The sequence below is a fragment of the Bradyrhizobium sp. WSM3983 genome (assembly GCF_000473045.1).
Lineage (GTDB): Bacteria > Pseudomonadota > Alphaproteobacteria > Rhizobiales > Xanthobacteraceae > Bradyrhizobium.
Genome location: NZ_AXAY01000031.1, coordinates 54947 through 108335, shown reverse-complemented (window position 1 = coordinate 108335; position 53389 = coordinate 54947). Strand labels below are relative to the sequence as shown.

Here is a 53389-nt window from a genome sequence, read left to right as displayed (position 1 = left end):
CCGTATTGCCGCATCAGCAACTGTTACCCTGATGGCACGGATGCGAGGTCGACTGATCGGCCGCGCCAGGTAGCTTTCCCGGCTTGCTCGACGAGAGGGGCTGTGGGCGGGTCGGGCCCTACATAGCCCGAGCCGTCCACAACCCCGGGCGATGGAGCGGCGGTCGGGGCATCCGCAAGCGGCCGCTCCGCGACCAACTGCTCGGCCGTCTTTTGTCTAAGCGCCCTTAGCAGGCGCTGCACGATCGAATGCTGTCTCGCCCCGAACTCCTCGGGGTGAGTCTCGCTCAGCCGACCGACGATTGCGAGCGCCGTCAGTTGCGGCTGCTCCGCGAGCCAGCCCTCGACAGCAGCAATATGCGGGTCGAGCTTGGACGGCATGCGAACCCTGGTTTTATAGGGCCGACGAGTCCGCCGGTGCGTGGCACGCGGCTCGCCGGCGGTCACCCTCTTGCCGAGCGTCTTCGCGAACGTCGCCGCGGTCACCGGCGCGTTGCTCGTGTGAACGGATTGCAGGCCACGCGCCTGTCCGGCACGACGATCGACGCGATTGCCGAGTTCGTCCTGGGTTGCGCGAATCTCGGCCAACAGCGCGACCGGATCGAGCGAGCGATACTGATCGCGCAGCCGTTTCTTCACGGCGGCGGTCACCTTGGGATGCGCTAATGCACGCTCGTAGGGCGTCGATGGGGGATGATAGCGCTTGATCACTTTAGCCCCTTCGCGACGCTTCTCCTTCAGCTTGAACGACGGCTGGAAAAAGTTGACGTAGAGCCGCGCGGCCGCATAGAGGCGGCCCATCACGCGCGCCGTCTCGACGCCATCGAAGCGGCCATAGCCCATGAGGCGGCGGACGACGGCACCATTCTTCTGCTCGACGAATGCTTGATCGTTCTTCTTGTACGCGCGCGAGCGCGTCACTTCGAGCTTCTGTTCGCGACACCATGGCACGACGACATCGTTCATGAAGGCGCTGTCGTTGTCGAAGTCAACGCCGCGCAACAACCAGGGGAACAGGCTCTGTGCGCGGTTGATCGCCTCGACGACCAGCGAACCCTCCCGCGTCAGCAACGGCAGGCACTCCGTCCAGCCAGTGGCGATATCGACCATCGTCAGGGTCTGGATGAACGAGCCGGCCACCGACGTGCCGCCATGGGCGACCATGTCGACCTCGCAGAAGCCGGGCACCGGGCTGTTCCAGTCATTGAACGTGCGGATCGGGACCTCGCGCCGGATTGCCGAATAGAATCCGGCACGGCGCCGCCTGCCGCCGCTCGCCGCAATCTTCACATCGACGAGCAGGCGATCAATGGTGGCGGCGCTGATGGCCAGAACACGATCACGGTCCGCCTGGCCAAGCCGCAATCGGCCATGTTGCTCGAGCGCCGGCAGCAAGGTCGGGACCATCACCTTGAGCCGCTTGCCGCACACCCGATCCGACGCCTCCCACAGCGCCGTCATCGCGTCCTTGATCGTCGTACCATATCTACGTTTACGCTCTTGCGGTTTCTCGGCCTCGCTGGGCCCAACCGTCGTGCGCCGCCGGAGTATGCGCACCGCATGCTTACGATGCCAGCCCGTCGTCGCGCACAGCGCGTCGAGGATCCGTCCCTTTTCCGCCCGCTTGGCCGACTGGTATTGCTCCGTCACCGCTGACACCACTTCGCGCCGCGCGCCCATGCTGATCTTTCCCGCCATAGTGGCCACCGAACCAATTCGGTGGCACCGACCCAATCATGGGCGAGAAGTTTTCCAGTAACATTTTGAATGAGGCAATGCGTGTCACTGCGGAGGATATCGGCACCGTGCTGCGGGCTGCGGGTTCGCGTCGCGTCGTGCTGTTCGGCGCCTCCGAATGCGGGCCGGCCTGCATCAAATTTGCGGTCGATGATCCCAGCCGCGTCGCCAGGCTCATTCTGTTCGGCGCATTGGCCAAGGGCTGCTGGTCAGAGGACTATCCACACGCGCTGCGCGCCAGCCAGTATGATGCCTGGAGCAAGCACCTCATCGCGCAATGGGGCGGCCCGGTCGGGATCGAAGCCTTTGCGCCGAGCCTTGCGGGCGATCAGCAGGCGCGCGCCTGGTGGGCGGGGCTGTTGCGCGCCGCGTCCAGTCCCGGCGGCATCTCGGCCGTGCTCGAAGCGTTTCGCGACGCCGATGTGCGGCATCTGCTGCCGCAAATTGCCGTGCCGACGCTGGTGCTGCACCGGCGGGACGACAAGGCCGTGCGGATTGCGGCCGGCCGCGATCTGGCAAGCCGGATCAGGGATGCGCAATTCGTCGAGCTCGACGGAAATGATCACTGGTTCTTTGCCGGCGATCAGCAGCCGGTGCTGGAGGTGATCAGGCGATTTACGGAAACTCTGAAGCCCTAAGCCTCTCATTTATTGGCACGTTTCGTGCCTCGCAAAGCGGCAGGTCCATCACAGTGCTGAGCCAAGGGAGACCCTGACATGAAACGCGAAGACCTCACCGAGAAGCTGCTCGACATCAAACGCGAGAAGGGCTGGAGCTGGAAATACATCTGCGAGAAGATCGGCGGCTATTCCGAGGTGCTGATAACAGGCGCGATTCTTGGCCAGATGAAGTTGACGAAGCCGCAAGCCGCGAACGCCGCTGAACTGTTCGGCCTGTCGAAAGCCGAAACCACAATGCTCAACGAAACGCCGATGCGTGGCATGCCGATGCCGCCGACCGATCCTCTGATCTATCGCTTCTATGAGCTGGTGATGGTCAACGGCCCAGCGTGGAAGGCGCTCATCGAGGAAGAGTATGGCGACGGCATCATGTCGGCGATCGACTTCGACATGGTCATGGAGCGCCTGCCGAACCCCAAGGGCGACCGCGTCAAGATCACCATGAGCGGCAAATTCCTGCCGTACAAATATTACGGCGCCAGCGGCAATGTACCGGAGTACGGCTTCAAGGAAGAATAAAAGGGCGAATCGCGAGGTGCGAATGGAATTTTCCACTCGCACCTCGCCACTCACTATTGGCTTACAGGATCGCGCCCGGCGTGTACTTGGCCGCTTCAGGCTTCGCCTTCGCCAGCGCGTCGACCTGCTCGGCAAAGTAGTCGACCTGGGCGCCGGCATCGCCGGAATTGGCGCGACCGTGATCGAGCACGCGCTGCAACTCGGCTTCGCTCAAGCCAAGACGTTGATCGGCAGCGAGACGCTGCAGCAGGTCGTTCTGCACGATCTTGCCGGTGCGCAGGTCGCGAATGGCCGCGACCGCATGCTCCTTGATCGCCTCATGCGCGCCTTCGCGGCCGGCACCCTTTTTGACCGCTTCCATCATCACCGTGGTGGTCAGCAGGAAGGGCAGATAGCGATTGAGCTCGGTCGCGACGACGGCGTCGAACACTTCCATCTGGTCGAGCACGGAGAGCAGGGTCTCGAGCAGGCCGTCCATGGCGAGGAAGGCATCCGGCAGCATGACCCGGCGGACGACCGAGCAGGACACGTCGCCTTCGTTCCACTGATCGCCGGCGAGGCCGGCGGCCATGGCGAGATAGCCCTTCAACACGACATGCAGGCCGTTGATGCGCTCGCAGGAGCGGCTGTTCATCTTGTGCGGCATCGCGGACGAGCCGACCTGGCCCTTGGCAAAACCTTCACTGGCGAGTTCGTGGCCCGCCATCAGGCGCAACGTCTTGGCGAAGTTGCCGGGGCCGCTGGCAAGCTCGGTGAGGACGCTGACCGCTCGGAAGTCGAGGCTGCGCGGATAGACCTGGCCAACCGCATCAAAACTCTTCGGCAGGCCGAGATGGACAAGAATGCGCTGCTCGAGCGCGCGCGCCTTGCCGGCATCGCCGTTGAACAGTGTGATCTGATCGAGCCGGGTGCCGACCGCGCCCTTCAGGCCGCGCGCGGGATAGGTGTCGAGCACGTTGACCAGGCTCTGATGCGAAACCAGCATCTCCTCGCCGAACATGGCGATGCGCTTGCCGAGCGTCGTGACCTGCGCGGCGACGTTGTGCGTGCGCGCCGTGAACGGCATGTCGCGCAATTGCTTGGCGTGCCTGGCAAAGCGAATGAGCGCGGCGATGCTCTTGGTCTCGACGAGCTGCAGCCCGCGATAGACCTGCAACTGCTCCACGTTCTCTGTGAGGTCGCGGCTGGTCATGCCCTTGTGCAGGTGCTCATGACCGGCGAGGTCGCAGAACTCCTCGATCCGCGCCTTGACGTCGTGGCGGGTGATGCGCTCGCGCCGCATGATGGAGGCCAGGTCGACCTGGTCCTTCACGCGTTCGTAGCTCTCGATCACGCCATCCGGCACAGGAATGCCGAGATCGCGCTGGCCTTTCAGCACGGCGATCCAGTAGTCGCGTTCGAGGCGGACCTTGCCTTCGCCACTCCAGATGGCGCGCATGGCGGGCGAGGCATAGCGTTGGGCGAGGACGTTGGAGATGTGATCTTGGGTGTGATCCTGGGACATGCCGCCCATTTGGCATTGCCAGGAGCCGGCTGCAAGCCCGGGAGGGCGGGCAGCGGGGTGGGACGTCCGTCCGCCATTCCGCCACCCGCTGGCAGCCTATTTCCCGGCCTTCACCTCGGCGGCCGCGACCGCAATCAGCTCGTTCATCTTGCTGCGAATCGCCTGTTCGGTAAGGGCGATGTTCTTGGCGGCGAAATCGGCCATAACCTTGCGCAGGACGTCGCCATCGCCAGCCTCCTCGAAATCGGCCGCGACGACTTCCTTGGCGTAGGCGGTGGCGGCTTCACCGGTGATTCCGAGCTTTTCGGCCGCCCACAGCCCCAGCAGCCGGTTGCGGCGGGCCTCCGCCCTGAATTTCTGCTCCTCGTCGAGGGCATACTTCTTCTCAAAGCCTTCCTCACGCTTGTTGAATTCGCTCATGCGTCTTCCAATTCCTTAAGGTCGCTGGACGTGGCGGCTCTCGTTGCGAGGGCCCCGGCGCATGCCTACATAGGGGGCATGAATCGGCGAAACAACGAGCCGTTAAGCCGCAGGCAAGGCGGTATAAGTCAGCGTCGGATGGGCCGGATCGATTGTGCTGGGAGAGCCAATCGGATAGGTTGCCTGAAGGCTTGGTTCCCGTTCTGTTTCCAAGGGTTCAGATGGGGTTCCTGGCCGTTCACGGCAGCTCCGCTGTGGGTCGTAACCTGGTAACCGGAGCACACCAAATACATGGATTTCAACAAAACACGGTACATCCCAATGAGCCGTCGGCGTCGCATTTATGAAGGCAAGGCAAAGGTTCTTTACGAAGGTCCGGAGCCCGGTACCCTGATCCAGCACTTCAAGGATGACGCCACCGCGTTCAATGCGAAGAAGCATCAGGTGATCGAGGGCAAGGGTGTCCTCAACAACCGGATCTCGGAGTACCTGTTTCAGCACCTCAACGACATCGGGGTGCCGACCCACTTCATCCGCCGTCTCAATATGCGCGAGCAGTTGATTCGCGAGGTCGAGATCGTGCCGCTCGAGGTGGTGGTGCGGAATGTCGCCGCGGGCTCGCTGTCGCAGCGCCTCGGCATCGAGGAGGGCACCCAGCTGCCCCGTTCGATCATCGAATTCTATTACAAGAACGACCAGCTCAACGACCCCATGGTGTCGGAAGAGCACATCACCGCCTTCGGCTGGGCCACGCCGCAGGAGATCGACGACATCATGGCGCTCGCCATCCGCGTCAACGACTTTCTCACCGGCCTCTTCCTCGGCATCGGCATCCGCCTCGTCGACTTCAAGATGGAGTGCGGGCGGCTGTTCGAGAACGAGATGATGCGCATCATCGTCGCCGACGAGATCTCGCCGGATAGCTGCCGTCTGTGGGACATCAAGTCGAACGAGAAGCTCGACAAGGATCGGTTCCGCAGGGATCTCGGTGGCCTGCTCGAGGCCTATACCGAAGTCGCCAAGCGCCTCGGCATCCTCATGGAGAACGAGCGTCCGCAGGGCACCGGTCCGGTGCTGGTGAAAAGCTAAGAGGATTTTGACGTGAAGGCACGTGTTACCGTTACCCTGAAGACGGGCATCCTTGATCCGCAAGGAAAGGCCATCGAAGGCGCGCTGAAGTCGCTCGGCGTCGACGGCGTCGCCAGCGTCCGCCAGGGCAAGGTGTTCGACATCGAACTCGCCGGCGCCGACAAGGCCAAGGTCGAAGCCGCGCTGAAGGACGCCGCGGACAAGCTACTGGCGAACACCGTGATCGAGAATTATCGGGTCGAAGTGCTGAGCTAGGGGTGATGTGGAACGCGCGTTCGTCTCGTGCTCACAGCCACCCCACGCGACGGAAGCGCCAGTACAGGCCGGCGCAGATAAATGCCATCAGTCCCATCACGATGAAGTAGCCGTATTCGAGCTGCAGCTCGGGGATGTACTTGAAGTTCATCCCGTAGATGCCGGCGACTGCGGTCGGGACGGCGATGATCGCAAGCCAGGATGCGAGCTTCTTGGAGACTGCGGTCTCCTGGGCTTGGCCGACCAGAAGGCTCGCCTCGAACGCGAAGGCGAGCACCTCGCGCATCGAATCGATGCGCTCCTGAATGTTGCGGACGTGATCGGTGACGTCGCGAAACAGCGGCCGCATGGTCGCCCGTACCATCGGCAGGTTGTCGTGCTCGAGCCGGCGGCAGACTTCCACCAGCGGGCCGATCGCGTTACGCAGCCGCAACAGGTCCCGGCGAAGCATATAGAGCCGTTCGACCTGGGTCCGCGTGATCGGATTGGCGAGCACGTCGTCCTCAATCTGTTCGACCTCCTCGTGGATCGTTTCCAGCACAGGGGAATAATTGTCCACGATGAAATCGAGGATGGCGTAGAGAATGTAGTCCTCGCCGCGCGCAAGCGCGCGGGGACAGCTCTCGCAGCGCTCGCGCACGGCGGTATACGACGTCGAGGCGCCGTGGCGCACGGAGACCAAATAGCCCTCGCCGACGAACAGATGGGTCTCGCCAAAGGCGATGCGACCTTCGATCAGTTGCGCCGTACGCGCCACGATGAACAGGCCGTCGCCATATTGTTCGATCTTGGGCCGCTGATGGGCGTTGTTGGCATCTTCGATGGCGAGGTCGTGCAGGTCGAACTGCTTCTGCACGCTGATGAGGAGCGTCAGGTCGGGCTCGTAGAGCCCGATCCAGACCACGTGGCCAGGCTTGGCGCGCCAGCTCGCGGCTTCCTCTATCGCGATATTGGCGACGCGCCGCCCGTCGACATAGGCGCTGGCGGCGATGACGCCCTCGGAGGACACAGGTTCGGCTGGAGACTTGGGGTGAGACGGGAAATTCATGGCGTTCATCCCGGCAAATCGATTGGCCAGATGGAGCGCCATGGCCTGTGCACAACGCTCCTTGGCAAGGCTAGCACTGGTAAAATCCGCGTCAAATGGTTATGTCTGCTGGCAAATTGGCCTCCGCGCCAGCCCGATTCCAATTCCCCGCCCCGGAACCCGACCATGAAAGCCGCCATCCTCGTTTTTCCCGGAATCAATCGCGAGCGCGACATGGCGCGGGCGTTGAAACTGATCTCGGGCCACGAGCCTGCGATGGTCTGGCACGCCGAGCCGTCGTTGCCTGCGGGTACCGACCTCGTGGTCGTGCCGGGCGGCTTCTCCTACGGCGATTACTTACGCTGTGGTGCGATTGCGGCGCGGGCGCCGGTGATGGATGCGGTGCGCGACTATGCGGCCAAGGGCGGCCTCGTGCTCGGCGTCTGCAACGGCTTCCAGATCCTGTGCGAAGCCGGACTGCTGCCGGGCGTGCTGATGCGCAACGCGCGGCTGAAATTCATCTGCAAGGACGTGCATCTGCGCGTCGAGCGCTCTGACACGCCGTTCACCCGCGGCTACAATGCCGGCCAGGTGATCCGCGTGCCGGTCGCCCATGGCGAGGGCAATTACGAGGCGGATGAAGAGACCATCAAGCGCATTGAAGGCGAGGGGCGCGTGCTCTATCGCTATTGCTCGGCCGACGGCGCGGTCGACGAGAGCCACAATATCAACGGCGCGGCGCATTCGATTGCCGGCCTCGTCAACGACAAGGGCAACGTGCTCGGCATGATGCCGCATCCCGAAAACCACGTCGAAGACATCATGGGCTGCACCGATGGCCGCGGCCTGTTCGCAGGCCTGGTCGCCCATCTCGACCGCGCAGCGTAGTTTTTTCAGAAACGAAGCGCGCCTCGGTCGCAACTCGACTTGTCGTTGCGCGTCAACGAGCACGCTTCACGCGCCGAACGACCCGCTTTTAGCATCAAATTAGCAACAGCGCCCGCAAAAGCATGCGAATCTGCGGACGCCGACTTTGGGCGCGCCCGCGATCGTGTATGGTTCGCAGCCAAACGATTTACATCATTTCTTCCAGCAACGTTTTTTTCGAGGGCATTATGCGATTTACAAAAGTTGCGACATTCATGGCCTTCGGCACCATCGCGACAGCCGCCGCCGGCCTTGCGAATGCCGCAGACCTCGCTGCGCGACCCTATACCAAGGCTCCTCCGGTGCCGATGGCCGTCTATAGCTGGACGGGATGCTATGTCGGCGGCAATGTCGGCGGCGGGAGCGACCGCCAGACTTACACCAACGTCAATCCGAACCGCCTGCCGAATTTCGATCTGGGCTCCGAACGCAACACCGGCGTGATCGGCGGCGGCCAGATCGGTTGCGATTACCAGGCCGGCAACTTCGTGTTCGGTGCTCAGGGCATGATCGACGCCACGGATCTGCGTGGCTCCAACCGGGTCGTGCCCGCTCCTGGTGACCCGCAGTTTCCCAACATCTTCGATCTCAGCGCGCGGACCTCATGGATTGCGACCGCGACCGCCCGCATCGGCTACACGGTCACGCCGCAGACTCTGCTCTATGTCAAGGGCGGCGGCGCGTGGTCGCGATCCAGCCTGGACTATACCATCACCGGAATGGGCGTCGCGACGTTTACGGGGTCCGAGACGCGCAGCGGGTGGATCGTCGGCGGCGGCGTCGAATATTTGCTCGCGCCGAACTGGTCGGTTTTCGCCGAATACAATCATATGGATTTCGGAACGAGCATCCTCGCGACGCAGGGCATCGGCGCCGATGCCGGCTTTAGTGAGCCGATCCGGATCGGCCATCGCATCGATGCCGGAATGGTGGGCGTGAATTATCGGTTTGGCGGCCCCGGTCCGGTCGTCGCCAAGTACTGACGAGGGTGTTGTCGCGAGCACGACAATATCAACGGCGCAACCATTCCAACGCCGGCCTTGTCGCCCGTCGCGACCACGCGGCGTGAACCACATCCGACGACATCGCGACTGACGGGAAGTTACTCGATCACGCGCCGGGCCCGCGCGGCTTCGGTCAGAGCAACTTTGGAAAGTTCTGTCACGTCGGCATGCTATCATGCGTGTCGGTGCAATTGAACGTACGTCGGATTTTCGCACGGCCGTTGCCCTGGTTATGCTGCTGCTCGATATCACGCGGATCTATCACGCGTTCGCTGAAAAACAGCTTTCGGCCTGAACCGCGCGCTCGGGCAGCTGTCGCGCTATGCGTTTGCCTGTACTGCCGGCTTCCGCTTCACCCGCTTGATCGTGCCGGAGAACGTGAACAGCGGCCGGCCGGCTGAGGTCAGCTTGCCGCGTAGGAAGATCAGCGAGCCGCCGGCGCGGGACACTTCGCCTGTGCATTCGACCAGCTCGCCTTCGCGCGCCGCATCGAGGAAATCGCAGGCGAAATTGGTGGTCACGGCCGGGCCGTCCAGCTCGTGGGTGGCGATTGCGAACAGGCAATAGTCGGCGAAGGCCATGAAGCAGCCGCCATGGACGTTCCCGGAGCCGTTGAGATGCTTTTTCTCGACCCGGAACGCCGAGCGGACACTCCCGTCGTCCTCGATCTTGTGCCAGAACGGCCCGATATGGCTCTCAAAACTGTCGCGAATCCAGGTCCGCCAGCCCTTGAACTCGCCCTCGGTGGCGACGTGCAGGTCGGGACGGCGGGTGGAGGGGACTTTGGTCAATTCGTGCAAGGAAACGGGCCTTCAATTACGGGTCTTTAGCCCTTAAATCCGATCCGTCAGCGCCTTGCAATTCCCGTTCCCGCCGACGCTCCTTGCAAAACGTGGGACAGCGGGAAAATGCGCCATAAAGGGCTTTTCGTGAGCCCCGGATGTTCCTAAGAACGGCAAAACGCCGCCGAAAGCCCCGACTCCATGAAGAACGAACCCAAGATCACCCCCGAACTGGTTGCCGCCCACGGGCTCAAGCCCGACGAGTATGAGCGCATCCTGAAGCTGATCGGGCGGGAGCCGACCTTTACCGAGCTCGGAATCTTCTCGGCGATGTGGAACGAGCACTGCTCGTACAAATCCTCGCGCATCCATCTGAAGGGGCTGCCGACTAAGGCGCCGTGGGTAATCCAGGGCCCCGGCGAGAATGCCGGCGTGATCGACATCGGCGACGGCCAGGCCGTGGTCTTCAAGATGGAGAGCCACAACCACCCGAGCTACATCGAGCCCTATCAAGGCGCGACCACCGGCGTCGGCGGCATCTTGCGCGACGTCTTCACCATGGGTGCACGCCCCATCGCCTGCCTCAATGCGCTGAGCTTCGGCGCGCCCGAGCACGCCAGGACCCGGCACCTCGTCTCCGGCGTGGTTGCGGGCGTCGGCGGCTACGGCAATTCCTTCGGCGTGCCGACGGTCGGCGGCCAGGTGCGCTTCCACACCCGCTATGACGGCAACATCCTCGTCAACGCGATGGCGGTCGGCCTCGCCGATGCCGACAAGATCTTCTATGCAGCCGCCTCCGGCGTGAACATGCCGATCGTCTATCTCGGCTCCAAAACCGGCCGCGACGGCATCCACGGTGCTTCGATGGCTTCGGCCGAGTTCGACGACAAGTCCGAGGAGAAGCGGCCGACCGTGCAGGTCGGCGATCCCTTCGCCGAGAAGCTTTTGCTCGAGGCCTGCCTCGAGATCATGGAGCAGGGCTGCGTCATCGCGATCCAGGACATGGGCGCTGCGGGGCTGACCTGCTCGGCGGTCGAGATGGGCGCCAAGGGCGACCTCGGTGTCGACCTCGATCTCGACGCGGTGCCGACCCGCGAGATCGGGATGAGCGCTTACGAGATGATGCTCTCGGAGAGCCAGGAGCGCATGCTCATGGTGCTCAAGCCAGAGAAAGAAAAGGAAGCCGAGGCGATCTTCAAGAAGTGGGGCCTCGACTTCGCCGTCGTCGGCTACACCACGCCGAGCAAACGTTTCGTGGTCAAGCATGGCGGCGACGTCATGGCCGATCTGCCGATCAAGGAGCTCGGTGACGAGGCGCCGCTCTATGACCGTCCGCATGTCCCCTCTGCCGCGCTGCCGATCGTGCATGCGCGCGAGGTGCCGGCGCCGATGGCGCTCGGTGGAGCGCTGGAGAAGCTGATCGGCGCGCCCGACATGTGCAGCAAGCGCTGGGTCTGGGAGCAGTATGACCACGTCATTCTCGGCAACACCATGCAGCGTCCCGGTGGCGATGCCGCGGTCGTGCGTGTGCAGGACGGGCCGAAGGGCCTGGCGCTGACCGTCGACGTCACGCCGCGCTATTGCGAGGCCGATCCCTATCAGGGCGGCATGCAGGCGGTGGCGGAGGCCTGGCGCAACATCACGGCCGTCGGCGGCAAGCCGCTGGCGATCACCGACAATCTCAATTTCGGCAATCCCGAGCGCCCCGAGATCATGGGCCAGTTCGTCGGCTGCCTGAAGGGCATCTCGGAAGCCTGCCGCACGCTCGACTTCCCGGTCGTCTCAGGCAACGTCTCGCTCTACAACGAGACCAACGGCCGCGCGATCCTGCCGACGCCCTCGATCGGCGGTGTCGGCCTGCTCGACGATTTCACCAAGTCAGCGTCGCTCGCCTTCAAGGCCGAGGGCGAGGCGATCCTGTTGATCGGCGACACCCATGGCTGGCTCGGCCAGTCCGTTTACCTGCGCGACATCTGCGGTCGCGAGGAGGGCGCACCGCCGCCGGTCGATCTCGCCGCCGAGAAGCGCAACGGCGACTGTGTGCGCGGCATGATCCATGCGGGCACCGCGACCGCCGTGCACGACCTCTCCGATGGTGGCCTGCTGATCGCGCTCGCCGAGATGGCGATGGCAAGCGGCATCGGCGCAAAGCTGCTGGCCGCGCCGGCTTCGCTTGTCTCGCAGGCCTATTGGTTTGGCGAGGACCAGGCGCGCTATCTCGTCACCGTGCCGGAAACGGAAGCCGGCCGCGTGCTCGCCAAGATGCGCGGCTGCGAGGTGCCCTGCGTGCGGATCGGCACAACCGGTGGCGAGGTGATCGCGATCGCGGGCGAGACGCCCGTGTCGATCGAGAGCCTGCGGACCTCGCACGAGCGCTGGCTGCCGGAATATATGAGCGGGAAGGCGGCGTAAGCCGCCTTCACAAACTCACAGCACCTTCGTTGCCCCGGGGATCTGGCGCAAGGCGCGCGTCAGCGCCCAACTGAACGCGACTGTCAGCACGAATCCAACCGTCGCCTTGACGATCGCTGGCAGGTCATAGTCGAACAGCAAGTATTGCAGCCAAAGCGCGATCGGGTAGTGCACCAAAAACATGCCATAGGCGTCCGCCTGCATCGGATCGAGTAGTCTGGCCGAACCCGATTGTTTGAACCTCTGGAAGAAGGCCAGGATCAGAAACATGATCGCCACGCTGAAGACAGCGAAGCAGATGGCATAGAGCCCCTCATACCAGTTCGGCAGCGGTGACGGATTTCCCAGTATTTCGCGCTTGATGAAGATCAGTACCCAGAGCAGGCAATACGGAACGGTCGCCAAGACCATCCAGTCCCAGCTGACCTTCGCCATCCGGCCGTCAGCCGCGAGCAGTCCGCGGTCCATATTCGCGACGCCGATGCCGGCACCGAAAAAGAAGTAGCTCGCATAGAGCATCACGCGCCCGTGCTGCACCGAGAACGGCCCGAACTCCAGCCAGCTGCTTGGCCCAAAATACATCAGCCCGGGAACATAGAACGCCGCGGTGACGGCAAGCATGACCGCGAAGAACACCGCGGGCCGGCGGCGGCCGTGCAGCGATAGGCGATTGATCGGATCGAGCAGGTTGGGTGACAGTCGATGCAGGATGCAGGCAACCACGTCGAAGCCAAGCAGAACCCAGAGGAACCAGATCGGCCCGCTCGGCCACGGGCCCTTCGTGACCATATTCCACCAGTATTCCGAGAGGCCGATCTCGGGATTTTGCCGGAGCGAGATGGCGTAATAGGCGAGCGGAATGATCGTGAATGCGCAGATCACGAAGGGCAGTCCAAGCCGCAGCAGGCGATCTGCCAAATAGCTCAACGCCCCCTTGCGGGCGATGCCTGACCACGCAAACAAGCCCGACAGGAAGAAGAACATCGCCATGAAGAAGCTGTCGGTGGCGAGCACGATCATGTCGAAGCCGAAGAAGAACTTCGGGTCGGTATGACCGAAATAGGTATAGGGGATGACGGCGTGGTGCAGCAGCACCACCAGCGTCAGGAAGCTGCGGGCGCGATCCAGCGACAGGTTGCGCGTCTTGCTTTTTGGCGAGGCATGCGCTTCGGCGCCAATCGTCGCTGACTGTGAGATCGTGCTCATGGTGGCCCCGGTTGTGTCTCTGTCCCTGCACGACTCTGCCGCCCGGAACCGGATTCAGCAAGGGGAGTTTGGGCCATTTCGTTGCTCCCGGCCGGCATCCGGAACCAGTTCCGTGTGGCGAAGTTAGCGTTCACGGAATGGTTGAAGGCCGCCCGCCAAAAGGCGGCACAGACGCGTCGGAGCTGGCGATGACAATCTTGAAATGGGCGCTGATCTTCCTGCTGATCTCGATCGTGGCAGGTGTGCTCGGCTTCACCGGCATCTCGGCTGCTTCCGCCGATATCGCGCGCTTCCTGTTCTACATCTTCGTCGTGATCTTCCTGGTGCTGCTGATACTCGGGCTCACGATCTTCAGGGCGTAGCGCGTCGCCGCGCCGGCTCTCAATTGCCAGCGAATGGTCTCACGTGGGCAACCAGCTCCGCCAAGAACTCATCGGGACGATCGAACGGAATGAAATGACCCCCGTGCACCCGAACGAATTCCTTATGCGGCGCCGTGATCTGGTTGAATAGCTGTTGGGCCGGCTCACCCGGCGTGTTGTAGTCCGCATCGCCCTCGATGAAGATCACCGGGATCGGAAACGCGAGTCCGAGCGAGGCGACGTCGCGCTTGAACATCGGGCCCTCTCGTCCGCGCAGATACTTTGCGGAGAAGGCCATGCCTTTGCGCCAGTAGTACCAGTCCGGCAGCGAGAAATCCGGCATGAACGGAGGCGGGATTGGACCCGCCAGCTGGAAGCTCTCGATGGATGGCAGGGCCAGCGCCTTGCTCCACCTGTCAGCAACCAGTCGATTCTGCGGATTCATCAGCGGTCGTGCGGCAATTGGCGCCAATTCCGCCAGGGCCTCGCTGTTGCCAGCTGACTGCGCCAACTCTTGCAGATGCGTGATCGCGAGTTCGAATGACTTCTCGAATGTCACCCTGCCGACCACCTGTCCCGTGCCGACATAGGCATAAAACAGATCCGGGCGCTGCTTGACGATATGAATGCCCAGGAACGAGCCCCAGGAATGTCCGACCAGGACAATTTTTTGCTTGTGCAGATGCGTTCGCAGATACTCGGCCAGTTCAACGCCGTCCTGTGTCATTCGCTCCAGCGTCATCGTCGGTGCGAGCGAATCTCCGGCCGCGCCATAGGTGCGACCGGCGCCGCGTTGGTCCCATTGCACAATGGTGAAATGCTTTTCCCAGGGGCGCCAACCCGACGACATTGGCCAGCTGGAGCCTCCGGGGCCGCCGTGGACGAACAGGAGAACCGGGTTATCCCGATCCTCGCCGCGAATTTGAATCCATTGCTTGATGCCGCCGATGTCGACGAACGCTCCCTCCTGCACGCCATTGGGCGCGCGGATCGCGAGAGTTTCGGCGGCAAGATACTGGCGATAGGCACGAAAACCCAGTCCGGCCGCCGCCACGACAATCAAGACGCCGGCCAACCCCAATAACGAGACCCCTATTAGTCTTGCGGCCTTGCGCAGCATCTCGTGCCTTGTGTCGACAGAGGGGAGGCGACCTGATGATCGCCCCGGCGTCACAGCGGCCGGTGAGCTTAGCCCACTTCCTCGATCTTCACCTTGTCCGGATAGAAGGCGAGATGGCCTGATATCTCGGTCATTGCGGGAAAGGGCGTCTCGTAGGTCCAGATCGCGTTGTCGAGCGTCTTGCCGTCGGCCTTGATGCTGTAATAGCTGGCGTCCCCCTTGTAGGGGCAGTGGGTGGTGCGGTCGGTGCGCTCCAGCAGCGCCATGTTGGCGTCCTCCCGCGGCACGTATTGCACCGCCGGATATTTGGCCTCTTTCAGCGTCAGCGCCTTGGTGCTCTCGGCAATCACGACATCACCCGCCGTGACGCGGACGCGCCGGGGGTTTTGGGTAATGGTGATGGGGTGGTCGGGGCCTGGAAGCTTCATGATTTCATGCCTTTTCGATCAATCTGCCGCGCGCGGCACTTTGTCGTGCCTTTATCCTGATTGGATCAGGGATATAGTGCCTGAAGGCGTGACGTAGAAGGCCGTTCACGCTAAGTTTGGCCCTGCCGGTCCGGGGACCCCGGCAAGTGATTCGGCGCCGAGGCTGTAGAGCCGATACTGAGGAGCAAGACCCGAATGCCCATGGACGCCCACGATATCGAGGCGATGATCAAGGCAGCGATCCCCGATGCCGAGGTGACCATCCGTGACCTCGCCGGCGACGGCGATCACTATGCCGCGACCGTGATCTCGGAATCCTTCCGCGGCAAGTCCCGCGTCCAGCAGCACCAGATCGTCTATCGGTCCCTGCAGGGGCAGATGGGCGGCGTGCTGCATGCGCTGGCGCTGCAAACCGGCGTGCCGGGCGCTTGATCCGGGGGCACCTGACCTGACCGCGCGACGGGGACGATGATGGCTGCGGACAACCCGCGCGGCGCGTTGTTTCGTGTCATCCTGCCGAACCAGCCTAGCCGCGTCACCAATGCCGAGCTGTTCTTCGACCTCGTCTTCGTCTTCGCCGTCACGCAGATATCGCACACGCTGCTGCACCACTTCACGCCGCTCGGCGCGGTCGAGGTCACGCTGCTGTTCCTGGCGGTGTGGTGGGTGTGGGTCTACACCGCCTGGGTCACCAACTGGCTCAATCCCGAGCTGACGGCGGTCCGCATCCTGATCTTCCTGATGATGCTGGGCGGCCTCGTGCTGTCGACGACGATCCCGACCGCGTTTGAGGGGCGGGGCCTGTGGTTCGCGATCGCCTATGCCACCATGCAAGTGGGGCGCACCGCCTTCTGGCTGTTGGCGACACCGCGGCATCGAACCGCCGTCTGGCACAACGCGATCCGGATCCTGACATGGCTTTCAATCTCCGCGGTGTTGTGGATCGGGGGCGGCCTCTCCGAGGGAGAGACGCGGCTATGGCTGTGGATCGCAGCGGTCAGCTGGGAGTACATCGCGCCCGCGGTGCGCTTCTGGGTCCCGAAGCTGGGCTTCTCGTCGGTCGAGGCCTGGCGCGTTGAAGGCGGCCACATGGCCGAACGGTGCTCCCTCTTCGTCATCATCGCGCTCGGCGAGGCCGTCGTTGTCAACGGTACGACCTTTGCCGAACTGGACTGGACCGCGGGCAACATCCTGGCCTTCGTCTCCGCGCTCATCGGCAGCATTGCGATGTGGTGGATCTATTTCCACAAGGGAGCCGAGGCCGGCGCCGACCTGATCTCGAGGATCGCCGATTCGGGCCGGCTGGCGCGGCTTGCGTACACTTATCTGCACATGCCGATCGTCGCCGGCATCATCCTGACCGCGGTCTCGGACGAATTGGTGCTGAAGCATCCCTCCGCTCATTCCGACCTCCGCACGATTGTCAGCACGATCGGTGGTCCCCTGGTGTTCTTGGTCGGCACCATCCTGTTCAAGCACGCGATCCGCGGCTTCCTCCAGCTCTCACACGGCATCGGCATCATCCTGCTGCTGGCGCTGTGGTGGTTTGCCGCTGAGCTCTCGCCCTTATGGCTGTCGGTCGCGACGAGCGTGATCATGATCGTCGTCGCGGTGTGGGAGTCGGTGTCGTTGGGATCGAAACCGGAAGAGACTGAGGAGGCTTGATGCGCCGGTCGGTTAGAAGGCAATCGCCTATCGGCTTCTGGAGCTGCCTGAGCGCGCGCCTCGTCCTTCGAGACGACCGCTCCGCGGTCTCCTCAGGATGAGGCTCATCAGCGCCGGTGCCCGTTGAAACTGCTGCCGCGTGCTCCGTCCTCATCCTGAGGAGCCCGCCTATAGCGGGCGTCTCGAAGGATGCGCTGCAGGAAACCGCTCTGGCCGACCCCGTCGAGAGGGGAGCGCCGGAGCGTTACTCCGACGCCTCCAGCGCGTGCACCGAGAACATCTTTGCCGTATCGGTCCAGCTCTCGCGCACCCGCCAGCCGGCGCCCTGCGCCAGCGCGGCAAAACGCTCGAGGCTGTATTTGTAGCTGTTCTCGGTGTGGATGCTCTCACCCGGCCGGAACGAGAAGCTGGTACCGAGCAGGCGCACGGTCTGGCTCTTCCGGCTGATCAGGTGCATCTCGATGCGGTGCCGTTGGTGATTGTAGATCGCGCCATGGGTAAAGGCGGCGAGGTCGAAATTGCCGCCGAGCTCGCGGTTGATCCGGACCAGCACATTGAGGTTGAAACGCGCGGTGACGCCAGCCGCGTCGTTATAGGCCGCGTGGAGCAGGCGCTCTTCCTTTTCGAGGTCAGCGCCGATGATCATCTGTGCGTCCTTGCCCAGGATTTGGCGAGCACTCTTCAGGAACGCCTGGGCCTCATGCGGCTCGAAATTGCCGATGGTCGAGCCGGGGAAGAAGCCGACCTTGGGCATTGATGCGACCGCCTTGGGCAGCTCGAACGGCGTGGTGAAGTCGGCCGCCACTGGATAGATGCCCAGCGAATGGAAGTCCCGCTTCAGCCCGTTGGCCTGCGCCTTCAGGAAATCGCCGGAGATATCGACAGGGACATAGGCCGCGAACTTGCAGAGATTAAGCAGCAGGCGAACCTTTGTGGTCGCGCCTGCGCCGAACTCGACCAGCGCCGCATGCTCAGGAATGATCTTTGCGATCTCACTGCCGCGCTCCTTCAGGATCGCAAGTTCGGTGCGCGTTGGATAATATTCCGGCAGGCGCGTGATCGCCTCGAACAGCTCCGAGCCGGTCGCGTCATAGAAATATTTCGGCGACAGTTTTTTCGGCTGCTGCGAGAGGTCCTCGATGGCCTCGCGGGCGAAGGCAGTGGTCTGCTCGTCGGGGAGATGGGCTTCGGCCAAAGCGCTGGCGTGCACATTCATGATACTCTCCTGAACGCGCTGTCCGGCGCGTATTTGTCGTCGGATAATTTCTACTCGTAGTCAGCGAGCCGCAGTCCCGTGAACTGCCAGCGATGGTGCGGATAGAAGAAATTGCGATATGTGACACGGCTGTGACCGCGAGGCGTCGCCAGCGAAGAGCCGCGCAGCACCAGCTGGTTAACCATGAACTTTCCGTTGTATTCGCCGAGCGCACCTTCGATGGCACGGTAGCCGGGGTAGGGTGAATACGAACTACGTGTCCACTGCCAGATGATGCCGAAGGCGTCGTTGAGCTGGCCGGCACGCGCCGCGACCTCCCATTCCATCTCGGTCGGCAGATGCTTTCCGGCCCAGCGCGCGAACGCATCGGCCTCGTAGTAGCTGACGTGGCAGACCGCCGCGTCGGGATCGACCGGCTTGACGCCGGCCAGCGTCATCACGTGCCATTGGCCGTTGATCTCGCGCCAATGGCCCGGGGCCTGCCAGTCTTCCTTGCTGACGGCAGCAAAACCGTCCATCAGCCACAACGTTGCGGTCTGGTAGCCGCCGTCGCGCATGAAGGCGAGCCATTCGCCATTGGTGACGAGATTGCGCGCGATCTTGACCGGGCCCACGAGGGCACGGTGAGCCGGCTTTTCATTGTCGAAATGAAAGCTGTCGTCGACATGGCCGACGATGTGGATGCCTTCGTTCAGCGTCAGCCAGTCCTCGCCCGCGCGTGTCGCGGCCGGGTAGCGCCAGTCATGATCATAGGCCGGATAAACCGGGTTCTGCGCGAACGCATGCAGGATGTCGGTGTACATCAATTCCTGATGCTGCTGCTCATGATTGAGGCCGACCTCGACCAGCGGCGCGATCTCGCGAAGCTTGTCGGCGCCGGCCTCGCGGAAGAATTTGACGACCGCCGCATCGACGAACCGACGATAGTCGCCGACCTCGTTGGCGCTGGGCCGGGTGATATCGCCGCGATGATTGCGAGCATGACGCGGGCCGGCGCTGACGTAATAGGAATTGAACAGGAAGGCGAAGTCGGGGTGGAAGGACCGGTAGCCAGGGGCGTGCTCGCCAAGCAAAAATTGCTCCCAGAACCAGGTGGTATGCGCCCGGTGCCATTTCGCCGGACTCGCATCCGGCATGGACTGAATCTGCTGGTCCTTGGGCGACAGCGGCGCGGCCCGGCGCTCGGTCTCGTTGCGGACGGCGAGAAAGGCAGTCTCCAGGCCCTGAGCAAGGCCATCTGGGGCGGCCAGTGGTGACGAAAGCGGCGAGGTGGCCGTAGCGGAGGCTTGTTTCGTCACGTTTTTCTCCAGACAGGACAAGAGAACGTTGTTGGCGATCCCCGGTTCCAAAACCAAGGTTCGTCCTAGATAGGGGTTCCGTTACGGTATGAAAGTCCTCCCTGGCGATGATATTCGTGCCATCATGCAATGATCCCGGGGCTGGCCTGGCCGGTTGTCCAGGGGCTGTTCGCCGCCATTTTACTTTGGATGCACAACGGTTTGGGCTACCTATATAGGCGAGTATCGGGTTAAATCGGCTGAGCCTGCCCGACTTGGCTGTTAAGGGCTCCGCCCCAAAAGGACACGGATATGAGCATCGAGGAATTCATCGCCAACGAAGTGAAGTCGAACGACGTGGTTCTGTTCATGAAGGGTACGCCGCAATTTCCGCAGTGCGGTTTCTCCGGCCAGGTCGTCCAGATCCTCGACCACATCGGCGTCGGCTATAAGGGCCTCAACGTTCTCGAATCCGCCGAACTGCGTAACGGCATCAAGGATTATTCGAACTGGCCGACCATCCCGCAGCTCTATGTGAAGGGTGAGTTCGTCGGTGGTTGCGATATCGTCCGCGAGATGTTCCAGGCCGGTGAATTGCAGCAGCTCTTCTCCGAGAAGGGCGTCGCGGTCGCGGCCTGATACGTGACGGTGCTGACGCGCCAGATCGCCGGCGTCCAGCTCGAAATCGTCGTTGCTGACATCACCACGCTGAGCGTTGACGCCATCGTCAACGCCGCCAATACGTCGCTCCTTGGCGGGGGCGGCGTGGATGGTGCGATCCATCGCGCGGCGGGGCCCGAACTCGTCGCCGAATGCCGCATGCTCCATGGCTGCAAGACCGGCGCCGCCAAGATCACCAAGGGCTATCGGCTCAAGGCCGCGCATGTGATCCATACCGTCGGACCGGTCTGGAATGGCGGCACGCTGGCTGAGGACGATCTGCTCGCCTCCTGCTATCGCCGGTCGATGGAGCTGTGTGGGAAGCACAAGCTGGCCTCGGTGGCGTTCCCCGCGATTTCGACCGGCATCTATCGTTTTCCAGCCGACCGGGCGGCCGAGATCGCCGTCCGCACCACGGTCGAAATGTTGCCCGCCGCGCCATCCGTTGGTCGGGTCGTTTTCTGCTGCTTCTCCGAGCCAAGCGCCAAACTCCATGCCGAGGCGCTCGCGCGACACAGCAGCCCTTGTGCCTGATGACGCCGTCAGTACACTGCGTCCGGCCATGTTCCGGGGAGGGGATATGATTTTACGTTTTGGACTACGTGCGCTCGTCTGCGGCGCGCTGGTGTCGCTTGGCACGATGTCGCTCGCGCGCGCGGAAGGCACCTACGAGATTCCGGCCGGTGCGCATTTCAATAAAGACAAGCTCGCGAAGATCAGCGAATTCTTCAAGAACGAGGTCGCGACCGGCAAGATCGCCGGCGCAACCGTCTTGATCAAGCAGCACGGCAAGCCGGCCTATCATGAGGCCTTCGGCGTGCAGGACGTGGTCAGCAAGGCGCCGATCACCGACAAGACAATCTTCCGCCTGTTCTCGATGACCAAGGCGATCACTTCGGTGGCCGCGATGAAACTGGTCGAGGACGGCAGGATCAAGCTCGACGATCCCGTCTCCAAATACATCCCGTCCTTTGCCAATGTGAAGGTGGGTGTCGAGAACAAGGCCGAGGACGGCACCAAGTCGCTCGAGCTGGTGCCGCTGAACCGGCCGATCACTGTGCACGACCTGATGACGCACACCTCGGGCATCACCTACGGTTTCTATGGCGACAGTCTCGTTCGCCAGGCCTATCGCGCCGCCAAGATCTATGACGGCGATTTCGATCTCGCCGAGTTCGCCGAGCGCATCGCAAAGCTGCCGCTGCACAATCAGCCGGGCGCACTCTGGCAATACGGCCATTCCACCGACATCCTTGCACGCGTGATGGAAGTCGCCGCCGGCAAGCCGTTGCTCGATATCGAGCGGGAGACGCTGCTCGGTCCGCTCGGCATGGTCGATACCGGCTTCCTCGTCACGGACCCCGAGAAGCAGAAGCTGCTGGCGCAGCCGGTGCCGAATGACGCCGATTTTCGTGTCGGCCGCATCAACGATCCGACGGTCGTCAAGAAGATCCAGTTCGCCAGCGGCGGTATGGTGACGACCATGGCCGATTACGAGCGCTTCGCGCAGATGCTGCTCAACGGCGGCTCGCTGGATGGCAAGATCATCCTGAAGCCCGAGACGTTCAAGCTGATGGTGACCGATCAGATCGGCCCCGGCTCCGGCGTCGATCGCGATTATTTCTATTTCCCCGGCGACGGCTTTGGCTTCGGGCTCGGCCTTGCCGTCCGCACCGATCCCGGCAACGCAAAACCGCCGCCGCCCGGCGATCTCGGGGAATTGAAGTGGGACGGTGCCTCAGGCTGCTATTTCGTGATCGACCCCAAGCAGGACATGTTCTTTGTGCTGCTGGAGCAGACCCCGACCGAGCGCCAACGCATCCAACGGACATTGAAGCAACTGGTCTATGAATCCATGGAGAAGTGACATGTTCGGGCGCCGCGCGCTCTTCGCGGCGCTCGTTCTTTTGTCCGGCGTCGCCGGTGCGCAAGCGGGCTCCGAGGGCCGCGCGCACAGCTTCACGCCGGAGGGCCTGGCGAAAGTCTCCGACTACATCAGGAACGAGATCGCGACCGGCAAGTTTCCGGGCGCGATCCTTCTGCTCCAGCAGCACGGCAAGCCGGTCTATTACGAGAATTTCGGCGTCCGCGACGTCGCGACCGAGATGTCGATGAGCGCGGACACGATCTTCCGGCTCTATTCGATGTCGAAGCCAATCACCTCTGTCCTGACGATGATGCTGGTCGAGGATGGCAAGCTCGCGATCAACGATCCCGTCTCGAAATATATCCCGGCCTTTGCCGGCATGAAGGTCGGCGTCGAGAAGAAGGCCGAGGACGACAAGGTCTCGCTGGACCTGGAGCCGCTCAACCGCCCAGTGACGATCGAGGATTTGATGCGCCACACCGCCGGGATCCCCTACGGCTATCATGGCGGGGGCCTGGTGAACAAGCTCTATGCCGACGCCGGTCTGTTCGACAAGGATTCGACCAACGCCGAACTCGTCGCGAAGATCACCGCGCTGCCGCTTGCCGAGCAGCCCGGCACGATCTGGGATTACGGCCACTCCACCGACGTGCTCGGCCGCATCATCGAGGTGATATCGGGGAAATCGCTATTCCAGTTCGCGAAGGAGCGGCTGCTCGATCCACTCGGGATGAAGGACACCGCGTTCTATGTCGCCGATCCCGCCAAGTGGCCGCGTATCGCCGAGCCGATGCCGGAAGATCGTGCGATCAGCCCGATGACGCGGGTCCGCGATCCCCGGAAACCGCTGAAGTGGGAGTCCGGCGGTGGCGGCCTGGTCGGCACCGTCGGCGACTATGCGCGCTTCTCACAGATGCTGCTCAACGGCGGCAGCTATGAGGGGCGGCACTATCTCAGGCCGGAAACGCTCGCCGTGATGGCGTCGGATCACGTCGGTCCTGAGACTCACGTTGAGCGCGACAAAAACTATTACCCGGGGGAGAGCTCCGGCTACGGCCTCGGTGTCGCCGTGCGCACCTCGGTGCCGCCGGGCACGTCGTGGCCGCTCGGCGAATATCGCTGGGATGGCGTCGGCGGCACCTTCTTCTTCATCGATCCCGAAGACGATCTGTTCGGGATTTTCATGGTGCAGACCCCGTCGCAACGCGGCCGGATTCAGCTCGCGCTGAAGACGCTGATCTATCAGGCGATGGGGCGGTAGATTCTTGTTCTGACGCGTTTTCTTTACGCGAACCGGTATTCACTTCGCTCGAAAACGCTTTGGTTACGCCCCGCGCACGATCTCTCTGACGTGGCCGATCATTTCCTCGATCTGGCTCGCCTTGACGTCGAGATGGGTGCAGGCGCGGATGCGGCCGTCCATCATCGCGAGCGTCACGCCGCGCTGGCGCAGTGCCGCGACCATCTTGTCGCCGGGCATGCCGGCGCCATCAGGCCTGAAGAACACGAGGTTGGTCTCGGGCTCCTGCACCTCGACGCCCGAAATCTGCGACAGGCCGCGCGCGAGCGCGCGCGCATTTGCGTGATCGTCGGCAAGGCGCTCAACGTGATGATCGAGCGCGTAGATGCAGGCCGCCGCGCAGACGCCGGCCTGCCGCATCGAGCCGCCGAGCCGCTGCTTCCATTGCCAGACCGCATCGATGAAGGCGCGCGTGCCCGCGAGCACGCCGCCGATCGGCGCGCCCAGGCCCTTGGAGAAATCAATCCAGGCCGAATCCCAGCCCGCGGTCATGTCGCGCGGGGAGATGCCGCTTGCCACTGTCGCGTTGAGTAGGCGCGCGCCGTCCATGTGGGTGACGAGGCCATGTTGCTTGGCGATGGCGACGATCTCGTCGAGCGCGGTCTTCTTCCAGATCGTGCCGCCGCCGATATTGGCGGTCTGCTCGACGCTGACGACGGTCTGCGGCGGCTGGTAGCGCGTGCGTGGGTGCAGCGCCTTGCGAAATGTTTCCGGTGTGAACTGGCCGTCGGGGCCCTTGAGTTGCGTCACCTGGAAGCCGCCGATCGCGGCATGTGCGCCGCCTTCGCGCGCGATGATGTGCGCGGTCTCATGCGCGAGGATTTCGTCGCCGGGACGGCAATGCACCAGCGTCGCGGTGACGTTGCACATCGTGCCCGAGGGCATGTAGACCGCGGCCTCCTTGCCCATCAGCTCGGCCACGCGCTCGCACAGCGCATTTACGGTCGGGTCGTCGCCGACCTGCTCGTCGCCAACTTCGGCCCGCGCCATGGCCTCGCGCATCGCTGCCGTCGGCTTGGTCTGCGTGTCCGACAGCAGATTGATGCGCACCGGCGGCGCCTTGGGATCGATCGTGGGAGGGGTGTAGAGCATGAGCTGTCTCGTCATTTCATCTAGTCGAACAGTTGCGGTCTGATGTCTTGCGCGCCGTGAAGAATGGCACGGATTTCGACGTGGTCGGGTTGCACGGCGTAAAAAATCAGATGGGATTGGAAGCGGAAACGTCGATAGCCTGCCGCGAGTTCATCCACTTGCTGGCCGATCAGCGGAAAATCGGCGAGAAGTCCAAAGGCTCCGATAGCCGGTACTCAGCCATGGCGGCGTTGGGCGACGCGTTGGCGCGCAGCGGCGAGGATGTCGTCCGGCGTGTCCGAGGTGAAGGTGTTGCAATTAGGCTGAGCGAACAGCGCTTGATATCGACGGACTTGCTCGTCGCGGGGCAGCTTGGCCCATGCCTCAAGCTCGGCTTCGGACGGCGTTGCCGAGGGAGTAATATTGGCGAGCTGGTCGGTCGTCTGGGACATCGATGGGATGTTACCACAACAAAAAGGCCCCGGAAACCGGGGCCTTTGAACGTTGGTGTGCCGAACTATCAGCGCGAATAGAATTCGACGACCAGATGGGGCTCCATCTGCACCGGGAACGGCACGTCGGAGAGGGCGGGGATGCGCACGTATTTCGCGGTCATCTTGCCGTGGTCGACTTCGAGATAGTCGGGGGTGTCGCGCTCGGGGAGCTGGCTGGCTTCGAGAACGTGGGCCAGCTGCTTGGAGGCTTCCTTGACCTCGATCACGTCGCCGACCTTGATCTGGTAGCTCGAGATGTTGACCTTGCGGCCGTTCACCTTGATGTGGCCGTGGTTGATGAACTGGCGCGCGGCGAAGATCGTCGAGACGAACTTGGCGCGGTACACGACCGCGTCGAGACGACGCTCGAGCAGGCCGATCAGGTTCTCGCCGGTGTCACCCTTGAGGCGGCTCGCCTCGACATAGATGCCGTGGAACTGACGCTCGGAAATGTTGGCGTAGTAGCCCTTCAGCTTCTGCTTGGCGCGCAGCTGCACGCCGAAGTCGGAGAGCTTGCCCTTGCGGCGCTGGCCGTGCTGGCCAGGGCCGTATTCCCTGCGGTTGACGGGGCTCTTCGGGCGGCCCCAGATGTTCTGGCCCATACGGCGATCGAGTTTGTACTTCGCCTCACTGCGCTTAGTCATCGCGTCCTCTTCAGGTACATGGTTTGAGGAAACGCGCCCTCCTGGGTGACGGGCTAGCCCGGCACTGACAGGTCCGATCCCCAAAGCTTAAGGGAGAGGACCACGGGTCGCGAAACGCTTCGCGGGCCGAAATCGGCCCGCGAGCAGGCGGCTTTTAGGAGAGTTTGGGTCGTTCTGTCAATGCGAACGGCCCCGAAATCAGGTCCCGACCGCCCGGATCGGCTTGGCGCCGGCCGCTCGTAATTCGGCAGCGATTTCAGTGTTCAGCACCTGTTCCAGCCGGGTCAGGACCCGGGCGATGGGGGCGGCGTCGGTAACCCGGTGGTCCCAGCGGATCACAACATGGATGGTCTGGTCGGGCGCGACCACCCCATAGCTGACGATGAAAGGGCCGGGCGTGACGGGGTGGAGCTCGCCGCCGCCATAGGCGGCCACCGAGCTCACCGCGAAGCTGCCGAACCAATTGCCCCTCTGCCGGCCGAAATTGAGCCCCACAGCCCAGGACAGCCGGCGCAGCGGCAGCGGCAGGCGAGTCGCCCGCATGATCTTGCGGAACATCGGGACATCCTCGATCGGCGCCGTCTTGGCGCGCCGGATTTCGGCGTCGACCGCGCCCAGCGTCATGGCCTCCGGGGCTGCGATTCGCTGCGGCATCACGCATTCCTCGCCGTCCTCGACCCGGGCGATGGCGATCAGCGCCACGCTCTTCGGCAGCTCGTAGAGAGATGGCCAGGGCCATTTGGCATAGACGGTGCGCAGGACCGGCTCGTCTTTGGCGACGAGGGCGAAGGCCTTGACGAACATCGCGGCCCAGCCGGCGGGCGCCATCGCGCCCGCGCGGGCCTCCAGCAGAGGCCGGATATTGAGCGGGCGGGACAGCGAGACGAACGGCACGTCCATCGAGGCGCGCATGAGGTCGATGATCAGGCGGCGCGGCAGCGAAATGTTCTTAGCTTGACCGCGCATCGTTCTCCGGTTCCCGCGGACTCACATAAGGGATGGCGAGGGGCTCCCGCTCGCCATCTGCTCTAGCACGAACCAACCCGGTTGGGAGCGGGTCGGTTCGGCCTTATCAGAGGGCCGGGGAGGCCAGCGGCTTGGTCTTGTCGACGACGTAAACTCCAAGCACTTTCATAGCCTTATCGCCATGAGCCTTTGCGTCGTGCACGACGCCTGCCGGGATTTGATAGGAATCGCCGGCCTTCAGGGTCTTGTCCGGCTGCCCCTCGACGAGAAGACTGAGCTCGCCTTCCAGCACGTAGCCCGTCTCAATTCCAGGATGGGTGTGGCGTCCGGCCGCGCCGCCAGCCGGGACTTCCGCGATGGCCGTGATGGTGTTGTAGCCATCCGGGAACTCGACCTTCTGAAGCGGGGTACGCTTGATCCCGATCTGCTGGGCAAAGGCCGCGACCGCGAGGCCGGTGAAGGCGAGAACGAGCAGGCTCTTTTTGAACATCGATTGTTTCCTCCCTGGAACGGCCGACCCTGGCAGCGCCACTGTTCCCGGCAAGGTGGCAATCGGCCTGTTCAGCGCTTGATCCCATCGAACGCCGCCATGATGCCGCGCTGGAACAGCGACCAGTCGAAGCCGAGCGCGATCGCGCGGTAGCCGCGATCAATCAGGGCGTTAGCCTGGTCTGCGGTGCGCGCCACGCCGCCGATCGGGACGCCGCTCTTGAGGATGCCGGCTTCGGCGCGGGCGATCAGTTCGAGCAGCTCGGGATCGTCCATCTGTCCGCGCTTGTTGATGGACGTGGCGAGATCGCCGGGACCGATGACGGCGACGTCGATGCCCGGCGTCGCCATGATCTCGTCGATGCGGTTGACCGCATCGACATGCTCGATGGTGACCATGCAGAGCATCTCGTCGTCGGCGGACGCCATGTAGTCCGGCATCGATTGGCCCCAGCGGAACGGCGCGTGGAACGGACCCCACAGGCGATCGCCGCGCGGCGGATAACGCACGCTGCGCACCGCCTTCTCCGCCTCGCTCCGGTTCGTGATCATCGGAAAATTGATGCCGAACGCGCCGATATCCATCGGCGCTTTCGCAAGCCACGGCTCGTTCGCCGCGATCCGCACCAAGGGCGTGCACTGCGTGCCGGTCGTCGCCGCGATCATCGCATGCGCTTCGGTCAATCCAATCGGGCCGTGCTCGAGATCGACGATGATCCAATCGAGCGAGCGCGCCATGATCTGCACCATCTGCACGCTCGGGATCGTTGCGATCGCGCCGAAGGCGGGGCGCCCTTCGCTCCACAATTGGCGGAGGCGATTGAGCGGCGTTGCGGGGACCGACATGTGACGACCTTGCGCGAGATGACGACGGCGAAGCCTAGCAGCGCGGCGTGTCTGCGAAAAGTCAGGCCAGCGCGCGGCCGCCGAAGAACGGCGTCAGGGTCGCCCGGAGCCCATGTGCGCGGTTCGACGTAAAGATCATCTCGGCGCCGGACTGCACCATGTCGCCGCTGTGCGGGCCGAGCAGATCGGAGACGCGGCGCGCGATGGCCGGCGCAGGATCGATCCAGTCCACCGGCCAGGGCGCCAGCCGCTCCAAACGGTCGAGCAGCAGCGGATAATGCGTGCAGGCTAGGACCACCGTGTCGGTGCGCGCGCCCGCGTTGGCGGCATCGCCGACGAAGCAGGGGGTGAGCTCGGCGAGGATATCGCCGTCGCTGGTCGGGTGGCCGTTGAGCTCGCGCTCCGCAAGCGAGGCGAGCTCGGGCGAGCCGACCAGCGTCACCTCGCAGCCCAGCGCGAAATCGCGGATCAGTGCCTTGGTGTACTCGCGCTTCACGGTGCCTTTGGTGCCGAGCACCGAGACACGGCGGGTCTTCGACCGGGCGCAGGCCGGCTTGATCGCCGGCACCGTGCCGACAAAGGGCACGGAATAAACGGCACGCAGATGCGATAGGACCAGGGTGGAAGCGGTGTTGCAGGCGATGACGACGAGGTCAGGATCATGGGTGCCGATCAGTTCCCCCATCAGCGGCACCACGCGGGCGATGATCTCGTCCTCGCTGTGATGGCCATAGGGGAAGAAGGCGTCGTCAGCGACATAAACAAAATGCGCGTCCGGACGCGCGGCCACGACCTCACGCAGCACGGTGAGGCCGCCGAGGCCGGAATCGAATACCAGGATCGTCGGAGAATTGGTCACGTCGCTACCCTAGCCCGCCATGGTTACCATTCGGTTTTTTGGGCGGTTTTGCGGCGGGGTGGCCAGAGGCCAGTTTGGAACGATTCAATTTCGCTATGGCCGCATGTTCCCGTTATCAGCAGCCGTGCTGCGCTGCGGTTGGGATGTCCGCAAATTTTCGGAGCCGACATGACGGGAGCCAACATGATCAGAAACACGACGACCGGCTGGGGTAGCGTCGCCCGGTGGTTTCACTGGTGCCTGGCGCTCGCGATCATCGGCATGATCGGCTTCGGCTGGCGGATGAATCACATCCCCGCGCGCGCCGACAAGTTCTTCTACCGTTCGATCCATGCCGACATCGGCTATGTGATCCTGCTGCTCACGGTGCTGCGCCTGGTCTGGCGCGCCATCAACCCGACGCCGGCGCTGCCGGCCGAGACCTCGCGCTGGCAGAAGATCGCGGCCCATGTCAGCCATGGCTCGCTTTACCTCGTCGTCATCCTGGTCGCGATGCTGGGCTGGGCGCATTCGGGCGCGCGCACGCCCAACTACTCGGACTTCTTCGCCCTGTTCAACGTGCCGCAATTCACCTCTCCGGACAAAGCGGCGGCGGGCGCCTATGAGGACCGCCACATCCTCTTTGCCTATGTGCTGCTGGCCTTGATCGCGGTCCACGTCATCGCACCAATTTGGCACCACTTCGTTCGCCGCGACCGCGTCGTGACGCGCATGGTGACGGACGAGGCGGGGTAGGAAGCGCACAGTACGTCGGTTCAATCCGTCGTCCTGAGGTGCGAAGCTTGCGAGGCGAATGCATCGCAAGCGGAGCCTCGAAGGATGAACGGCCGAGATGCAGGGGGCCGTCGCCCTTCGAGGACCGCTGAAGAAGCGGCCACCTCAGGGTGACGGTGTTGGAATGTCGTTGCTTATAGATCACATTGACGGAGTAAGATGTGGCATCGCGGCTAATCCAATTTGAAGTCGCAAGGAGACGCTCATGCTCACCGTCCATCACCTCGGCAAATCGCAATCCGAACGCATCGTCTGGCTCTGCGAGGAGCTCGAGATTCCCTATGAGCTGAAGCGCTATGCGCGCGATTCCGTCACTATGCTGGCGCCGCCCGACTACAAGGCGCTGCATCCGATCGGATCGGCGCCGGTCATCTTCGACGGCGATCTCGTGCTGGCCGAATCCGGCGCCATCGTTGATTACATCATGGCGAAGTACGGCAAGGGCCGCCTCGTGCTCGGCCCGGACGCGCCCGACTTCGCACAATTTCTGTACTGGTTTCACTTCGCCAACGGCACGCTGCAAGCCGGCATGGGCCGGCTGATGCTGCTGAACCGGCTCAAGCCCGCCGAGGACAATCCGATGCTGGCCGCGATCAGGACGCGCGTCGATCGCGCATTCGACCTGGTCGATGCCCGTGTGCGCGATGCCGAATATCTGGCTGGCACCGTCTTCACTACGGCCGACATCATGACGGGCTTCTCGCTCACCACGATGCGCTACTTCCAGCCCTACGATCTCGCGCGCTGCCCGAACGTGGTCAAATATCTCGGTCGCATCGGCGCCCGTCCGGCCTATCGGCGCGCAATGGAGAAGGGCGATCCCGGTATGACGCTGCTGTTGAGCTGAGCCAATTGCGATCAGCGCGGCATGTGTTTGGTTGCGCGCTCGATCAGGTCGTCCAGCCTCGAGATAAACTTTGCAAGGATCGGCGAGGTATTGGCCTTGTGGTAGCCGACGACAAGGTCGATCGTCGGCGCCTTGCCCTTGAGCGGACGGCTGACGACGGACCAGGGAAGAAAGTTCTTGATGTAGCCCGGTATCAGGGCGAAGCCGCGAGTAGAGGCGACCATCGACACCGCCATGGCGAGGTTGTCGGCCTCGTGCGCTGCCGCGATCGACCGGCCGCTGGCGTCGAGATAACGGTCGATGACCTTGCGAAGTGCAGGCGCGGTATCCGACACGTTGATGAAGGGTGTTCCCTCCAGCTTGGCCAAGTCGATGCTGTCGAACTTGGCCAGGCGGTGGTCGCTCGGCAGCACGACAAGCAGCGCTTCCTTGACCACGGTCCTGTAGGTGATGTCGTCAGCACCGGTTTCGCGTCGCATGAAGGCGAGATCGAGATTGCCGCGCATGAGGCCCTCGGCCAGCACCGGCGAAAAGTCGCTCGTCACGCTCACGTCGATCGTCGGCAGCTCATTGCGCAGGACGCGCATCGCTTCGGGCAGCCAGTCGATCTCCTGGCCGGTAAGAAAGCCAAGCGCAAAGCGCGACTTTTCGGGGCGGCCGGCGCGACGCGCCGCTTCAATCGCCACGTCGGCTTGCGTCAGGGCGAGGCGTGCGTGATCCAGGAAAGCCTTTCCCGCCGCCGTCAGCGCGACGCCATGCACGCTGCGCGACAGAAGCGGCACGCCGACTTCGTATTCGAGATCGCGGATTTGCCGGCTGAGTGAGGGTTGCGCCGTGTGCAGCCGCTTCTCGGCGGCGACCGTGAGGCTGCCCTCCTCGGCGACGGCGATGAAATAGCGGAGATGACGTAACTCCATGGGCATGCCTCACAAGTATGTCCCGCAGCTTGCAAAGTCTTTTTCAGCGCCGCCAGCCTGCGTCAAACAGCTACTCCAGCGAAGGTTTGCTGCGCCAAAGCCATACCTGATTGGCAGGGAATGGGGCTGCGGCCGGCGAAGGAGAATGACCATGGCCGATCTCAAGGGAAAGACTGCACTCGTTACGGGGGCCTCACGCGGCATCGGCCGCGCCTCGGCGCTGGCGCTGGCCGAGCGCGGCGCGCAAGTGCTGGTCCATTACGGGCAAAGCGCCAAGGAGGCGGAGGCTGTCGTGGCCGAAATCCGCAAAGCTGGCGGCCGCGCCGATGCCATCGGGGCTGATCTGAGCGTGTCGGAGGGGCCGCACCAGCTGGCGGCACAGGTGAAGAACATCGTCGGCGACCGGCTCGACATTCTTGTGGCCAATGCCGGCGTCGGCAAGGCGGCCGTGATCGAGGAGACGACGGTTGCCGATTTTGACAGGCTGTTCGCGGTCAACGTCCGCGCACCGTTCTTCCTGGTGCAGCAATTGCTGCCGATCCTGCACGAGGGCAGCAGCGTCGTGCTGGTCTCCTCGCTCGCCGCGCACGCGGTGGTCGGGACACTGCCGGCCTATGCTGCCACCAAGGGCGCGATCGATACGCTGGTGAAGCACTTTGCCGCGGCGCTCGGCGCGCGCGCCGTGCGCGTCAACGCGGTGGCGCCCGGCGTGGTGGCGACAGAGATGTCGTCTTTCGCCAAGACCGATGCAGGGCGCGACTACACGCTCGCCATGCAGGCGCTGAAGCGGATCGCCGAGCCCGACGACATCGCCGGCGCCGTCGCCTTCCTCGCCTCTCCCGACGCGCGCTGGATCACCGGCGCCACCATCCACGTCGACGGCGGCTCAAAACTCTGAGCCGGCCGCCGCCGTCTTTTCCCCCACCCCATCAGGAACTTCCCATGTCAAAGAGACTCGAAGGCAAAACGGCACTCGTCACCGGCGGCTCACGCGGCATAGGTGCCGCCATCGCCAAGCGGCTCGCCGCCGATGGCGCCAGGGTCGCAATCACCTACGCCAGGGGTGCGGACGCTGCAGCCTCCGTCGTCAAGGCGATCGAAAGCGCGGGCGGCAAGGTGATCGCAATCCAGGCGGATGCCATCGATCCCAAAGCCGTGCAGGCTGCGGTCGACGAGACCGTCGGCGCGCTCGGCAAGCTCGATGTGCTCGTGAACAATGCGGGCACGGCGATCCCCAAGAAGTTTGAGGAGACCACGCTGGAGGAGCTGGACCAGGTGATCAACCTCAACATCCGCGGCGTGTTCATTGCGACGCAGGCCGCACTGAAGCGGATGAACGATGGCGGCCGCATCATCTCGATCGGCTCCTGCGTCGGCGAGCGCATGATGACGCCCGGCCTGGTGCCTTACTCGGCGACCAAAGCTGCGATCCGGATGTTCACGCAGGGGCTGTCGCGTGAGGTCGGCGACCGCGGCATCACCGTCAACAACGTGCAGCCGGGGCCGATCGACACCGATCTGAACCCTGCTTCCGGCGACTGGGCGACCCCTCAGAAGGCGGCGACCGCGCTCAACCGCTACGGCAAGGTGGAGGAGGTGGCCGCACTGGTCGCCTTCGTCGCCAGCCCAGAGGCATCCTACATCACGGGCGCGAACCTCACGGTCGACGGCGGCACCAACGCCTGATTGCGGGAATAACTGGAAGCCGGGCGGCCTAAGCACGGCTGGTCGCCCGGCTCACGCGATCCTGTTCGTGGTCGCCGATCGTGCCGCGGTGAGCTGGTTCTGCAAGCGATCGATGTTTTGCAGCAGGCGCTGGCTGGTCAGCACCAGGAAATAATAGCCGAACTGCGGGTCCTGGAAGTAGATCTCGAGCAGCCGGTCATAGGTGATCGTCAGCACCTGTCCGTCCTCGATGCATTCGATCGTTCCGGTGCGCCGGTTGTCGGGCGTGAGGAAGCCGAGCTCGCCCATCAGCGCTCCAGGCCCGATCTCGACATTGATCTCCTTGACCAGGAACTTGCCGGTGACCGTGAGGAGCATCTCCTTGGCCGGATCGCCCAGCTTGAACAGCGTGTCGCCGTCGCGGTATTTGCGCTCGGTCATGAACGGCTTGAGCCATTCGATCGACATGTCGCCTTCGGCTGCGTGGCGGGCCTTCTTGACCAGCTTGAGCATCTGCCGCAGGCGCAAGGCGTTGATCGGAAGCAGCAGCAGATAGAGCAGGAACGTCGACACATTGGCTGAGAGCGCGCCGAAGATGGCGAAGAAGCCGCAACCGATCATGTTGGCGACGCGGAGCGGCACCATCGTCCGCATCAGCAGGGTGGCGACGAAGAAGCCGGCGCCGATCGCGGCGAACATGTTGGCCAGCGTGATGTTGTGGACGAAGATCTCCAGCAGCCGGTTGAAGATCGCGTCGTAGGTGACGTTGTTGGGATCGAGGCCCATCTCGACCAGGATCTTCGCGATCCTGAGGTTATCCGTCGCCGCATCCAGAATGCGGTCGAGGATCGAGGAAATGTCTGCACTGCCGGACGGCATGGTATGATCCCTGCGTAAGGCTTTTAGTCCTGCTCGGTATTCGTATAGCCGAAATCGAATGACGACCGCTTGAATGAAGCCTTCGGCCGCCATGCTGCAAGAGGCAAATTTTAGCCTGATCGGGCATTTCGGCAATTGCCCGTTGGTTGCGCGTATGGCCTCGGTGCGGCCCGTGATTCGGGGCTGCCCCGGGGGCGCGGGCTTGGGCGTCGTGGACGGATGTCGTAGGCGGGTTTGGGCGTCCCGGCGCGGCGGGGCGCGGGGCTATCTCCGCCTCAGGGCTTGGCGGCGGCCTGGATGACCTGCTGCTCGACGAGGGTCAGGTGCCCCGGCAGCGCCCCGGCACGCAGCAGCATGGCCACGCTGTTGGCCTCCTCCAGGGTAAAATTGCCGGAGATCTGGACCGAGCCGCCGGTGATGGGCTCGCGGATCACGGGGGCCGAGATCACCTTGTCGTCGAGCACGATGGCAAAGGGCTTGCCGACGTTCTCTTCTGTGACGTGGGCGAAGCGCCGTGCGCCACGGCCATTGAAGCGGAACTGGGCGATCGGATCCTTGGTGCCGCTCGCAAAGCCGGGCGCGGCATAGTTGATGTCTTCGCCGTCGAGTACGCTGTCCTTGGCGACCAGATAGGGCTGCTTGTCCTTGAAGCCGAGCAGGATTTCGGCGCCTTCGGGCGGGGTGCCGGATTGCGCCTGCTCCGGCGTCATCGACACATCAACCGGACGGAAGCTAACTTTGACCTTCCGGGCGAAGATCGCGGTGATGCGCTCGGGGTCGGTCACACCAGGCAGGAAGATCCGGATGCGGTCGGTCCCGTCAGCAACGACGCTGACAAGTGTGATGCCGGAATCCTTGAGGCGCTGCTCGATCATGGCGATGGAATCTTCGACGAGCTCGTGCAGCCGTGCCGCGGATGCAGCATCGGTCGGCGCCAGCCTGACCGCTCCGTCGCTGCCGTCGCTCACGGCGAACGCATGCGAGGGCAGTCCGTCCGCGGCTGAGGCGAGCTTGCGCACGAGCTGATCGCGGCCTTTGGCGTCCGCGATCTTTACATCGACGCCGCCATCGCGGATCGCAAGATTGGAAAAGGCGATATGGCCGTCGTGCAAGCTCTTGTAGACGTCGTCGCGTAGATCGGTCACGACGCTCTCGCGCAGGCCAGAGCTGTCCACCTCGTAGATGATGCGTGACCCGCCCAGCTTTTCCATCTTGTCGCCGACGAAGGCCACGATCTTGGCGCGCATCTTGTCGAACTGGTCGTCGGCGAGTGCGGCGCACGGTAGGGCGATCGTGATCGCCGAAATCATGGCCAATGCTACGATCAGCCGTGTGGCGCGGTCCCGCGGGGGCGTGGTCATGGTCACCTCAGGTCTTGCGGCAGGACGCTGGCGGGCGAATCCGACCCATGTTCTTGGTCCCCGGATCGGGCGCGGAGGTTCAAAGCCCGCGCACCCGAGTGCCACGACCGTAGCCGTCAGGCCATGGACGAACGCCAAATCATCCATCATTCTGTCCGCGCCCGACCGGCCAATCGGTCGAGGCCCTCGCCGAACCAAAATGTCGAAAAGACAGGGGCGGGGAAATGGATCTGAGGGAGGACGGAATTCCATGGCGGGGATCCACGCGCTCGATCGGCTCATCGGCGACGACTATCCGGAGCTTTCGACGGACGAGGAGGTCCGGGCCTTCGAACAGGTCCCATACGCGGACCGTGTCGCCGCCGAGAGCACTTATGATGCCATCAAGCTCGGCGCTGCGCGCAACCCCGACGGGGCGGCGATCCAGTTTCTGCAAAATGCCGATCCGGCCGATATGCCGCTCGTGGTCACCTACCGCGACTTCGTCGCGCGCGTGACGCAGGCCGCCAATATGTTTTACGCGCTCGGCGTGGAGAAGGGCGACGTCATCTCCTTTATGTTGCCGCTGCTGCCCGATGCCTTCGTGACGCTGTTCGGCGCGGAGGCCGCCGGCATCGCCAATCCCGTCAACCCGCTGCTCGAGCCGCACCAGATCGCGGAAATTCTGGAAGCGGCGAATACGAAAATCCTGGTGGCGCTCGGGCCGATGCCGGGCACCGACATCTGGCAGAAGGTCGAGCAGATCCGCCCGCAGCTCAAGCACCTCAAGGCGATCGTGCAGGTGGCCGGCGGCGATCCCGCCAACGGAATCTTCGCGTTCAACGATTTGATCAAGCAGCAGCCGTCCGACCCGCTTATCAGCGGGCGCAAGATCTTGGGCAGCGACATCGCCGCCTATTTCCACACCGGCGGCACCACCGGCACGCCGAAGCTGGTGCGGCACACCCATACCAACCAGGTGTATCAAGCCTGGGCGCTGAACCTGCTGCTGAAAGCGAAGCCCGGCAGCAACATGCTGTTCGGCATGCCGCTGTTTCACGTCGGGGGATCACTGACGCAGGTGTTATTGACGCTGTCCGCCGGCGGCTCGCTGGTCGTGCTGTCGCCGAGCGGCTGGCGCAATCCGAATGCGGTGAAGAACATCTGGGGACTGGTCGAGCGGTTCAAGCCGGAAGCGCTGTCGAGCGTGCCGACGGTGCTCGCCGCAACGCTCGCGGTGCCGCCCGGCAATGCCGACATCTCCAGCCTGAAATATGCAGCCGGCGGCGGCTCGGCGATTCCGGTCGCGGTCGGCTCGGCGATCCAGGAAAAACTCAAGCTGCCGGTGGTCGAGGTCTACGGCATGACCGAGACCTCGAGCGTGCACACGCTCGCCTATCCATCACGGCCGATCCGGCTCGGCTCGGTCGGCCTGCCCATGCCTTACGCGCGTGTCCGCATCGTGCAACTCGATGCCGATGGGCGCCTGCTCCGCGACTGCAAGGCGGACGAGATCGGCGTCGTCATCATGGCCGGGCCCGGCGTGTTCGGCGGCTATCTCAACGACGCTCACAACAAGGGTGCTTTCGTTGATGAGGTCTGGGTCAATTCCGGCGATCTCGGCCGGCTCGATGCCGACGGCTATCTCTGGATCACCGGCCGCGCCAAGGACCTCGTGATCCGCGGCGGTCACAACATCGATCCGGCGCCGATCGAGGAGATCATGTTCCGCCATCCCGCCGTCGGCTTTGCCGCGGTGGTCGGCCAGCCCGACGCTTATGCCGGCGAGCTGCCCGTGGGCTACGTGCAGTTGAAGCCCGGCGCGTCGGTCGAGCCTGGCGAGCTCGAGACGTGGGTGCGCGAGCGCACGCCGGAGCGCGCGGCCGTTCCGGTGCAGGTCATTCCGATCGACCCGATGCCGGTGACCGGCGTCGGCAAGGTGTTCAAGCCTCAACTGCGCTGGGATGCGGCGCAACGCGTGTTCACCAAGGTGCTGACGCCGCTGATCGCGCGCGGCATCGATTGCAAGGTAAAGGTCGGTGCGCACGGCAGCCACGGCTCGATTGCGACCGTGACGCTTGCCGGCCTGCCCGCAGACCAGCGCGAAATCGTTGCCGGCGAGGTGCATACGCTGCTCGCGCCATTCGTGATGCGCCACGAAGTGGTACAGGCGTAGCAGAGGGGCGAAAGAACGTCGCGCTCGCGGCGAAGACTTGTGATGCCTATGTCCGGCCCGACGGACGCTGCCTCATACAAGGGTGGGCAAAGGCGCAAAGCGCCGTGCCCACCATTCACACATGCGATCGTTGTGGTGGGCACGCTTCGCTTTGCCCACGCTACGAACCTCCTACCCCACCGGCATCGCCGTTTCGATCAGGCGCACCCAGAACGAGGCGCCGTGGCCGAGGATGTTGTCGTTGAAGACATAGGCCGGGTGATGGCACGCCGGGCTGTCGCCCATGCCGACCAGGATCATCGCGCCGGGGCGCTCTTCCAGCATGAACGAGAAATCCTCCGCGCCCATCATCGGGATGATACGGTCGTTGACGTGCTCGGCACCGACGATGTCACGGGCCACGTCGGCGGCGACGCCGGCTTCGCGCGCATGATTCAAGGTTACCGGATACATCCGCGTGTATTTCGTCTTCGCCGAGCCGCCATAGGCGCGGGCGACGCTGTCGGCGACTTCGCCGATCCGGCGCTCGACGAGATCGCGCACGTCAGGGTCGAGCGTGCGCACGGTGCCGCCGAGCTCGGCGGTCTCCGGGATGACGTTGAAGGCGGTACCGGCGTGGAATTGCGTGATCGAGATCACCGCCGACTGCAGCGGATCGACGTTGCGCGCGACGATCGACTGCAGCGCGTTGACGATCTGCGAGCCGATCAGGACGCTGTCGACCGCCTTGTGTGGGGTGGCGCCGGCATGGCCGCCCTTGCCGGTGACGGTGATCTGGATGTTGTCGGAGGAGGCGAGAAGCGGACCCGGCGTGGTCGCGAAATGGCCCTCGGCGAGACCTGGCATGTTGTGCATGCCGTAGACCTGGTCGATGTTCCAGCGCGTCATCAGCCCGTCCTCGACCATGGCCTTGCCGCCGCCGCCACCTTCCTCGGCGGGCTGGAAGATCACGACCGCGGTGCCGTCGAAATTGCGCGTCTCGGCGAGGTACTTTGCGGCACCCAGCAGCATCGCGGTGTGGCCGTCATGGCCGCAGGCGTGCATCTTGCCCGGAATCTTCGAGGCGTAGGGCACATCGGCGGTTTCCACGATCGGCAGCGCGTCCATGTCGGCGCGCAGGCCAATCGCCTTGCCGGAGGCGGATTTGCGCCCGCGGATCACGCCGACGACACCGGTGCGGCCGATGCCCGTCACCACCTCGTCGCAGCCGAACTCGCGCAATTTGTCGGCGACGATGCCGGCGGTGCGGTGGACTTCGTAGAGCAGCTCCGGGTTTTCGTGGAAGTCATGGCGCCAGGCGGCCATTTCGTCGGAGAGGGCGGCGATGCGGTTGACGATGGGCATGGGGAGGATCCGTTTCTTGTTCGTAGGGCGAGTCGGCGTAGCGTAGCCCGCCGCGATATCGGGGCGAAAGGCGGATTACACTGCGCTATCGGCCCTTTTGGGCCTTGGGGGGAGAGGGCGGCATGGGTCCTCTCAGAAATTAACTGTCAATCACGAATCATTGACTGACAGATATTGAAATCTGTCAGCGAGACGTGTATATCCGTTCCCGGACGTTCGGATTGGGCGTCCCGTGGTTATCCCTCCCGGGTGCCCGAGGTCCGAAACAAGTGCGGATCGAGGGGCGTATTTTGGGGATGGGGACCGCGGACGAATGGAGACCTAAGACAATGACGACCGAAATCATCAATCTCACCGGGACAATTGGGCATTGGCTCAATTTACTGGTCGCGCGGCAGATCGCGGCGCAGGCTGCAAAACTGCCTCATTAAGAATTGAGCATGATCTGGTCGGAAAACCGCTACACAGTTTTCCGGATCATGCTCCAGGCGAGAGCTTTCCGAACCGACCGGCATGGCGCTTCGGTAAGCATCCACCGCCGGATAACTGGACCCTGAACGGGAACATGGTGCTGGCATGAACGAAGCCGTTGTCTTGACGCCGGAGCGGATCCTCGAAGTCACCGAGGACGTGTTGCGGCGCTACGGACTTGCCAAGGCCACCGTGGTTGACGTTGCCCGTGCGCTCGATGTGAGCCACGGCAGCGTCTATCGCCACTTCCCGAGCAAGGCTTCGCTGCGCGAGGCCGTCGCCAAACGCTGGCTCGATCGCATCGACGCGCCGCTGCTGGCGATCGCTGAGGAGCAGGGCCCTGCGCCGGCGCGGCTCGACCGCTGGCTGCGTACGCTGTTCGCGGCGAAGCGCTCGCGCGTGCTCGACGACCCCGAGATGTTCGAGACCTATCTGACGCTGGCACGCGAGGCTTGCGCAGCGGTCAAGTGTCACAAGGACACCATGATCAACCAGATCGCCGCGATCCTTGCCGACGGCGTGAAGCAAGGCGTGTTCGCTGTAGACGACGTCAAGACGACCGCACGTGCGCTGTTCGATGCGACCTGCCGCTTCCACCATCCGGCTCATGCCGACGAGTGGAAGGATGCCGAGCTGCCCGCGCGCGTCGATGCGACAATCACGCTGTTGCTGCGCGGGTTGAAGACGGCCTGATCGCTCCGCCTGACTTACACTCTTGCCTTGTGAAGAACTTCGCCCTCGCGCACCGGGGACGAGGCGTCTATCTGCCTGCGCCGGCAAAATCCGCCGTTGGATGCAGGCACGACCGGCGGGCTCTCCGGGTAGGTGTTGATTGCGATTTCGACGGCGTCCTTTGACCGCTTGCGAAGGTGGTAGAATGTCAGCTCCTGCTCGAGCATGGGACAACGGAAGTGGACGATGGCGGTGTCCGGCAAGCGGCAAAGTTCGTCGATGAGCTCGCCTACGGTGATGATCGGGGGATGGTCGACTGCCTTGTGATGAGCCTTACTCATGGCGTTGTACTCCTCCACTTGGCTACTAACCGAAGCCGGATGGTGTCCGTTCCATTTCGCTCAGCAGATTGAAGAACCGCACATTCGGCGGGATTCCGGCAGCCTCGCTGCTAGATCTTCGTCAGCCCGCAAGCTGCAGCCAGCCGCACGAGCTGCGCGTCCGTGCGCGCACCGGTCTTGGTCTTGATCAGATAGTGATAATTCTGGACCGTCTTGACGCTGAGATTGAGATGCGTCGCGATCTGCTCGGTGGTGGCGCCGCCGGCGAACTGCCGCAAAATCTCGATCTCGCGCTCGCCCAATTGATCCAGCGCTGAGCCTGTTGACAGGCTGTCCTCGGCCAGCACATGCGCGATGTCGTCGCTCATGGCGCGCTCGCCGCGCGCGACGCTGCGGATCGCATTGACGACGGCGGAAGGTGCGCTGCTCTTGGTCACGAAGCCGGAGGCGCCGGCATTGAAGGCGGCTTTCACCAGCACGGCCTCGTTGTGCATCGTGAAGACAAGAACCCTCGCCCGCGGATTGCGTGCGCGGATGTTGCGGATCGCCTCGAGCCCGCTGGCACCGGGCATCGAGATGTCCATCACGACGACGTCGGGGTCTTGCGCCTTGAAAGCACCGTAGGCATCCGCGGCGTTGTCGGCTTCCGCCACGACGTGAAGATCGCCCTGGCTCTCCAGTACGCGCCGGTAGCCCTGGCGGACGATCGGGTGGTCGTCGACCAGCAGCACCGAGATGCCTGTTGCTGCGACCTCGCTCATGGCTACCTCATGCGGCGAGCGGAATCGTCGCGGCGACGCTGAGGCCGCGCCTCGCGGGCAGGATCGACAGCGAGCCGCCGGCGGCTGTCACGCGCTCGCGGATGCCGGTGAGGCCGAAGCCGGCCGACCGCGCCACGCGCGCCGCATCGCCGCCTCCGTCGTCCTCGACGCGGATCAGAAGCGCATCGTCCTCGCCCGCGCACCGCTCGACGTGCAACGAGATCTCGCGCGCCGCACCGTGGCGCAGCGCATTTGTCAGGCATTCCTGGGCGACCCGATAGGCGGTCGTGGCGGCCGGACCGCTGATGTCGGTAAGGTCGCCCTTGAGATCGAGCTGGATCGTCGGCTGCGTCGCGCTCTGCGAGCGCCAGCTGTCGACGAGGTTGACGAGGCTTGCTTCCAGCCCGAGCTCCTGGGGTAGCGGATTGCGCAGGCGCTTCAGCGCATCGCGCAGCGAGGCCATCAGATGGTGCGTGGCCTGCGAAATCATGCGCGCATCCTGGGCGATGCCGTTGTCCTTGTTTTGCTGTGCGCTCGCCATCTCGATCGTGTTGGCGAAAGCCAGGATGGCTGAGAGATTTTGCCCGAACTCGTCATGCAGTTCGCGGGCGAGCGCGCGCCGCTCGTCGTCGCGGATCTCGATCAGGCGCCGCGTCAGCGCCGCGCGCTGTTCGGTGGCCTCTTCCAGCCGGCTGCCGAGCGCATCGACGGCGCCGCCGATCATCGCAAGCTCCATCGAGCGGAAGCGCGGCAGTCTTGTACGGTATTGGCCGCGCGCCATGCGTTGCAGGGCAGTGACAATGGCGCGCGCCGGCGCCAGCGTGTGCGCGATCGCAAGCGACGCGAGCAGGGCGATCGCCGCCGCCATCAAAAGCGCGACGTCGATCACGTTGAGGATGTACTCCCAGGCTAGCGAGATCGCGGCCGCTTCATCCGGCGTTGCCACCACCGTGCCGGCAGCCGCGGCGCGGGGGCTGACAGGCCGCACCACCTCGGCGTGGCTGCCGAGGAAGGTCGGGACGATGGCGGCGAACCAGCGCGGCGGCGTCCTGCCGATCCCCTGGCTCTGGCCGCAGAGTGGCTTTTCGAATGCGGTCGCCGGTTGGAACTCGACACAGACGCCGGGCGAGATCAGCTTCATCGTCTCCAGCGTGCGCCACTCCGGAACCGGCACGAGATGCTCGCGCGTTCTGCTGCTGCGCAGCAAGAGTTCGTGCCAGTACAGCCCCTGAAGCGTCTGCGCGACCCGCTGGGCGGACGCCGCAGTCGCGCGGTCGACGCTGCGATAGGCATCGAACGTGGCCCATATGGTCGCCGCGCCCAGGCAGAGCGCAACGATGAGAAGCAGACGGGCGACAAGCTGAAGCACGAGGCGCATGCGATCACCCCAAAGTTTGGTAAGCTCAGCCTAACAATGCCGCCGCACCTTGCCAATTGCAGGGAACGGCAAGATTGCAGTTCGGGCAAATTTCCCAAGCCGGATTGGGCATGGGTCTTTGGACCGGGCGCGGCGGCTTTGATCTAATCGGGGTGGAATCGTTGCAGGCCAATGCCTGCAAGTCAGGAGCAGTGCGGCATGAGTTCGATGACGATTGGACCGATCGCGAACACCGCGACCGACCCATCCGAGCGCAGCGCGCTGCTGTTCTGGATGATTTTTACGGGGCTATCGATCTTTGCCGTCGTGCTGCTGTGGCGGTTCGGCCTGATCCATCTGATGCTGACATCGGATCGGACCTACATTTCGAGCGTGATCGCACTGCTCTATATCCTGACCTGCGGCCATTGCTTCCTGCGGACACGGGCGATTGCCCGTGAGGGGGCGGCGGCACGGCGCTGCCGCGCGGTGCTGGCGGCTCCTGACGGCAGCAAGGTGCTCGATGCGAGCGCGTCTGCGCTGCCGCGCGGGCTGGTGCGGGATCACATCGAGAGCCTTGTCACCAAGGCCGCCGCGCAGGACTACCGGCCGGTCGACCAGACACTCTTGCTGCGGACGCTGGCCGACCGCCTGCGCGGCTCCAACGGGTTCGGCGCCTTCGTCTCCGACACGCTGATGAAGCTCGGCCTGCTCGGCACCATCATCGGCTTCATCATCATGCTGGCGCCGATCGCGGGGCTGGACGCTGCCGACAAGGTCGCGATGCGCTCTTCCATGGGGCTGATGAGCGACGGCATGGCAGTTGCGATGTACACGACGCTGGCGGGTCTCGTCGGTTCCATCCTGGTCCGCATCCAGTACTACATGCTCGACGCCGCGACCCAGGCAGTGTTCTCGGATGCCGTGGTGCTGACCGAGACCTATGTGACGCCGGTGCTGGAGCGCAAAGGCGCTGGATCGCCGTCATGATGGATGATTTCGGTCTCTATCCGCGCGAGGAGCCGTTCGATCCGCTGGGCGTGATGCTGTTCAAGGCGCTCCAGGTGGTCGCCTTCCTGTTCTTCCTCGCGCTGCTCGCGGTTTCTCCCGATGCCAAGGAGGGCAAGATTGACTCCAAGGCCGAATTCATGATCACGCTGGACTGGCCGGACAATCACCCTGACGATCTCGACCTGTTCGTACAGGATCCCGCCGGCAACATCGCCTGGTATCGTCACCGCGAGGCCGGATTCCTCACGCTCGATCGCGACGACCGGGGCGGGGCCAACGACTTCATCATGGTCAACGGCAAGAAGATCGCTTCGCCCATACGCGAGGAGATCGTGACGGTGCGCGGCATCGTCGCCGGCGAATACACCGTCAACGTCTCGCATTTCGTCGCCACGACCGGCGAGCCGGTCACGGCCAATGTGAAGGTGCAGAAGCTCAATCCGACCGCGCAGGTGGTCTTCGACAACAAATTCACGCTCGACCACACCGGCGACGAGAAGACCGCGGTGCGGTTCCGGCTCGACGCCGAAGGCAAGGTGGTCAATGTGGACCAGCGGCCGAAATCGCTGCTGGAGACCTTTCGCAGCACCTGGCGCAACGGCGCCGACGTCGATCCGAAGACCGGTGTGAGGATACGCCGTGATTGATCTGCAGACGGTCATCCTCACGCTGTCGGTCGCCTATGCCGTGATTGGCGCGCTGCTGCTGGTCGTGCTGGTCTATGCGCGGCTGCACTGGTCGCTGAAGGCGGTCGCGGTGGTCGTGACCAGTGCTTTCTATGTCGTCAGCTTCACGGAAATGCGCGGGCTGCTCGGGTGGGCCAGCACGGACAGGCTGCCTAGCGTGTTCAAGCTGCTCAAGGCGCGAATCGTCGAGCCGCATTCGCTGGAGGGAGATCCCGGTTCGATCTATCTGTGGGTCGAGGAACTCGACGAGGATCATCGTCCGAGCGGCATCCCGCGCGCCTTCCGCGTGCCCTATAATGACACCCTGGCCGACAAGACCCACGCGGCCGAGAACGAGATCGCGGCAGGCCATCCGCAAGGCGGCCGCGCGGCCGACTTCGGCGGCGGCGAGGGCAGCCTGATCGACATGGTCCGGGAATATGTGACGCCCAAGGTCATCCTCGAGACCAGCGGCGGCGATTCCTCGACCGGCGAGTTCAATGCCCCGCCAGCCGGCGCGCAGGGCGCCGTGTTCACGCCGCTGCCGCCTCCCCGGATGCCGCCCAAGGACGAGCAATAGCCTCTTCACCATTGCGCCAGCGCAGCGCTGGTAAACCGCCCCGCGCTGGCGCATCTTGTTGACCTCCCTCAAATTGGCTTTATCGGCTTCCAATAAGAATTTGAGGGTGGAGGGTGTGTGCTTCTCGCTGTCTTCTCGGATATCCACGGCAACCGGCAGGCGTTCGAAGCGTGCCTGAAGCTGGCCCGCGCGAAGGGCGCGGAGCGGTTCGTCATGCTCGGCGATTTCGTCGGCTATGGTGCCGATCCGGAATGGGTCGTGGATACCGCGATGGAGCTGGTCGCCCAGGGCGCCGTCGCCGTGCGCGGCAATCACGACCAGGCGCTGAACTCCTCGTCCGAGACCATGAACAATGAGGCGCAGATCGCGATCGAATGGACGCGCGGACGGCTCGACGCCGCGCAGCGCCGGTTTCTTGCCGAGCTGCCGATGCTCGTCGAGGACGGCGACCGTCTGTTCGTGCACTCGGAAGCCTCCCATCCCCAGCGCTGGCACTACATTCGCTCGACTGCGGATGCTGCCAAGAGCCTGATATCGACCCCCGCCCACGTGACCTTCTGCGGCCACATTCACCGTCCCGCGCTCTATTCGATGTCGGTGACGGCGAAGATGACGGGCCTTGTGCCCAAGACCGATGTGTCCGTGCCGCTCCTGCGCGGGCGGCAATGGCTGGCCGTGCTCGGCGCGGTCGGCCAGCCGCGTGATGGTGATCCATCGGCGGCTTTCGTGCTGTTCGATACGATCTCATGCCAGATCACTTATTGCCGCGCGCCCTACGACGTCGCGAGCGCGGCGAACCGGATCCGCGAGAATGGCCTGCCGCACTGGCTCGCCGACCGGCTGTCGGAGGGGCGCTAGAGGCCGATGCCGATACCCCTGGTCAAACCCGGCGCCGTCATCGACGGCTACACCACCGGCGAATGCGTGCATGCCGGCGGCATGGCGACCCTCTGGACTGTTAAGCATGCCGGCATCGACGTGCCGTTGTTGATGAAGATTCCGCGCGCGTCCGAGGGCGAGGACCCGGCGGCAATCGTCTCCTTCGAGATGGAGATGATGATCCTGCCCCGGCTGACGGGACCCCATGTGCCGCATTGCTACGGCACCGGCGATTTCGCGCATCAGGCCTACGCCGTGATCGAGCGCATTCCAGGAACTACGCTCTACAAGCGGCTGCCCGACCTGCCGCTGCCTTACGACGAAGTACGGCTGCTCGTCGCGAAAATCGCGGCCGCGCTCGCCGATTTGCACCGGCAGAACGTGATCCATCACGACATCAAGCCGAGCAGCATCATGTTCCGTGAGAGCGGTGATGCGGTGCTGATCGATTACGGCCTCTCGCACCACGATCATCTGCCAGATCTGCTGCAGGCGGAGTTTCGCCTGCCTTACGGCACCGCACCCTACATGGCGCCGGAACGGCTGCTTGGGGTGCGCGACGATCCGCGCAGCGATCTGTTTTCGCTCGGCGTGCTGCTGTATTTTTTCACGACCGGCGAACGTCCCTTCGGCGAGGGCGAGACGCTGCGCGCGATGCGGCGAAGGCTGTGGCGCGATCCGCATCCGCCGCGAAAGCTGCGGGCTGACTATCCGCCCTGGCTCCAGGAGGTGGTGCTGCGGTGCCTGGAGATCGAGCCGGTCTGGCGTTATCCGACCGCGGCCCAGCTCGCCTTCGATCTGGCCCATCCGAACCAGGTCAAGCTCACCGTGCGCGCGGAGCGGATGAAGCGCGACCCTCTCAGTGTCGCCTGGCGACGCCGTTTCAACCCCGACGTCAAGCCACAGGGCGCGAGATCAGATCTTGCGACGCAAATCGCGCAGAGCCCGATCATCACGGTCGCGCTCGATACTGCGGAGGGCGCGACCGAACTGAACGAGGCGCTGCGCGTGACCACGGAGCGCATTCTGGCAACCCTGCCGTCAGCACGGCTTGCCTGTGTCAACGTGCTGAAGCTCAACCGCATCGCGATCGACAAGACGCTGGATGAGCTGGGCTCCAACAAGCACATCGATCGTCTCGTCGCGCTCCGGCACTGGGCCACGCCGCTGAAGCTGGACGAGAGCCGGCTGTCGGTTCATGTGCTGGAAGCCGTCGATCCCGCCGCTGCGCTGCTGGAATTCGCCGAGATGAACTCGGTCGACCATGTCATCATCGGGGCGCGGCAAAATTCTTTCAGGCGTACCTGGCTCGGCAGCGTCTCGGCCAAGGTGGCTGCGGAGGCGAGTTGCACCGTCACCGTGGTGCGGCCGCCGCGGATGGCTGCGGATGCGGCGAACACAGATGGCGGCGTGGTATGGGGCTAGGAAAGGATCACGCCGCGTAAGCGGTGTGGAAGGAACGTTTGCGGCGGATCGGCCAGCTGAAGTGTGGACCAGCCTCGCCGTGATCCACGCTGCCGCCGAAGTACTGAATGATCTCGCGGCAGGGTTCGCAGTTGAAGAGGTTACGCGACGCTGACGCCTTGGTCATTTCCTTCAGGCAGTTCGGGCAGTGCGGTTTCATCGGTCTTGGTCCAGAAGAATGTTTCAATGCCGCGGTGATCGGAACGGGTGGTCCAGCTCGACCGTCTCGGCGCCCGGATCGTCGTGCATCTCGCCCTCGCTGCGTTCGAGCCGGCCGAAGAAATAGTCGAGATTCGGATGCGGACGTCGCCGGATGCGGCACCTGCGTTTCGGCCGACGCTTCACGAGGGCGATCTGCATGGCGTCAGATCCGACCGCGACGCATGCTACGAGCCGAACGTGCCGGGACCTGCACTGGTCCGGCCGAGGGGCCAAATACAACGAACGCACAAAAACCAATCCACAACGCCACGCCAGTCCAAACCAGGGTCGTCGTCATGATGTGCTCCTGTCAAATCAGGCAGCAATCACTAGCGGTGATTTGCGCGAATCAGGGAAGCCCGGAGGAGTACGGATCGTGGTTGCAATTTTAGGCATTGCGCGCCGCCCCCTGCAAGAACCGCAGATTTGCGGGTGCTCGCGCAGCTCCCGGAGCTTCAGATCGCTTCGCCGCGGGCCCCGAGCGCCGCGTTGCGGATCGCCGCGATGTTGGTCTTGTAGGCTTCCTGCGTGCCGCCTTTGAACACGGAGGTGCCGGCGACGAAGGCATTGGCGCCGGCAGCCGCGAGCGCGCCTGCGACATCGGGGCCGACGCCGCCGTCGACCTCGATGTCGATCGGCCGGCCCGCCGTCATGGCGCGGATGTCGCGGATCTTGCCGATCGCGGAAGAGATGAAGGCCTGACCGCCAAAGCCCGGATTGACCGACATCACCAGCACGAGGTCGACCAGATCGAGCACGTATTCCAGCACGCTGATCGGCGTGCCCGGATTGAGCGAGACGCCGGCCTTCTTGCCGAGCGCGCGGATCGCCTGCAGCGAGCGATGCAAATGCGGACCCGCCTCGGCATGCACGGTGATGTGGTCGCAGCCGGCCTTGGCGAAGGCCTCGAGATAGGGGTCGCAGGGCGAGATCATCAGATGCGCATCGAACACCTTCTTGGTGTGCGGGCGCATCGCCTTGATGACGTCGGGGCCGTAGGAGATGTTGGGCACGAAGTGCCCGTCCATCACGTCGAGATGGATCCAGTCGGCGCCTGCGGCGTCCACCGCGCGGACCTCTTCGCCGAGCTTCGAGAAATCCGAGGCCAGGATCGAGGGCGCGATTGCCAGGGGGCGGGGGGCGAAGGCTTGGGTCATGGCGCTGTTTCCCGTGGCGGCCGAAGGTGAATGGCCTCGCCTAACATGGGGCTCTCGGCCGGGCAATGCAGCGAGGGCGAGCTTCCTGTGGGCGGAAAATTCTGCCGCCGGCGGCATGAATTGCCGATGTTCCCGAGCCTGGAAGAGCGCGGCTGAGCCGGATTTCATTGAGCTTTTCGCGCTGGCACGACGCTTGCTGACCTGATGGCCGGAACATTGACTGCGGCATGCCGCATCGGTTGGAGTTGTGCAATGTTGTTTGCCCTTGGCGCCGTCTCGAGTGCGCTCGATGCCATTCAATCGCTGACGAATTCGAAATCCTCGTCGTCGACGCAGAAGACGGGATCGTCGCAAAACGCGACGACCAATCCGTTCGCGATCGACAGCAGCAGCAACATTACGAGCAGTGGCGCGACCTCCTCGGTCAATTCAGGCAACTGCGCACAGATCTCGCCGGAGACGATGAGCGCGCTGATCGCTGCGCAGAGCCAATCGTCGGACAGCACGAGTGCGACGAGCAGCTCGACCTCGTCGAGCTCGACATCGACGAGCCAGGACGATGCGCTGAAGGATCTGTTCTCGCAGATCGATGCCAATGGCGACGGCCAGATCACCAAGTCGGAGTTCGAGAACGCGCTCGGCGCCGGCGGCACCAATCTGGCGCAGGCCGACGACGTGTTTTCCAAGCTCGATGGCAGTTCCGACGGCAACGTCAGCCTCGACGAGATGTCGAAGGCGCTGAAGGGCAGCGGCCATCACGGCGGTCACCACCACGCGCAGGCGGCGAGCGGCTCGGGTGACGCGTCCGGCAGCGACTCATCGTCGTCGTCGAGCGGCGGGTCGACCTCGACCACGACGACCGGTGCCGACGGCTCCAGCACCACTACCGTCACCTATGCCGATGGCTTCAAGATGACGACGACGGTGCCGGGCGCCTCCAGCTCCGGAAATGGGTCGGGCGCCGGCAATTCGCCCTATGACTGGTTTGCGCAGATGATGCAGCGCCAGCAGGGGCAAGGATCGTCCGCTTCGGCGGCCTCGTCCTCGATGTCGATGAGCGTGTAAGCGCGTTCTGAAGCCCTAACCATACCGATCTTTCCACGCGGGCTGTGCGCCGGGGAAGGGCAGCGCGGCCGCGCTGTAGACGCCACGGGCGATCGCGCGTGCGACCACGTTGGCGGCGACCATGCCGAGCTCGGTGAGGCCGACGATTGGATCGATCGGCTTTGCGCATGTCGCGGCGGCAAACAGCACGTCACCATCGGTCGGGGCATGCACCGGATAGATCGCGCGCGCGAAGCCGGTGTGCGCGATCATCGCCAGCCGTCTGGCCTGGGGCTTGGTCAGCACCGCATCGGTGGCGACGACGCCGATCGTGGTGTTCTCGCGCTCGGTTGCGGCAGGGCCGCCCTTGATGCGCATCTTGAGCATGTCGTCGGTGAATTTGTCAGGCAGTCCGCGGCCGCCGAACTCGTTGTTGACCTCGAACGGCGCCGCCCAGAACCACGGTCCGTCGCCGACGGTGGCGCTGCCGACCGCATTGACGACGATGAGCGCCGCGACTGTGATGCCGCTGCTGGTGACGGCGGACGCCGAGCCGAGCCCGCCCTTGAATGTCGCTGTGGTGGCACCGAAGCCGGCGCCAACGCTGCCGAGCCCGAACTCCGTCCCGGCGGAGACGGCCGCGGTGTAGCCGAGATCGCGATAGGGCGCGAAGCGGCCCCACGCCTTGTCGCCGCCATTGAGCAGATCGAACAGGATCGCGCCCGGCACGATCGGGATCAGCGCCTCTCGTACACGGAAGCCGCGGCCCTGCTCGGCGAGCCACGCCTGGATGCCGCCGCCGGCCTCGATCCCGAAGGCGGAGCCGCCGGACAGCGCGATCGCGTCAACGCGTTCGACCGTGCTGGCAGGATCGAGCAATGCGTCCTCCCGCGTGCCGGGACCGCCGCCACGGACGTCGATCGCCGCCACCGCCGGCTGGTCGAACACGATCGCCGTCGTGCCCGACGCGAGTTTTGCATCATGGGCGTGGCCGACGCGGACGCCGGCGATATCGGTGAGGAGATTTTTCAAGGACGGCACTCCATGCGCTGCATCGCCTCAGCGATAGCGCAGGCGAGCGGCACGCTCAACTCACCAACGCCATCCTGAGCATCCTGGCGAGCTCCGACTTGCGGTAGGGCTTTGCCAGCAGCAGCACGCCCGAATCGAGCCGGCCGTGATGGACGATCGCGTTTTCCGTGTAGCCCGAGGTAAACAGCGTCTTCAGCTCTGGGCGCCGCCGCGCCGCCTCGTCGGCGAGCTGGCGGCCGTTCATGTTGCCGGGCATGATGACGTCGGTGAAGAGCAGGTCGATGTCCTTGTCGGCGTCGATGATGACGAGGGCTTCGGCGGCGTTGGCGGCCTCGAGCGCGGCATAGCCGAGGCTCTTGACCTGGGTCACGACATACTGCCGCACCAGCGCGTCGTCCTCGACGATCAGGATCTTCTCGTCGCCGCCGGCGATGGGCACGTTCTGAAGCGCCTCGTACTCGGTCTCCTGCACGCCGGTGGAACGCGGCAGGTAGATCTTCACGCTCGTGCCGTGGCCTTCCTCGCTGTAGATCTTGATGTGGCCGCCGGATTGTTTGACGAAGCCGAACACCATGCTCAAGCCAAGGCCCGTACCCTTGCCGACCTCCTTGGTGGTGAAGAAGGGATCGAATACCCGATCGATCAGGGCCGCCGGAATGCCCGAGCCGGTGTCGCTCACCGCGATCATCACGTAGTTGCCGGCGACGACGTCGGGATTCATGCTGGCATAGCCGTCGTCGAGAAAGATGTTGCGGGTCTCCAGCACCAGCGTGCCGCCGTCGGGCATGGCATCGCGCGCGTTCAGCGCGAGATTGAGGATCGCAGTGGAGAGCTGGCCCGGATCGACCAGAGCGGGCCAGGCATCTTCGGTGAGCTGCGGGAGAATGGAGATCTGCTCGCCGAGCGTCGGGTGCAGCAGCTTTGCGGCCTCGAGCGCCAGCGCATTGACGTCGATCTCGCGCGGCTGAAGCGGCTGCTTGCGGGCGAAGGCGAGCAGATGCTTGGTCAGCTGCGCGCCGCGCTCGGCGGCATCGTCGATCAGCTTGGTGATGGCGGCGAGCTCGGGCCGGTCGGCCACCGCGTCCGCCAAAATACCGATCGTGCCGGTGATGACGGTGAGCACGTTGTTGAAATCGTGGGCGACGCCGCCGGTCAGCTGGCCGATCGAATCCATCTTCTGCGCTTGCCGGAACTGCGCCTCCGCAGCCTGCTTCTCGGTGAGGTCGCGGCCGATGAAGAAATGGCGCTTCACCGGCTCGGACCAGGTCCCCATCCAGTTCAGTGAGACCTCGTGACCGTCAAAATGGTAGTAGCGCGCCTCGAAGCTGCGCTTGGTCTGGCCGCGGCGCGCCGCGCGCATCTCGTTGCGCGTATTCTCGAGGTCGTCGGGATGGATGAAGTCGGTCGCGCTGTGCCCGATCATGTCCTCCGGGCTCAAGCCGAGAATGTCCTTCACACTTGGGCTGACCTGGATGAAATTGCCAAAACCGTCGGTGACCAGGATCAGGTCGCGCGAAGTTTCGAATATCCGTTCGCGTTCTTCGATCTCGCGACGCAGCTTCTCGCGCGATTGCTTTTCCTCGGTGATGTCGTGCGCGATCTTGGAGGCGCCGATGATTTCACCGCTGTCCGATCGCAGCGGCGAGACGTTCAGGACGACGTCGATTTGACGGCCGTCCTTGCGGGTGCGGACCGTCTCGTGCTGGGCGATCGCCTCGTTGATGCTGATGCGGTTGAGAATACCCCGGACCTCGGCCCTCCGGTCTTGCGGCACCACGAGGTAGATCGACTGGCCGATGGCTTCAGTGGCCGAATAGCCGAACAGGCGCTCGGCGGCTCTGTTCCAGCCCGTGATGACGCCGTCGAGCGACTCCGTGATGATGGCATCGTTGGAGGACTCGACCACGGCGCCGTAGAGTGCGAGCCGTTTGCTGTAATAGTCGCGGTCGGACGCCGACTGTTCGCGCAGCCGGCCGACGAGGCCCACCGTGTTCGCCTGGAGGCGGACGTTCTCGATCAAGAGCACGGCGAGCACGAAGCTTGAGGCCAAAAGTCCGTAGAGGCGGCCGGCGTAGAAGCCGAGATCGTAGCGGGCGATATTGACGATCGCCGACAGGGCGATGTCGAACAGCCAGGCGCACATCGTGACCATGAGCCAGACGTCGATCACCGTGTGCGGCTTGCGGAACCACAGCGTGACCAGCGCTGCGAAACTCAAGGACCAGACGAACGACACCACGCCGATCATGGTAACGGTGTAGCGGCCATCCCTGAGCAGGACCGGCAGCAGGTCATGCTGCGCAGTGACGATCCAGGCGATCACGATCATCGCCGCCACCACGCCGAGGACGGCTAGCATGATCGGACGCTTGGCCGGTCCCGCTATGCTGTTGCTGCCATTGCCGTCCTTCAGCCATCCATAGGTCAGGACGAACAGCGGGAATCCGCCGTGCCAGATCATGTAGAGCCAGACCGTGGTCTGTGTGCCGGCGCCCAGCAGTCCGGCCGGCGCGAACAATCCCGGAAAGGTGAGGGCGTGCGTCACCGCCGCGGCTGCGGTGAAGAGGTACCCGGTCGACAGCAGCAGCAGCCCGCGGCTGCGCAGGACCGTGAATTGCGACAGCAGCAGAACCGCGGTGATGATGTCGCTGACGGCGAGCGCCGATTGGTAGCTGGCCACGAAGGCCGGTACCTGGACCAGCGGCGTCCCCGCGAAGGGCACAGCCAGCGCGAACAGGATCGCGGAGATCCCCACGATCGCCAATGCCGCAGTGCGATCGCTCTGCACGGCCGGCAAGGTCGAAAGGAATGTGCTTCGGTCGTTCTTTGCGTGCACGTTGACCTCTCGCTGGGTCGGCATGGGTCGTCCACATGACTTCGTCGGCCGGTTGCCTTGAATGTCTGCCTTGGATGTCTGCCTCGGCCTCCATGGTAGCCGGCTCCGGGCGCCTGTCCCGGGGACGCGCCCCCGACTCAACCGAGGGTTA

At 63.9% G+C, this 53389-nt stretch carries 56 protein-coding genes; 26 read left to right on the top strand and 30 right to left on the bottom strand.

Translation table 11 applies throughout. The annotated features are described in order from the left end of the window. Window positions 1-23: 23 nt before the first annotated feature. A complete protein-coding gene (locus YUA_RS0133230; protein ID WP_027533615.1) occupies window positions 24-1697 on the bottom strand; it encodes a DDE-type integrase/transposase/recombinase in 1674 nt (557 codons plus the stop codon). A 35-nt stretch (window positions 1698-1732) separates the two neighbouring features. Here YUA_RS0133230 and YUA_RS0133225 point away from each other — a divergent pair, with 35 nt between their 5' ends. Together YUA_RS0133225 and cynS are read left to right on the top strand one after the other, a co-directional pair. Further along, complete coding sequence (locus YUA_RS0133225; RefSeq protein ID WP_371259928.1) at window positions 1733-2374, top strand: alpha/beta fold hydrolase; 642 nt, start codon at window positions 1733-1735, stop codon at window positions 2372-2374. Window positions 2375-2452: 78 nt separating this feature from the next. Then, window positions 2453-2935 (top strand): cyanase, encoded by a 483-nt coding sequence (gene cynS, locus YUA_RS45830; protein WP_051383504.1) that lies wholly within the window; start codon window positions 2453-2455, stop codon window positions 2933-2935. A 61-nt stretch (window positions 2936-2996) separates the two neighbouring features. Here the strand turns inward: cynS and purB are convergent, their stop codons facing one another. Continuing rightward, complete coding sequence (gene purB, locus YUA_RS0133215; RefSeq protein ID WP_027534549.1) at window positions 2997-4439, bottom strand: adenylosuccinate lyase; 1443 nt, start codon at window positions 4437-4439, stop codon at window positions 2997-2999. Window positions 4440-4535: 96 nt separating this feature from the next. After that, window positions 4536-4859 carry a DUF1476 domain-containing protein gene (locus YUA_RS0133210; RefSeq protein WP_027534548.1) on the bottom strand — a complete coding sequence of 108 codons (324 nt, stop codon included), beginning with the start codon at window positions 4857-4859 and terminating at the stop codon, window positions 4536-4538. Between the two features lie 321 nt (window positions 4860-5180). Between YUA_RS0133210 and purC the strand changes: the two genes are divergently transcribed. After that, the gene (purC, locus tag YUA_RS0133205; protein ID WP_172782948.1) at window positions 5181-5948 is read left to right on the top strand and encodes a phosphoribosylaminoimidazolesuccinocarboxamide synthase; all 768 of its coding nucleotides are present in this window, start codon (window positions 5181-5183) and stop codon (window positions 5946-5948) included. 12 nt (window positions 5949-5960) lie between these two features. Then, window positions 5961-6203, top strand: coding sequence for a phosphoribosylformylglycinamidine synthase subunit PurS (gene purS, locus YUA_RS0133200; RefSeq protein ID WP_027534547.1), 243 nt, complete (start codon window positions 5961-5963; stop codon window positions 6201-6203). 31 nt (window positions 6204-6234) lie between these two features. On the opposite strand, the gene corA is transcribed toward purS, so the two are convergent. Beyond that, window positions 6235-7251, bottom strand: a complete 1017-nt coding sequence (gene corA, locus YUA_RS0133195) for a magnesium/cobalt transporter CorA (RefSeq protein ID WP_027534546.1) — start codon at window positions 7249-7251, stop codon at window positions 6235-6237. 165 nt (window positions 7252-7416) lie between these two features. On the opposite strand from corA, the gene purQ reads away from it, so the two are divergent. Both purQ and YUA_RS0133185 read left to right on the top strand, forming a co-directional pair. Then, window positions 7417-8118 (top strand): phosphoribosylformylglycinamidine synthase subunit PurQ, encoded by a 702-nt coding sequence (purQ, locus tag YUA_RS0133190; RefSeq protein ID WP_027534545.1) that lies wholly within the window; start codon window positions 7417-7419, stop codon window positions 8116-8118. Between the two features lie 227 nt (window positions 8119-8345). Further along, window positions 8346-9140, top strand: a complete 795-nt coding sequence (locus tag YUA_RS0133185; protein WP_027534544.1) for an outer membrane protein — start codon at window positions 8346-8348, stop codon at window positions 9138-9140. A 341-nt stretch (window positions 9141-9481) separates the two neighbouring features. Here YUA_RS0133185 and YUA_RS0133175 read toward each other — a convergent pair whose 3' ends face one another. Next, entirely contained in the window at window positions 9482-9961 is a 480-nt protein-coding gene (locus YUA_RS0133175) for a PaaI family thioesterase (protein WP_027534543.1), read from the bottom strand. Between the two features lie 183 nt (window positions 9962-10144). Between YUA_RS0133175 and purL the strand changes: the two genes are divergently transcribed. Then, on the top strand, window positions 10145-12355 hold the full coding sequence (gene purL / locus YUA_RS0133170) for a phosphoribosylformylglycinamidine synthase subunit PurL (protein WP_027534542.1): 2211 nt from the start codon (window positions 10145-10147) through the stop codon (window positions 12353-12355). 15 nt (window positions 12356-12370) lie between these two features. On the opposite strand, the gene YUA_RS0133165 is transcribed toward purL, so the two are convergent. Then, window positions 12371-13561 (bottom strand): acyltransferase, encoded by a 1191-nt coding sequence (locus YUA_RS0133165; RefSeq protein WP_027534541.1) that lies wholly within the window; start codon window positions 13559-13561, stop codon window positions 12371-12373. A gap of 188 nt (window positions 13562-13749) precedes the next feature. On the opposite strand from YUA_RS0133165, the gene YUA_RS0133160 reads away from it, so the two are divergent. After that, window positions 13750-13923, top strand: a complete 174-nt coding sequence (locus tag YUA_RS0133160) for a DUF1328 domain-containing protein (RefSeq protein WP_027534540.1) — start codon at window positions 13750-13752, stop codon at window positions 13921-13923. Between the two features lie 19 nt (window positions 13924-13942). Here YUA_RS0133160 and YUA_RS0133155 read toward each other — a convergent pair whose 3' ends face one another. Together YUA_RS0133155 and YUA_RS0133150 are read right to left on the bottom strand one after the other, a co-directional pair. Beyond that, window positions 13943-15043, bottom strand: coding sequence for an alpha/beta fold hydrolase (locus tag YUA_RS0133155; protein ID WP_027534539.1), 1101 nt, complete (start codon window positions 15041-15043; stop codon window positions 13943-13945). A gap of 68 nt (window positions 15044-15111) precedes the next feature. Next, window positions 15112-15471 (bottom strand): DUF427 domain-containing protein, encoded by a 360-nt coding sequence (locus YUA_RS0133150; protein WP_027534538.1) that lies wholly within the window; start codon window positions 15469-15471, stop codon window positions 15112-15114. A gap of 195 nt (window positions 15472-15666) precedes the next feature. On the opposite strand from YUA_RS0133150, the gene YUA_RS0133145 reads away from it, so the two are divergent. Both YUA_RS0133145 and YUA_RS0133140 read left to right on the top strand, forming a co-directional pair. Further along, window positions 15667-15903, top strand: a complete 237-nt coding sequence (locus YUA_RS0133145) for a BolA/IbaG family iron-sulfur metabolism protein (protein WP_014494139.1) — start codon at window positions 15667-15669, stop codon at window positions 15901-15903. A gap of 39 nt (window positions 15904-15942) precedes the next feature. Then, entirely contained in the window at window positions 15943-17136 is a 1194-nt protein-coding gene (locus YUA_RS0133140; RefSeq protein ID WP_027534537.1) for a low temperature requirement protein A, read from the top strand. Window positions 17137-17380: 244 nt separating this feature from the next. Here the strand turns inward: YUA_RS0133140 and egtD are convergent, their stop codons facing one another. Together egtD and egtB are read right to left on the bottom strand one after the other, a co-directional pair. Further along, window positions 17381-18352, bottom strand: a complete 972-nt coding sequence (gene egtD / locus YUA_RS0133135; RefSeq protein WP_027534536.1) for an L-histidine N(alpha)-methyltransferase — start codon at window positions 18350-18352, stop codon at window positions 17381-17383. 50 nt (window positions 18353-18402) lie between these two features. Then, entirely contained in the window at window positions 18403-19701 is a 1299-nt protein-coding gene (gene egtB, locus YUA_RS0133130) for an ergothioneine biosynthesis protein EgtB (protein WP_027534535.1), read from the bottom strand. 240 nt (window positions 19702-19941) lie between these two features. Here egtB and grxD point away from each other — a divergent pair, with 240 nt between their 5' ends. Genes grxD through YUA_RS0133110 form a run of 4 tightly spaced genes read left to right on the top strand, consistent with a single transcriptional unit; the run spans window position 19942 to window position 23417 of the window. Continuing rightward, window positions 19942-20268 (top strand): Grx4 family monothiol glutaredoxin, encoded by a 327-nt coding sequence (gene grxD, locus YUA_RS0133125; RefSeq protein WP_007602294.1) that lies wholly within the window; start codon window positions 19942-19944, stop codon window positions 20266-20268. 3 nt (window positions 20269-20271) lie between these two features. Then, window positions 20272-20823, top strand: a complete 552-nt coding sequence (locus YUA_RS0133120) for an O-acetyl-ADP-ribose deacetylase (protein ID WP_027534534.1) — start codon at window positions 20272-20274, stop codon at window positions 20821-20823. Between the two features lie 46 nt (window positions 20824-20869). After that, complete coding sequence (locus YUA_RS0133115; RefSeq protein WP_027534533.1) at window positions 20870-22156, top strand: serine hydrolase; 1287 nt, start codon at window positions 20870-20872, stop codon at window positions 22154-22156. Window position 22157: 1 nt separating this feature from the next. Then, window positions 22158-23417, top strand: a complete 1260-nt coding sequence (locus tag YUA_RS0133110; protein ID WP_027534532.1) for a serine hydrolase — start codon at window positions 22158-22160, stop codon at window positions 23415-23417. A gap of 63 nt (window positions 23418-23480) precedes the next feature. Here YUA_RS0133110 and YUA_RS0133105 read toward each other — a convergent pair whose 3' ends face one another. The 8 genes from YUA_RS0133105 to murI form a co-directional block, all read right to left on the bottom strand. Continuing rightward, on the bottom strand, window positions 23481-24548 hold the full coding sequence (locus tag YUA_RS0133105) for a low specificity L-threonine aldolase (protein ID WP_027534531.1): 1068 nt from the start codon (window positions 24546-24548) through the stop codon (window positions 23481-23483). 20 nt (window positions 24549-24568) lie between these two features. Continuing rightward, complete coding sequence (locus tag YUA_RS47265) at window positions 24569-24706, bottom strand: type II toxin-antitoxin system RelE/ParE family toxin (RefSeq protein ID WP_245285319.1); 138 nt, start codon at window positions 24704-24706, stop codon at window positions 24569-24571. Window positions 24707-24763: 57 nt separating this feature from the next. Continuing rightward, window positions 24764-24979 (bottom strand): hypothetical protein, encoded by a 216-nt coding sequence (locus tag YUA_RS52060; protein WP_051383501.1) that lies wholly within the window; start codon window positions 24977-24979, stop codon window positions 24764-24766. 68 nt (window positions 24980-25047) lie between these two features. Further along, entirely contained in the window at window positions 25048-25665 is a 618-nt protein-coding gene (gene rpsD / locus YUA_RS0133090) for a 30S ribosomal protein S4 (RefSeq protein WP_027534529.1), read from the bottom strand. A 198-nt stretch (window positions 25666-25863) separates the two neighbouring features. Beyond that, window positions 25864-26631 (bottom strand): hypothetical protein, encoded by a 768-nt coding sequence (locus YUA_RS0133085; RefSeq protein ID WP_027534528.1) that lies wholly within the window; start codon window positions 26629-26631, stop codon window positions 25864-25866. A gap of 106 nt (window positions 26632-26737) precedes the next feature. Continuing rightward, complete coding sequence (locus tag YUA_RS0133080) at window positions 26738-27121, bottom strand: cupin domain-containing protein (RefSeq protein ID WP_027534527.1); 384 nt, start codon at window positions 27119-27121, stop codon at window positions 26738-26740. A gap of 71 nt (window positions 27122-27192) precedes the next feature. Continuing rightward, a complete protein-coding gene (locus YUA_RS0133075; RefSeq protein WP_027534526.1) occupies window positions 27193-27966 on the bottom strand; it encodes an HpcH/HpaI aldolase/citrate lyase family protein in 774 nt (257 codons plus the stop codon). Window positions 27967-28027: 61 nt separating this feature from the next. Continuing rightward, on the bottom strand, window positions 28028-28825 hold the full coding sequence (gene murI, locus YUA_RS0133070; RefSeq protein WP_027534525.1) for a glutamate racemase: 798 nt from the start codon (window positions 28823-28825) through the stop codon (window positions 28028-28030). Between the two features lie 183 nt (window positions 28826-29008). Here murI and YUA_RS0133065 point away from each other — a divergent pair, with 183 nt between their 5' ends. Further along, entirely contained in the window at window positions 29009-29560 is a 552-nt protein-coding gene (locus tag YUA_RS0133065) for a cytochrome b (protein WP_027534524.1), read from the top strand. A gap of 244 nt (window positions 29561-29804) precedes the next feature. Continuing rightward, window positions 29805-30446 (top strand): glutathione S-transferase family protein, encoded by a 642-nt coding sequence (locus tag YUA_RS0133060; RefSeq protein WP_027534523.1) that lies wholly within the window; start codon window positions 29805-29807, stop codon window positions 30444-30446. A gap of 11 nt (window positions 30447-30457) precedes the next feature. On the opposite strand, the gene YUA_RS0133055 is transcribed toward YUA_RS0133060, so the two are convergent. Then, entirely contained in the window at window positions 30458-31363 is a 906-nt protein-coding gene (locus YUA_RS0133055) for a LysR family transcriptional regulator (RefSeq protein WP_027534522.1), read from the bottom strand. A 151-nt stretch (window positions 31364-31514) separates the two neighbouring features. Between YUA_RS0133055 and YUA_RS0133050 the strand changes: the two genes are divergently transcribed. Then, the gene (locus YUA_RS0133050) at window positions 31515-32261 is read left to right on the top strand and encodes an SDR family NAD(P)-dependent oxidoreductase (protein ID WP_027534521.1); all 747 of its coding nucleotides are present in this window, start codon (window positions 31515-31517) and stop codon (window positions 32259-32261) included. 44 nt (window positions 32262-32305) lie between these two features. Beyond that, window positions 32306-33049, top strand: a complete 744-nt coding sequence (locus YUA_RS0133045) for an SDR family NAD(P)-dependent oxidoreductase (RefSeq protein ID WP_027534520.1) — start codon at window positions 32306-32308, stop codon at window positions 33047-33049. A gap of 51 nt (window positions 33050-33100) precedes the next feature. Here the strand turns inward: YUA_RS0133045 and YUA_RS0133040 are convergent, their stop codons facing one another. Together YUA_RS0133040 and YUA_RS0133035 are read right to left on the bottom strand one after the other, a co-directional pair. Continuing rightward, on the bottom strand, window positions 33101-33907 hold the full coding sequence (locus YUA_RS0133040; RefSeq protein ID WP_027534519.1) for a Crp/Fnr family transcriptional regulator: 807 nt from the start codon (window positions 33905-33907) through the stop codon (window positions 33101-33103). Window positions 33908-34182: 275 nt separating this feature from the next. After that, window positions 34183-35268, bottom strand: coding sequence for a preprotein translocase subunit SecD (locus YUA_RS0133035; RefSeq protein ID WP_027534518.1), 1086 nt, complete (start codon window positions 35266-35268; stop codon window positions 34183-34185). Window positions 35269-35518: 250 nt separating this feature from the next. Here YUA_RS0133035 and YUA_RS0133030 point away from each other — a divergent pair, with 250 nt between their 5' ends. Continuing rightward, window positions 35519-37423, top strand: coding sequence for an acyl-CoA synthetase (locus YUA_RS0133030; RefSeq protein ID WP_027534517.1), 1905 nt, complete (start codon window positions 35519-35521; stop codon window positions 37421-37423). A 171-nt stretch (window positions 37424-37594) separates the two neighbouring features. Here YUA_RS0133030 and YUA_RS0133025 read toward each other — a convergent pair whose 3' ends face one another. Continuing rightward, window positions 37595-38767, bottom strand: a complete 1173-nt coding sequence (locus YUA_RS0133025) for a M20 aminoacylase family protein (RefSeq protein ID WP_027534516.1) — start codon at window positions 38765-38767, stop codon at window positions 37595-37597. Between the two features lie 576 nt (window positions 38768-39343). On the opposite strand from YUA_RS0133025, the gene YUA_RS0133015 reads away from it, so the two are divergent. Next, complete coding sequence (locus YUA_RS0133015) at window positions 39344-39931, top strand: TetR family transcriptional regulator (protein ID WP_027534515.1); 588 nt, start codon at window positions 39344-39346, stop codon at window positions 39929-39931. 14 nt (window positions 39932-39945) lie between these two features. Here YUA_RS0133015 and YUA_RS0133010 read toward each other — a convergent pair whose 3' ends face one another. The 3 genes from YUA_RS0133010 to YUA_RS0133000 form a co-directional block, all read right to left on the bottom strand. Beyond that, window positions 39946-40251, bottom strand: a complete 306-nt coding sequence (locus YUA_RS0133010; protein ID WP_027534514.1) for a hypothetical protein — start codon at window positions 40249-40251, stop codon at window positions 39946-39948. A gap of 110 nt (window positions 40252-40361) precedes the next feature. Continuing rightward, window positions 40362-41012 carry a response regulator transcription factor gene (locus YUA_RS0133005; protein ID WP_027534513.1) on the bottom strand — a complete coding sequence of 217 codons (651 nt, stop codon included), beginning with the start codon at window positions 41010-41012 and terminating at the stop codon, window positions 40362-40364. A 7-nt stretch (window positions 41013-41019) separates the two neighbouring features. Continuing rightward, a complete protein-coding gene (locus YUA_RS0133000; protein ID WP_027534512.1) occupies window positions 41020-42390 on the bottom strand; it encodes a sensor histidine kinase in 1371 nt (456 codons plus the stop codon). A gap of 198 nt (window positions 42391-42588) precedes the next feature. Here YUA_RS0133000 and YUA_RS0132995 point away from each other — a divergent pair, with 198 nt between their 5' ends. From YUA_RS0132995 to YUA_RS0132975, 5 genes are all read left to right on the top strand, one after another. Continuing rightward, window positions 42589-43359, top strand: coding sequence for a MotA/TolQ/ExbB proton channel family protein (locus tag YUA_RS0132995; RefSeq protein ID WP_027534511.1), 771 nt, complete (start codon window positions 42589-42591; stop codon window positions 43357-43359). Next, window positions 43356-44027 carry a hypothetical protein gene (locus YUA_RS0132990; protein ID WP_027534510.1) on the top strand — a complete coding sequence of 224 codons (672 nt, stop codon included), beginning with the start codon at window positions 43356-43358 and terminating at the stop codon, window positions 44025-44027. Before YUA_RS0132995 ends, YUA_RS0132990 begins: the two co-directional genes overlap by 4 nt. After that, on the top strand, window positions 44020-44625 hold the full coding sequence (locus YUA_RS0132985; RefSeq protein ID WP_027534509.1) for a hypothetical protein: 606 nt from the start codon (window positions 44020-44022) through the stop codon (window positions 44623-44625). Before YUA_RS0132990 ends, YUA_RS0132985 begins: the two co-directional genes overlap by 8 nt. A 117-nt stretch (window positions 44626-44742) precedes the next feature. Further along, window positions 44743-45483: a metallophosphoesterase gene (locus YUA_RS0132980; RefSeq protein WP_027534508.1), complete on the top strand. Its 741-nt coding sequence runs from the start codon at window positions 44743-44745 to the stop codon at window positions 45481-45483. A gap of 6 nt (window positions 45484-45489) precedes the next feature. Further along, the gene (locus YUA_RS0132975; protein WP_027534507.1) at window positions 45490-46929 is read left to right on the top strand and encodes a bifunctional serine/threonine-protein kinase/universal stress protein; all 1440 of its coding nucleotides are present in this window, start codon (window positions 45490-45492) and stop codon (window positions 46927-46929) included. 7 nt (window positions 46930-46936) lie between these two features. Here the strand turns inward: YUA_RS0132975 and YUA_RS0132970 are convergent, their stop codons facing one another. The 3 genes from YUA_RS0132970 to rpe all read right to left on the bottom strand — a co-directional run bounded on the left by YUA_RS0132970 (window position 46937) and on the right by rpe (window position 48326). Continuing rightward, the gene (locus YUA_RS0132970; protein ID WP_027534506.1) at window positions 46937-47128 is read right to left on the bottom strand and encodes a hypothetical protein; all 192 of its coding nucleotides are present in this window, start codon (window positions 47126-47128) and stop codon (window positions 46937-46939) included. 23 nt (window positions 47129-47151) lie between these two features. Beyond that, window positions 47152-47328, bottom strand: coding sequence for a hypothetical protein (locus YUA_RS51315; RefSeq protein WP_198029548.1), 177 nt, complete (start codon window positions 47326-47328; stop codon window positions 47152-47154). 296 nt (window positions 47329-47624) lie between these two features. Next, complete coding sequence (rpe, locus tag YUA_RS0132960) at window positions 47625-48326, bottom strand: ribulose-phosphate 3-epimerase (RefSeq protein ID WP_027534505.1); 702 nt, start codon at window positions 48324-48326, stop codon at window positions 47625-47627. A gap of 252 nt (window positions 48327-48578) precedes the next feature. On the opposite strand from rpe, the gene YUA_RS0132955 reads away from it, so the two are divergent. Then, window positions 48579-49391 carry an EF-hand domain-containing protein gene (locus YUA_RS0132955; protein ID WP_027534504.1) on the top strand — a complete coding sequence of 271 codons (813 nt, stop codon included), beginning with the start codon at window positions 48579-48581 and terminating at the stop codon, window positions 49389-49391. A 15-nt stretch (window positions 49392-49406) separates the two neighbouring features. Here YUA_RS0132955 and YUA_RS0132950 read toward each other — a convergent pair whose 3' ends face one another. Together YUA_RS0132950 and YUA_RS0132945 are read right to left on the bottom strand one after the other, a co-directional pair. Next, window positions 49407-50402, bottom strand: a complete 996-nt coding sequence (locus YUA_RS0132950) for a P1 family peptidase (RefSeq protein ID WP_027534503.1) — start codon at window positions 50400-50402, stop codon at window positions 49407-49409. A 55-nt stretch (window positions 50403-50457) separates the two neighbouring features. Next, window positions 50458-53262: a PAS domain S-box protein gene (locus tag YUA_RS0132945; protein ID WP_027534502.1), complete on the bottom strand. Its 2805-nt coding sequence runs from the start codon at window positions 53260-53262 to the stop codon at window positions 50458-50460. Window positions 53263-53389 lie beyond the last annotated feature (127 nt).

Bases quoted from the DNA above. Each gene is read 5' to 3' on its own strand.
- YUA_RS0133230 (WP_027533615.1), bottom strand. From the start codon at position 1,697: ATGGCGGGAAAGATCAGCATGGGCGCGCGGCGCGAAGTGGTGTCAGCG.
- cynS (WP_051383504.1), top strand. From the start codon at position 2,453: ATGAAACGCGAAGACCTCACCGAGAAGCTGCTCGACATCAAACGCGAG.
- purB (WP_027534549.1), bottom strand. From the start codon at position 4,439: ATGTCCCAGGATCACACCCAAGATCACATCTCCAACGTCCTCGCCCAA.
- YUA_RS0133210 (WP_027534548.1), bottom strand. From the start codon at position 4,859: ATGAGCGAATTCAACAAGCGTGAGGAAGGCTTTGAGAAGAAGTATGCC.
- purC (WP_172782948.1), top strand. From the start codon at position 5,181: ATGAGCCGTCGGCGTCGCATTTATGAAGGCAAGGCAAAGGTTCTTTAC.
- corA (WP_027534546.1), bottom strand. From the start codon at position 7,251: ATGAATTTCCCGTCTCACCCCAAGTCTCCAGCCGAACCTGTGTCCTCC.
- purQ (WP_027534545.1), top strand. From the start codon at position 7,417: ATGAAAGCCGCCATCCTCGTTTTTCCCGGAATCAATCGCGAGCGCGAC.
- YUA_RS0133185 (WP_027534544.1), top strand. From the start codon at position 8,346: ATGCGATTTACAAAAGTTGCGACATTCATGGCCTTCGGCACCATCGCG.
- purL (WP_027534542.1), top strand. From the start codon at position 10,145: ATGAAGAACGAACCCAAGATCACCCCCGAACTGGTTGCCGCCCACGGG.
- YUA_RS0133165 (WP_027534541.1), bottom strand. From the start codon at position 13,561: ATGAGCACGATCTCACAGTCAGCGACGATTGGCGCCGAAGCGCATGCC.
- YUA_RS0133160 (WP_027534540.1), top strand. From the start codon at position 13,750: ATGACAATCTTGAAATGGGCGCTGATCTTCCTGCTGATCTCGATCGTG.
- YUA_RS0133155 (WP_027534539.1), bottom strand. From the start codon at position 15,043: ATGCTGCGCAAGGCCGCAAGACTAATAGGGGTCTCGTTATTGGGGTTG.
- YUA_RS0133150 (WP_027534538.1), bottom strand. From the start codon at position 15,471: ATGAAGCTTCCAGGCCCCGACCACCCCATCACCATTACCCAAAACCCC.
- YUA_RS0133145 (WP_014494139.1), top strand. From the start codon at position 15,667: ATGCCCATGGACGCCCACGATATCGAGGCGATGATCAAGGCAGCGATC.
- YUA_RS0133140 (WP_027534537.1), top strand. From the start codon at position 15,943: ATGGCTGCGGACAACCCGCGCGGCGCGTTGTTTCGTGTCATCCTGCCG.
- egtD (WP_027534536.1), bottom strand. From the start codon at position 18,352: ATGAATGTGCACGCCAGCGCTTTGGCCGAAGCCCATCTCCCCGACGAG.
- grxD (WP_007602294.1), top strand. From the start codon at position 19,942: ATGAGCATCGAGGAATTCATCGCCAACGAAGTGAAGTCGAACGACGTG.
- YUA_RS0133115 (WP_027534533.1), top strand. From the start codon at position 20,870: ATGATTTTACGTTTTGGACTACGTGCGCTCGTCTGCGGCGCGCTGGTG.
- YUA_RS0133110 (WP_027534532.1), top strand. From the start codon at position 22,158: ATGTTCGGGCGCCGCGCGCTCTTCGCGGCGCTCGTTCTTTTGTCCGGC.
- YUA_RS0133105 (WP_027534531.1), bottom strand. From the start codon at position 24,548: ATGCTCTACACCCCTCCCACGATCGATCCCAAGGCGCCGCCGGTGCGC.
- YUA_RS52060 (WP_051383501.1), bottom strand. From the start codon at position 24,979: ATGTCCCAGACGACCGACCAGCTCGCCAATATTACTCCCTCGGCAACG.
- rpsD (WP_027534529.1), bottom strand. From the start codon at position 25,665: ATGACTAAGCGCAGTGAGGCGAAGTACAAACTCGATCGCCGTATGGGC.
- YUA_RS0133085 (WP_027534528.1), bottom strand. From the start codon at position 26,631: ATGCGCGGTCAAGCTAAGAACATTTCGCTGCCGCGCCGCCTGATCATC.
- YUA_RS0133080 (WP_027534527.1), bottom strand. From the start codon at position 27,121: ATGTTCAAAAAGAGCCTGCTCGTTCTCGCCTTCACCGGCCTCGCGGTC.
- YUA_RS0133075 (WP_027534526.1), bottom strand. From the start codon at position 27,966: ATGTCGGTCCCCGCAACGCCGCTCAATCGCCTCCGCCAATTGTGGAGC.
- YUA_RS0133065 (WP_027534524.1), top strand. From the start codon at position 29,009: ATGATCAGAAACACGACGACCGGCTGGGGTAGCGTCGCCCGGTGGTTT.
- YUA_RS0133060 (WP_027534523.1), top strand. From the start codon at position 29,805: ATGCTCACCGTCCATCACCTCGGCAAATCGCAATCCGAACGCATCGTC.
- YUA_RS0133055 (WP_027534522.1), bottom strand. From the start codon at position 31,363: ATGGAGTTACGTCATCTCCGCTATTTCATCGCCGTCGCCGAGGAGGGC.
- YUA_RS0133050 (WP_027534521.1), top strand. From the start codon at position 31,515: ATGGCCGATCTCAAGGGAAAGACTGCACTCGTTACGGGGGCCTCACGC.
- YUA_RS0133045 (WP_027534520.1), top strand. From the start codon at position 32,306: ATGTCAAAGAGACTCGAAGGCAAAACGGCACTCGTCACCGGCGGCTCA.
- YUA_RS0133040 (WP_027534519.1), bottom strand. From the start codon at position 33,907: ATGCCGTCCGGCAGTGCAGACATTTCCTCGATCCTCGACCGCATTCTG.
- YUA_RS0133035 (WP_027534518.1), bottom strand. From the start codon at position 35,268: ATGACCACGCCCCCGCGGGACCGCGCCACACGGCTGATCGTAGCATTG.
- YUA_RS0133030 (WP_027534517.1), top strand. From the start codon at position 35,519: ATGGCGGGGATCCACGCGCTCGATCGGCTCATCGGCGACGACTATCCG.
- YUA_RS0133025 (WP_027534516.1), bottom strand. From the start codon at position 38,767: ATGCCCATCGTCAACCGCATCGCCGCCCTCTCCGACGAAATGGCCGCC.
- YUA_RS0133015 (WP_027534515.1), top strand. From the start codon at position 39,344: ATGAACGAAGCCGTTGTCTTGACGCCGGAGCGGATCCTCGAAGTCACC.
- YUA_RS0133010 (WP_027534514.1), bottom strand. From the start codon at position 40,251: ATGAGTAAGGCTCATCACAAGGCAGTCGACCATCCCCCGATCATCACC.
- YUA_RS0133005 (WP_027534513.1), bottom strand. From the start codon at position 41,012: ATGAGCGAGGTCGCAGCAACAGGCATCTCGGTGCTGCTGGTCGACGAC.
- YUA_RS0133000 (WP_027534512.1), bottom strand. From the start codon at position 42,390: ATGCGCCTCGTGCTTCAGCTTGTCGCCCGTCTGCTTCTCATCGTTGCG.
- YUA_RS0132995 (WP_027534511.1), top strand. From the start codon at position 42,589: ATGAGTTCGATGACGATTGGACCGATCGCGAACACCGCGACCGACCCA.
- YUA_RS0132990 (WP_027534510.1), top strand. From the start codon at position 43,356: ATGATGGATGATTTCGGTCTCTATCCGCGCGAGGAGCCGTTCGATCCG.
- YUA_RS0132975 (WP_027534507.1), top strand. From the start codon at position 45,490: ATGCCGATACCCCTGGTCAAACCCGGCGCCGTCATCGACGGCTACACC.
- YUA_RS0132970 (WP_027534506.1), bottom strand. From the start codon at position 47,128: ATGAAACCGCACTGCCCGAACTGCCTGAAGGAAATGACCAAGGCGTCA.
- YUA_RS51315 (WP_198029548.1), bottom strand. From the start codon at position 47,328: ATGCAGATCGCCCTCGTGAAGCGTCGGCCGAAACGCAGGTGCCGCATC.
- rpe (WP_027534505.1), bottom strand. From the start codon at position 48,326: ATGACCCAAGCCTTCGCCCCCCGCCCCCTGGCAATCGCGCCCTCGATC.
- YUA_RS0132955 (WP_027534504.1), top strand. From the start codon at position 48,579: ATGTTGTTTGCCCTTGGCGCCGTCTCGAGTGCGCTCGATGCCATTCAA.
- YUA_RS0132945 (WP_027534502.1), bottom strand. From the start codon at position 53,262: ATGCCGACCCAGCGAGAGGTCAACGTGCACGCAAAGAACGACCGAAGC.